Below are 56,473 nucleotides of genomic sequence, written 5' to 3' on the forward strand. Positions count from 1 at the left end.
CGTCTTTCCTTTTCGCTGGTCGAGCGCGCTCGATTCAACAACGATCAGCCGAACGGGGTGGCCTTCATACGTCGAGGCCGTTTCCCATACCCGGTACGTGGCGCCGTTTCTCTCCGCCAACGTAAAGGGATCGCTCCACGTCGTGTCCTCAGCATCCGCTTCGGCCAGCGCGGTTTTCACGATCCGGAGCGACGAAGGGCCTCTGGTGATCAAAAAGGCGTTGGCCGCTTTGGTTTGCGCCAGGGTCTCTTTCGTCATCGCGGCGGAATCGGCCACGTAAATCCATTCGTCTTCGATTTTGGCCTGCTTCAGCTGTTCATGGACACGAGACAGCACCTCGGGATTCCATGTTTTATCGGGCAGGTTGCCATCGTGCACATCGCCGTAAAACGGGATGCCGTCCTCGTTGCCGACCAGTCCGAAACCGATCTGTTTTTGCCAACGATGATGGCGGTTGTAGCCATGTGTGATCTGCAAAGCCTCTAATGAGGCCGATTCATACGCGCCGTAAACCGTCTTGTCCGTCGTATCGGCGTGAAAGGCTCGGAGGGAAAGGCCTTCTTTGCGATAAATGTGAATCAAGCAAGTGCTGATCACCTTGTGAATATCGGCCTCATACAAGCGGTCGAGATGACGAGCCAAGGCATCGTCGTTCAACCAGGAAGGATGGAGACCGGGACGGATGAGTTTCTCTAGATCGATCTCCTGAGCCCATCGTTCCACGTGAACGAGGGCTTGCCGGCCGTCAAACATATTGTAGATGATGGCCTGAACGGCATCGCTGACTCGAGTCTGGCACTGTGGATCAACGGGAACGAGATGGTCAATCAATTGGGGCAGGCCCAGTTTCTTGAATAGGGCACTTATTATATTCAAATAATGATTGCGATAGACCTTTTTGACTTGAACGTTCATAAGAGAAAAACTCCTTTACGTTCCTTGTGTGTCAAGGATTCATTCGACATCGGAACGAAAAAATCCTCCCGATTTTCGTCGAGAGGGTGCGAAATGTGAGGTTGAAACTGTTGGCGGAAGTAGAGTAGGATGCTTCCGCTTTTTTGTACATCATAAAGGCGGATCGATATATTGCATCTCATATTTCGCAACCTTTGCATAATATACAAAAAATAACCAGAATATTCGCATAAAAATAATTTTTTATAAAAAATGTAAAATAATTAATTTTTATTCGGTCAAATCGGGCTTATTTCGAATTTTTATTCAGGGTGCGAAATGTGAGTTGCATGCTCTTTCTCTGTCGCTAATTCACATGGTTGAACTTGGTGTAGCTCACATGAGTGGATAAAGGAAATAAAGAGAGCATGGGGACTCTTTGCCTTCCTTAATGTTTGTTTTGGACTTCGATTCGATCAAGACGACAAGGCTAGGCGATTTTGACAATTTTTGTGATCGGTGCTAGGTCGAGGTCTTGGTTGTAAAGAGCGTGGACAAAATCGCCGTCAAGCGTAGCGAAGTAGTCATAATGATGATATGTTGCAATGGCGTAGTGCAAGGCATCATAGGCTTCGAGCTGAAGGAGCCGCATTTGAGCCAAGGCTAAATCTTGAATGTTGGCATCTGTTGTTAGGAATTCGATGCGGAAATGTTGCCTTATGGCAGATAAAAATTCATTATATCGATCAATGGAACTGTTGTAGAAGATTTGCAACTTGTTTCTTTGTGAGGGATAATTCATTTTCACGAATTTGATTAATTCTGAAATATTAATAGAAACGTTCTTCTTGTAGAATTTTGGAATATGTTTTTTCCAAACGTTATATAGGAAGGGTACGCTTTCTTCTAATTCTCCAAGGGGATGATTTTGGCGAGACTTTGAATGTAAATTGGATTGATTTTTATGGTAGATTTCTAATGGTAATAGAATTTCTTGAATGAATAAGTTATGTACCACTTCCCCAAATACATGTGTACTTATCCCTAATTTCGTTACACCTTCGTTATGCCATTTTTGAAGGATTTCACATACCTTATCTCCCCTTGGATCATCGGAGTCCATATAGGCCAAAATAAAACAAGCATCGATGTATATAGACGCTTGTCCAAAATGTTCATCTATGGCATCTTCATATGTCATCACAAACGACATAATCGGCTACCGTCCTTGTTTGTAGATGTCTACTAATTTTTTGCCAAAGGGAGAAGGTTTGGCTATTTTTTTTCGTAATTCGGCAAATGAAAGATCCTTATTCGGTTTGTTGGCCTGTTCCGTGCAAGATAGTGTCACCCTCATTTTCGTTTCCAAAGCGGAGGGCATATTGATCACCTCATTGATTCTCCTTTCTAAAAATTATAATGCTGGCCAGAAAAAATGTACAGATTTTTCTTTTACTACTATACCCTTGTTCATGAAAACATAAACACGGAGAGAATCTCCCTTAAAAGGGGAATGGGTGAAAGAAAAGGGGAACGGAAAAGAAGTCTTCTTTCCAGCCTGTGAGCGAACGATTTTAAAACAACGGTGAAGAAGCTTTCAAAAAAGAAAATGGAAAAATATCACCATCCCTGTTATGATGGTAAAGGGTTTAGCGAACAAGGTGTCTACTTTCGTTTGTTGTTTAGGTACCTTGTTTTGTTGGTAAAAAGGTGTTGGCAGGTGAAACGATGAGAGATTTCCTTTCCCGCTGGCTTCCTGTCATTCTCTGGTGTGTCGTCATTTACACGTTCAGCGAGTCTTCCTGGTTCACTGGGGCGAATACGGCGCATGTGCTGCAGATGATTTTATCGTACTTGCCGTTTGGCGGCGGGGATGAAGAGGGGCCGTCATGGCTGAACTTTTTGATCCGCAAAGCGGCGCATTTGACGGAGTTTGGCATTTTGGCCGCGCTTGTGTGGCGGGCGCTGTTGCCCAAGCGGTTTGCGTATGCAGGCGCTTGGCTGTTTGCGACCGCCTACGCGGCGACCGATGAGTGGCACCAATCGTTTGAACCAGGGCGGACGGCGACGCCAAAAGACGTGGCGATTGATTCGTGCGGGGCGCTGATTGCGCTTTTGATCGTCTTTGTTTGCCGCCATTGGTTAAGGACAAAGCATTGTGCGGTCAAACGCGGCGTATAATAGAATGAGCTCTCCCGATGTATCGGCTTAGATGTAAAAGGAAAGAATGGCAAATAACAAGTTTGCGAGAAAAGGGAGAGAGAGCCATGGTCGCGTTTATCGCGGGAATGTTTGTCGGCTCGTTCGTGATGCTCGTCATCATGAGCATGATGGTGGCCGCGAAACGGGCGGATGAAGCGAGCGAACGGTGGAGGGAAAAGTGAGAAGTCCCTTGCGGCAGGCAAGGGATTTTTTTTGAAAATGCTGTGCGATCATGTTTACGTCAGCTTGCAAAAAAGGCCGCACATTGTTTGAGAACCGCCGTGAAAGACCGGCGAAGCACAACGGATTCGAAAAGTTGAAGGGGATAAAATGATGTTTTTGTTGCAAAGTTTTTCAGTTTGAGAAACGTTGCTGGAGGACAACATTCCCCCCCTTAAATCACTAGTCTTTTAAAAAAGCTTGATGGCGCACAAAAAATCGGATATACTATGTGTAACCGGTTACACATAGACAGAAAAGAAGGAATCGAACATGGCAACGATTCGTGATGTGGCAAAGCGTGCAGGTGTCTCCGTCGCCACCGTTTCGCGGGTGTTAAATCAAAATGGATATGTTAATGAGGAAACGGAAAGACGGGTTAGACAGGCGATGAAAGAGCTCAATTATAAACCGAATGAAGTGGCGAGAGCTCTGTTTAAAAAAACATCGAAAACAGTCGGACTCATTGTCCCTGATATTACCAATCCGTTCTTTCCCGAGCTCGTGCGCGCGGTGGAAGATGTGATGAATATTTATGACTATACGGTCATTCTATGCAATTCGGATGAGAAAGTAGAAAAAGAACGAGAATACATCGAAGTGTTAAAGCAAAAATATGTGGACGGCGTCATTTTGACCACGAATCAGTTCGCGCCGGAAGAAGTCGAGGAATGGGATGTTCCGATTGTCGTGCTCGACCGTCCGCTGCATGAACGGTATCCGTCGGTGGTTGCGGACAACTACGGAGGAGCTCGTTTAGCGACGCGTCATTTGTATGAAGTGGGCTGCCGGCGGATTGCCCATATTCAAGGGCCCAACCACGTGGTGAACGCCATGGAGCGTTTCCGCGGCTATCAAGATGAAATGAAGGAGCTGGGGCTAGGGGATCGTCAGCTCGTCATTCAAGGGAATTACCAGTTGAAGCAGGCGAAAGAAGCGGTGATGGCCGCGTTGGCTGAACATGATATGGACGGGATCTTTGCCGGCAACGACGCGATGGCGGTCGGTGCTTTGAAAGCGGTTCAGCAATGCGGGCTGCGGGTTCCGGATGATATTGCCATTATTGGCTACGACGGCATCCCGCTGACGGAAATGACAACACCCGAACTATCGACCGTGTCTCAGCCTATTTACGAAATGGGGGCCATGGCGGCAAGAATTTTAATTAAACAAATTGAGGGGAAGCCGCTTGAGAAGCTCCATTATCAACTTCCGGTTCAACTTGTGGTGCGGCAGTCGACGTCAAGGAGGGGATTGACTTGAACAAACCAACCATTACGGTGATCGGCAGCATCAACATGGACTTAGTCACTGTGGCGGCACGGTTTCCAAACCAAGGGGAGACGATTTTAGGCGAACAGTTTCTCACCACTCCCGGTGGCAAAGGGGCGAACCAGGCGGTGGCCGCCGCCCGCCTCGGCGCCAATGTGCGGATGATTGGCGCGGTCGGGGATGATGCGTTTGGGCAAGCGCTCATCCATTCGTTACAAAATGAAGGCGTTTCCGTCGATTATGTGAAACCGGTTACATATGGACATACAGGCATCGCTTCCATTACGATTTCTGAGCGGGACAACCGCATTATTGTCGTCCCCGGGGCGAATCATGCGCTTACGCCGGAAGATCTCGATTCATGTGAATCCGTGATCGCCGAAAGCGATGTTTGCTTATTGCAGCTCGAGATTCCGCTTCCCGTTGTGGAACGGGCGGTTTCGATCGCTCATCGCCATGGCGTGCGCGTCATCGTCAACCCCGCTCCGGCCCAGCCGCTGCCGCCGTCGGTGCTTGAGCAGGCGAGTTTCTTGACGCCCAATGAACATGAACGGACGATTTTGTTCGACAAGATGGACGAAGAAGCGTTTGCCGATAAGCTGATTGTCACCGAAGGGGCAAAAGGGGTGCGCATTTGGCAAGATGGACAAGAACGGCTCATTCCAAGTTTCCAAGTTCCCGTCGTGGATACGACGGGCGCGGGCGATACGTTTAACGGTGCGCTTGCCGTGGCGTTGGCAGAAGGGAAGCCGCTTGATGAAGCGTGTCGGTTTGCCAATGCGGCGGCGGCCTTGTCGGTGACGAAACTTGGGGCGCAAGCTGGGATGCCGAGACGGCAAGAGGTCGAATCATTTTTGTCCAGACAGAAGGAGAGTCACTGATGAAAAAAAGCGGGATTTTGAATAAAGAATTGAACACGCTGCTTGCCTCGCTCGGGCACACCGATACGATCGTGATTGCCGATTGCGGGTTGCCGATTCCGAACGAACAGGCGCGCATCGACTTGTCTCTCGTCAAAGGGTTTCCGCCCTTTTTATCCGTGTTGGATGCGGTTGTTGATGAATTGGAAATTGAAGCAATCGTACTAGCCGAGGAGATCAAAGACCAGAATCCGGATTTATACGAAAGCATCAGGGCAAGAATGGGTGGTGTGCCTGTGCAGTTTGTTCCCCACGAACAATTCAAAGCGATGACGAAGCAGGCGAAAGCGGTGATTCGCACAGGAGAGGCAACCCCCTATGCCAATATCATTCTGCGTTCCGGTGTAAGTTTTTCATCGAAAGATTTCTGAAGGAAAAGGAGGGCAGAAACGATGAGGCCCTTGATTGACATGCGGTCGATTCAAAAATCGTTTGGCGCCAATATCGTTCTGAATGGCGTTGATTTTGAAGTGCTTCCTGGAGAAGTGCATGCGTTGATGGGAGAGAACGGAGCGGGGAAATCGACGCTCATCAAGGTGTTGACCGGCATTTATGAGCGGGATGGGGGAACGATTGTTGTCAACGGGCGCGAAGTGCATTACCGTCATCCGAAAGAGGCGGAACGCGACGGGATTGTCGTGATTCATCAAGAGTTGAATGTCATTCCAACATTGACGGTGGCCGAAAACATTTTTCTTGGCCGCGAGCCGAAAATCGGGAGAACGGGTGTCATTCGTTATAAAGAAATGGAGCAACAGGCCGCTTCCTATTTGCGGAGATTAGGGATGGACCTTGACCCACGAGAACTCGCCGGTCGGTTGTCTGTCGGAAAACAGCAAATGATCGAAATTGCCAGGGCCATTTCGACGAATGCGAAGTGCCTTATTATGGATGAACCGACAGCGGCGCTGACGGAACGGGAAATTCAGGCTTTATTTTCTGTTATTCGCACCTTGAAACAGCAAGGCGTCGCGGTTGTTTACATTTCACATCGGATGGAAGAGATTTTTACCATTTGCGACCGGATTTCGGTTCTCCGCGATGGCCAGTTCATCGGAACGAAACGAGTAAAGGAAACGAACTTCGATGAAATTGTTCAAATGATGGTCGGCAGGCAAATTGGGGAACGCTTTCCAAAACGGCGCGTCACCATTGGAGAAGAACGGCTGCGCGTAGAGCGGCTCACGAAAAAAGGGTTGTTTGAGAATGTATCGTTTTCTGTGCGAGCCGGTGAAGTGCTTGGTGTGGCGGGACTGATGGGATCGGGGCGAACCGAGATCATGGAAGCGATTTTCGGAGCCAGACCATTCGATGAAGGAGACATCTATATCGACGGGCGTCCTGTGCGCATCCGTTCTCCGCGCCAAGCCGTCGAACATGGCATCGCCATGATTACCGAAGACCGAAAGCAAAAAGGGCTCATTCTCGAGATGAGCGTCCATGAGAATTTGACCTTGCCGAAGTTGGAACAATTAGCAACAGCGGGATTCATCCAGTCATCGAAAGAACGGGACGTGGTGTTGACATACATTCATCTGTTGAATATTAAAGCCTCTTCCCCAGATTTACCCGTGAAAGCATTGAGCGGCGGGAATCAACAAAAAGTCGTATTCGGCAAATGGCTGGCGATGAACCCGCGCATCCTCATTTTGGATGAACCGACTCGCGGCGTGGATGTTGGGGCAAAGAAAGAGATTTATGAAGTGATCAATGAATTGGCTGCCCAAGGCGCCGCGATCATTATGATCTCTTCTGAACTGCCGGAAGTATTGGGCATGAGCGACCGCGTCATGGTCGTCCATGAAGGGAAAGTGCAAGCGATCTTGGAAAACGACGGGTTGGATCAAGAAACCATCATGCGGGCGGCGACAGGGGGGAATCGATGATGGGAGCAAAGCGAAAATGGGATGTGAAAAAACTAGGGCCTTTGATCGGGCTGTTTCTGCTATGCATCGTGCTTTCCATATTGAGCGATGACTTTTTGACGATGGACAACTGGCTCAATCTCCTGCGGCAAGTATCGATTAACGCGCTCATCGCCTTTGGCATGACGTTTGTCATTTTAACGGGAGGCATTGATTTATCGGTCGGTTCGGTGTTGGCGTTATCAAGCGCGATCACAGCAGGAATGATGGCGCAAGGGGTCAATGGATTTGTTGCGATATTCGTCGGCTTATTAGCAGGCGCGGCCATGGGCGTCTTGAACGGAGTCTTGGTCACCAAAGGAAAAGTGGCTCCTTTTATTGCCACGCTGGCGACCATGACGGCGTTTCGCGGCTTGACTCTCGTTTACACGGACGGTCGCCCGATTACAGGGTTTGCGTCTGATGACATCCTGTTTCAGATGATGGGGCGCGGTTATTTCTTCGGCATTCCCGTACCTATTATATTGATGCTCACGGTCTATATCGCTTTGTATGTAGTATTGAAAAAGACTACATTTGGCCGCCATACGTACGCGATTGGCGGGAACGAAGAAGCGAGCCGTCTATCGGGACTTCGCGTTGATCGACTCAAAATATATGTGTATGCCCTAACAGGGGCGTTATCTGCTTTGGCGGGGCTCATTTTAACTTCCCGTTTGAATTCCGCGCAGCCGACAGCGGGAACGGCGTACGAGTTGGATGCCATTGCGGCCGTTGTTTTAGGCGGCACCAGTTTGTCAGGAGGAAGAGGCTGGATTTTCGGCACGTTAGTCGGCGCCTTGATTATCGGTGTATTGAACAATGGATTGAACTTGCTCAATGTGTCGTCGTTTTACCAGCAAGTCATCAAAGGAGCGGTCATTCTTCTTGCGGTGCTGTTAGACCGCCGCAAAGAAGTATGATAGATGTTATCAAAAAATAAGGGGGAGTATGAAAATGCGAAAAGCAGTTGGTTTGTTAGCCACATTGTTGCTTGCAGGCGGCGTGTTGGGTGGATGTTCGCTCGACCAGAACAACGCATCGAGCGACAAAGGGAAAACGAAACAGGATGGGGAAGTGAAAATCGGTTTGTCCATTTCCACCTTGAACAACCCGTTCTTTGTCACATTAAAAGAAGGGGCTGAAAAAGCCGCCAAGGATGAAGGGGCAGAGCTGATTGTGGTTGATGCCCAAAATGATTCGGCGAAACAAATTAACGATATTGAAGACTTGATCCAGCAGAAGGTCGATGTGCTTTTGGTCAACCCGACGGACTCGAGCGCCGTGGCTTCTGCGATTGAATCCGCCAACAGCGCCAACATCCCGGTCATTACGGTCGACCGCAGCGCGGACGGCGGGAAAGTGGTCACCCATATCGCTTCTGACAATGTGGCTGGTGGGAAAATGGCGGCCCAATTTCTTGTCGATCACTTGAAAAACGGTGGAAACATTGTGGAATTGGAAGGGATTCCTGGTTCCTCGGCCGCTCGTGAACGTGGAGAAGGATTTCACCAAGTCATTGACAAAGCAGCCAATATGAAAGTTGTGGCCAAACAAGCGGCAGATTTTGACCGGGCGAAAGGACTGGCGGTCATGGAAAACATTTTGCAAAGCCATAAAGACATTCAAGCGGTTTTTGCGCATAATGATGAAATGGCCTTAGGAGCTTTAGAGGCGTTGCAAGCACATGGAATGAACAACGTCCTTGTGGTCGGATTCGATGCGACAGATGACGCAGTCAAAGCCGTGAAAGAAGGCAAAATGGCAGCCACGGTCGCACAAAAACCGGCATTAATTGGCGAAAAGGCGGTAGAAGCCGCCATTCGCGTTCACAAAGGGGAGAAAGTGGAAAAATTTATTCCGGTTCCGCTCGAATTGGTTCAAGGGCAATAACGCGTAATATTCTTTCGCGTGAACGAGATGTGCGCCGCAGAGGGAGCTCCCGTTGAGGCGACTGTTTGCACATCTCGTTTTTTTGTGGTTGTTTCAACGTTTGGAATCGTCAAGTGACATTTTAAGTTCGACAGGTTAAAGGACATTGCAGGCACATGAAAAAGGTCAAAATGCTGTTTGCCGAGTCACGCCAAACTTGGGGTGAAGAAGATAAGTTATACCAGAAAATGATTGTGCCCAAGAAGAAAAACAAAGAGGAGGGTTTCATGCGGACGTTTTGTGGCTGCGCAAAAAGGTGGACAGCTGGCTTTGTTCCTCCTGGTATTGTGGCGGTCATGTGATAATGAAACGACTTTTGGTCCATAATACAAGGGACGAAATGTAAAAAGAAAGGGACTCGCCATGCTTCGCGAACTCGACTGGATGACGTACATCATGATCATTTTGGCCAGCTATCGGTTTACCCATTTGATTGTGTTCGACAAAATTACCGAGTTTCTGCGCAATCCGTTTATGAAGAAAGAAAAAGTCAAAAGTGAGGACGGGCATACGGAAATCAAGAAAGTGCCGACCTCCAAATTTGGCTACTTGTTGAATTGTTATTGGTGCGCGGGGGTGTGGAGCGCGATGTTGATCGCGCTTGGCTATTTTTTCATTCCGACTATCGCTATGCCGCTGATTTTCATTTTTTCGATTGCAGGGGCGCAAGCGATTTTGGAAACATTCGTCGGGGTGGGGACGAAGGCAATCGATCTTCTGTCAGCGGTGAAAAAGCGGATGGACTAAGGTGTGTCGGCGGCAGAGGGCGGGAAACATTTGCGGGCGTACGGCGGAAACATGCGGCACGCCCGCTTTTCTTGCTTTTGTCGATACATCATGGTTGACTTATATAAGTACTTAATTATATAATGATTGGCGGAAACCATTTCATTGGTTGGCGTGGCCGTTTCATGATGGTTGTTCGTTTTTATATAAGCAAATCATGATATGATGATGAACGGAGGGGTGATATGCCGCAACTCGCGATGGAGATGGAAGCGACAGCCCGGGTATTAAAGCTGCTTGGTGATCCGACGCGGCTGACGATTTTGGCGATTTTGAATAAGCGGGAATGCTGTGTGTGCGAGCTGCTGGAGGTGTTTTCGACCAGCCAGCCGGCGATCAGCCAGCATTTGCGTAAGTTAAAAGATGCCGGGCTGATCAAAGAAGAGCGGAGAGGGCAATGGGTGTATTATTCGCTCCGGCCGCAAAGTGAATACTACTCGCTGTTGCAAGCGGTGTTGTCGTACGTTCCGGACCAAGGCGAAAACATTCGCAAAATCGAGACAGCGAATCCGACGGCCCGCTGCGGGTGCTGATGTTGAATGACGAGGTGAATGATGGTGGATTGTTGCGAACCGAAGCGGTTGTCGTTTTTAGACCGCTTTTTGACGGTATGGATTTTTCTTGCGATGGCGGTCGGGATCGCAGTCGGAATTTGGGCTCCTGGGTTGGTGGATGGATTGAACCGCCTGCAAGTGGGGACAACGTCGATTCCGATTGCGATCGGCTTGATTTTGATGATGTATCCGCCGCTCGCGAAAGTGCGCTACGAAGAGATGGGGCGCGTGTTCAAAGATGTGAAGGTACTCGTCTTATCCCTCGTGCAAAACTGGGTGATCGGTCCCATTCTCATGTTTTTGTTGGCGGTCGTCTTTTTGCCTGACAAGCCGGAGTATATGATTGGTTTGATTTTAATCGGGCTCGCCCGCTGTATCGCCATGGTCATCGTCTGGAATGACTTGGCGCGCGGTGACACAGAGTACGCAGCGGGACTTGTCGCCTTCAATTCACTGTTTCAAGTATTGTTTTTCTCGCTATATGCGTACGTGTTTGTGACAGTCATTCCGGAATGGCTCGGGCTTAAGGGGGCGATTGTTGAGATCACGATGGCGGAAGTGGCGAAATCGGTGTTTATTTATTTGGGAATTCCGTTTTTCGCCGGCATGGCGACAAGGTTTACGCTTGTGAAAGTGAAAGGCCGGTCATGGTATGACACGGTATTCGTTCCGAAAATCAGCCCGCTGACGCTCGTTGCGCTTTTGTTCACGATCATCGTAATGTTTTCGCTCAAAGGCGATATGATCGTCAACTTGCCGTTTGATGTCGTCCGGATTGCCATTCCGTTGCTTCTTTATTTTGTTATCATGTTTTTTGTGTCGTTCTTTTTGGCGAGAAAATGGGGGGCTGGTTATCCGGTGTCGACGACGCTCGCGTTTACGGCGGGAAGCAACAACTTTGAGCTGGCCATTGCCGTCGCCATTGGGGTGTTTGGCATTCATTCGGGCGCGGCGTTTGCGGCGGTCATCGGTCCGCTTATTGAAGTGCCGGTGATGCTCGCGCTTGTCAACGTCGCTTTAGCGTTTCAGCGAAAGTATTTTTCCTCTGCTGCTCCAGAATCAAAATAAAGGTGGGAATCAACGATGAAGAAAAAAATCATTTATTTCTTATGCACAGGCAACTCATGCCGCAGCCAAATGGCGGAAGGCTGGGCCAAACAACTGTTAGGCGATGAATGGGATGTGTACAGCGCCGGGATTGAAGCGCACGGGCTCAATCCGAATGCGGTCAAGGTGATGAAAGAAGTCGGCATCGATATTTCGAAGCAAACGTCTGATGTCATCGACCCGGACTTGCTGAACCGTGCTGATTTGGTCGTGACGCTGTGCGGCCATGCGGCCGACCATTGTCCGGTCACTCCGCCGCACGTGAAGCGCGTCCATTGGGGCTTTGACGATCCAGCGAAAGCGGAAGGGACAGAAGAGGAGAAGCTGGCGGTGTTCCGCCGCGTCCGCGATGAAATTGGCGCGCGCATCCGCCGGTTTGCCGAGACGGGTGAATAGGGACGGGGCGGCAAGGCGCAAAGAGCGGGGAAACTGTCTTGCATAGGGTGCGCAGCAGCTGCTCGTCGAAGTGCGGCCGGAAACGGGGAAGTGGCTGGGCGGACGAAAACCGCTCGGCGTGACAAAGATGGTGAGAAGCCATCTTGTCGATCCATCGAACGTTTTGACAGACGAAATGAGCACATCGATGAAGGCGGTGCCACGTCAGGTCACTGGGGGAGAAACGAAATGGAGTTATTTCATCAGTTAGCTCGCCGAAACATCAAAATCCGCAAACAGTCCGGTTTCGGAGCGCAATGGCGACAACAGTGGGAAAAGGTGTTTGCCGGCCATTTGACTGTGGAAGAAAAACAACACATCCACCTTCATAATCGGAATGGAGTCAACGGCTACTTATGGCATGTGTTCAGCTATGGGATGAGAGGCTGTTTCACAGGAGAAGAAGCGGAAATGGCGTTTGATCAAGAAGAGAAAACGTGCTGCTATCTTTTCTTTCAACATGGCGACGATGCGTTCACCGTGGAGGATGCGTCCGGATTGAAAGCCGCCGATCTGGCAGCGGAAAACGACAAAATCGATCTATATGTGGTGGACAGCGAGTTCAACTGGACGTTTGTCATGACGCATGAAAGCGGATGGCTTGGCCCGTATTTTAGCAGAAGGTAACAGCCATGGCTTATCGGCGGCCAAGGAAATCCAATGAGACAGAAAGAAAAAGAGTTCCAACCGAGCCCCAGGAAGACTAGGTTGGAACCTTTTTATTATCGCTCGTCGGCCGGGAACACGATGCCGGTTTGTTTTCGCGCTTCGTCCATGATTTCCATCGTCCAAAGCGAATGGCGGTGTGAGTTGATGGACGACTCCCGTTCCCCGCTTTCGATGAGACGGATAAACTCTTCCGCCTCGTAATACATCGGCGGTTTGTCTTGCGGGACGGTGATGTCCTCGACGCGCCCGTCGCGGTAGCGGATTTCCGCTTTGGTCGGCGTATGGATGGCGTCAATGATCATACTTCCTTCTTCTCCTTGGATTTCCGCCGGCAAGTAGGAATTGGCGATTTTCGAATAAAAGACGATCCCATCCATCCCCCCGTAGTCGAAGACGATTGTTCCTTCGCCGTCTACCCCCGATTCAAGCTTGAGGCTTTGTGCTTTGAGGCTCTTCGGCTTGCCAAACAGCACCACCATCGGGTACAGGCAGTAGACGCCGATATCCATCAATGCTCCGTTCGAAAAAGCCGGATTGAAGGCGTTGAGCACCGTTCCTTGCTTATAGGCGTCATAGCGCGATGAATATTGGCAGTAGCTCGCCACATAACGGCGGATGCGGCCGAGTTTCGGCAAGTGCTCGCGGATGGACCGGAATGTGGGGAGCAGTGTCGCTTTCATCGCTTCCATCAACACGACGCCGTTTCGCTCGGCCGCTTCGATCATCGCCTTTACTTCTTTGGCGTTCGAGGCGAGCGGTTTTTCGCATAAGACGTGTTTGCCGTGGTTCATGAGCAAGATCGCCTGCTCGGCATGAAGTGCGTTCGGGCTCGCGATGTAGACCGCATCAATGTCAGGGCTGCTCGCCAGTTCGTGTAAATCAGTGAACGTGCGCGGCGCTCCGACTTTCTCGGCAAAACGCTTCGCTGTTTCCTCCGTCCGCGAGTAGACGGCGGCGAGTTCAATGGAATCGACGAGCTGCGCGGCGCCAATAAACGCTTCGGTGATCCAGTTTGTGCCGATTGTCGCGAATCGCACCATATTGTTTCCCTCCTTGATCGTATCGACCCTCATTGTACCATAAATTAACGGAGGGGCTTCGTTTTGTCATCGTCATTGAGCAAGTGCGCTTTTCTCTCTAGTTTTCATACAGCTCGATCGGCAGCGCGTCCGGGTCTTGGAAGAAGGTGAACCGTTTTCCGGTCGCTTCATCAACGCGGACGGGTTCGGCATCGATGCCATGTTGGCGCAAGTAGGCAATGGCTTCATCGAGGTTGTCCACCGCCAAAGCAAGATGGCGCAGTCCGCACGCTTCTGGGCAACTTGGGCGCTTTGGCGGGTGTTCGAAGGAGAATAACTCAATCTGAATGCCGCCGTCCGCTTCTAAATCGAGTTTGTACGAGCGGCGCTCGGCGCGGTATTGCTCACGGATGGGGCGAAATCCGAGAATTTCAGTGTAAAATCGTTTCGACCGCTCATAGTCCGAGCAAATAATGGCGATATGGTGAATCGTGGCAAGACGCATGTCGACTCCTCCTATATAAGACGGGTGATGTATTGCAAAATACCGTTGAACTTATCCGTTTTTCAATTAGAGAAACCTTGTAGAACCAACTTTTTTTAAAAAATGCCGCTGATTTGCGCGTGACAGCCATTTTTCATTGGCCTTCTAGAAGGCTGGTGATTTAGTGAAAAGTCGCGGAAAACGGAATCTCTTCTCAAATTGAGAAATCCTGTAAAATCAACGCTTCTCTTTCAGCCGAAAGCAACGGGTTCGGCGAAATCGGTCGTTTTTCACCAGCCCTCTAGGATGTCGTTAAAAAGTGGCCTCCCACCGATGAAACCTGCATCGTTTTTACCAGCTTTCGATGCTTGGGGCGAATCGAACCGACAGTTATTATTTTGCGATAATGGAAACGCCTGTCGATGATTGTCGAAGCAGGCGAAAAATGTCCGCTCTCCTTATATTGACAGCCTGACAATCTATATACTATCATAAATCTTGTAGGTTAGAAAATTTGAAATATTCATTTGATATTTTGGCAGAAAAAGCGAATGTTCACCACGTTTTTTGTAAGCGCTTAACCGTTGTACTGCCTCATGATCGCCACACCATCGATGCTGCACCATTGTTTTTGTTTCCAATCACAACATGAGAACAAGGGGAAGGGGATATCACATGATCTATGAATTTAAATTGCCCGACATCGGTGAAGGGCTGCATGAAGCGGAAATCATTCGCTGGCTTGTCCGGGAAGGGGATGTGGTCAAGGCGGATCAGCCGATTGCCGAAATTCAAACCGATAAGGCGATGGTCGAAATGACGACGCCGGTCGCTGGCAAAGTCGTGGCGCTTGCCGGACCGGAAGGGGCGACGGTGAAGGTTGGAGAGCCGTTGATTGTCGTGGAAACCGAGGCGTCGGTCGCGGGGGAAGCCGCGCCCATCGAAGATTCGGTTCGGGAGCCCGTGCCTGTTCTGCATGGAGAAACGCCTCGTCCTGCGCGCAAACGGGCGATTGCCGCGCCGTCTGTGCGCAAGCGGGCGCGGGAGATGGGTGTTCCGATCGATGAAGTGGAAGGAACGGGCGAAGGCGGTCGGGTGACGCTCGCCGATTTGGAGCGGTATGTCAGGGAGCGCGAGGCGGCCGCTTCGGTGGCGGAGGCGGCAAGAAGGGAAGCGAACGAAGCCGGCGTTCTGCCGACCGGCAGCGCGAGTGCGGCCGGAGGACGGCAGGAGAGTATAGCCTCATGGACATCCATCGCGAGTTTGGATGCGGTGTTTGAAGAAGAAGAGCGAATCCCGCTTCGAGGCTTGCGCAAAAAAATCGCCGAAAAAATGGTGAAATCGATGTACACGGCGCCGCATGTGACCGGCATGGACGAGGTGGACGTCACGAAGTTGGTGGAAATCCGCAAGCACCTTGCCAATCAATTGGCGGAAGAACGTATCAAACTGACGTATTTGCCGTTTATTATTAAAGCGGTGACAAGGGCGCTGAAGCAATATCCGATGTTTAACGCTTCGCTCGATGAAGAGACGAATGAAATCGTCTTGAAAAAGCGCTATCACATCGGCATCGCGACGGCGACGAAAGCCGGTCTCGTCGTCCCCGTCATCCGTGACGCCGATCAAAAATCGATCCGCGAGCTCGCCATCGAAATCGCGGAACTGTCAGAAAAAGCGCACCGCCAGGCGCTTCGCCTTGAGGAGCTGCAAGGAAGCACGTTTACGATCACGAGCACCGGGGCGGGCGGGGGCTGGTTTGCGACGCCGATCATCAACTATCCGGAAGTGGCGATTTTCGGGGCTCATGCGATCAAACGGCGCCCGGTTGTCGTCGGCGATGAAATCGTCATCCGCGATATGATGGGGATGTCGCTCACCTTTGACCACCGCGTCATTGACGGCGAGCCGGCCGGGCGGTTTATGCGGACGGTGGCGCACTATTTGGAAAATCCGGAAGTGTTGCTCTTGGACGTGCGGTAGGCGGCGCTCGGTTAGGAGGACATGTCTTCGTGCTGGAAGAGAGCGAGCGCCAAAGAGAAGCAGCTGGGCCGTGATGAAAAAATGATGAGGAGGGAAGCCCATGTTTGACCCGGACAAATTGCCGGTCGAGATCGTGCGAATTCTCGATGAAAACGGAAATGGCGATGAGGAGAAGTTAGCGGCGTTTTCCGATGAGTGGCTGCTTCGTGCCTACCGGGAAATGCGGCGGGCGCGCGTCATTGATGAGCGGCTTTTGCGCATGCAGCGGCAAGGGCGGATCGGGACGTATGCCCCGTTTAGCGGTCAAGAGGCGGCGCAAATCGGCAGCGCCCTTGCGCTTCGAAAAGACGACTGGATTTTCCCGAGCTACCGCGAAGTGGCGGTCTGCTTGATGCACGGCATGCCGCTTGAGCAGTTTTTCCATTATGTGCAGGGCCGCCTGTCGGGAAAGCGGATGCCGGAAGGATTGAACATTTTCCCAACGCAAATCATTATCGCGGCGCAGACGTTGCATGCGGTCGGCTGCGCGTGGGCGTCGAAATTGAAAGGCGAATCGCAAGTATCGGTTGCGTATTTTGGCGATGGCGCGACGTCAGAGGGCGATTTTCATGAAGCGATGAATTTTGCCGCGGTGTACAACGTGCCGGTCATCTTTTTCTGCCAAAACAACCAGTACGCCATTAGCGTCCCGTACCGGAAACAGACGGCAAGCCGGACGATCGCGCAAAAAGCGCTCGCTTACGGAATGAAAGGGGTGCTCGTTGACGGCAACGATGTGCTGGCGGTTTATGAAACGATGAAACAGGCGGTCGAAGCCGCCCGCCGCGGCGAGGGTCCTATGTTGATCGAGGCGCTCACCTATCGGCTTGGGCCGCACACGACGGCGGACGACCCGACGAAATACCGCCGGCCGGAAGAGGTGGAAGCATGGCGGACGAAAGATCCGCTTTACCGTCTGCGCGTGCTGCTTAAACGGCGCGGATTATGGACGGAAGCGCAAGAAGAAGCACTTGTCGCCCAAGTGAATGACGAAGTGACGGCGGCGTACGAGGCGGCCATCGCCAGCAAGTCCGGTTCGATTGTCGATGTATTCGATTACGTGTACAGCGAAGCGCCAACATTGCTTGCCGAGCAAAAAGAAGAAGTGATGCGGCGCAAACAACGGAGCGGGGTGAGATAAATGGCCGAGCTGACGATGATTGAAGCGATCAATGAAGCGATGCGCCAGGAGATGGAGCGCGATTCGCGCATCATCGTGCTTGGCGAGGATGTCGGCGAAAACGGCGGCGTTTTCCGGGCGACGGACGGGCTGCTTGAGCAATTTGGCGAGGGGCGTGTGTTTGATACGCCGCTTGCGGAATCGGGCATTATCGGCACGTCAATCGGTTTGGCGATCAATGGCATGCGGCCGATTGCCGAAATTCAGTTTCTCGGGTTTGTGTACCAGGCGATGGACCAGCTGGCGGCCCAGGCGGCGCGCATCCGCTTCCGCTCCGCCGGGAGGTTTTCGTGCCCCATCGTTGTGCGCAGCCCGTACGGCGGCGGGGTGCGGACGCCCGAATTGCATTCGGATGCGCTCGAGGCGCTGTTTGCCCATTCCCCAGGCTTAAAAGTGGTCATGCCGTCCAATCCTTACGATGCGAAAGGGCTATTGATTTCCGCCATTCGCGATGAAGACCCGGTTTTGTTTTTGGAGCCGATGAAGCTGTACCGGGCGTTTCGGATGGAGGTGCCGGAAGAACCGTACACGATTCCGCTCGGCCAAGCGCGGGTCGTCAAAGAAGGAGAAGATGTGACGATCCTCACGTGGGGGCCGACCGTACCGCTTGTCGCCAAACTGGCCGATGAGATGCGGACGAAAGGGATTGACGCGGAAGTGATCGATCTGCGCTGCCTGCAGCCGCTTGATATCGACACCATCATCACTTCGGTGGAAAAAACAGGACGGGTGATGATCGTCCATGAAGCGGTGAAAACAGGCGGGTTTGGCGCGGAAGTGGCGGCCTTGATCAGCGAACGGGCGCTGTTTTCTCTATCAGCTCCAATCGTGCGTATCGCCGGCTACGACACGCCGTATCCGGTGCCGTCGGTGGAGGATGATTGGCTGCCGAACGCCGAGCGGATTGCGGAAGGAATTGAAACGTTGCTCCGTTACTAAACGAACCATGCCATCCGGGTCGATCGATCCACCATCAGAGTGCGTCAAGAGAAAAGGCGGCGCATCGATGGGTGGCGCCGCTTGATCCGATCGGGTGAGGAGGAGAACGATGAACGTATACGAATCACTGCTTGAATTGATCGGCGACCGCGAGCGGGTGAGCATCAATGAAACGGTGCTCGAACACCACAGCAAAGGCATCGCCTACCATGCGCCGCATGCGCCAGATGTCGTCGTGTTTCCGAAAACGGCGGAGGAAGTGAGCCGGGTGATGGCGTTTGCCAACGAGCACCGCATCCCTGTGACGCCGTTTGGCGCCGGCACGAGCTTGGAAGGGCATGTCATTCCAGTTGCGGGCGGCATCAGTTTGGATTTGACGTTGATGAACAACATCATCGACATTCGCCCGGACGATTTTCTCGCCATCGTCGAGCCGGGAGTGACGCGGTTGCAACTGAATGAGGCGCTGAAGCGATATGGGTTGTTTTTCCCGGTCGATCCGGGTGCGGACGCGACGATCGGCGGCATGGCGGCGACGAACGCGAGCGGCACGAACTGCGTGAAATACGGCGTCATGCGCGATCAAGTGCTCGGATTAGAGGTGGTGCTCGCTGACGGTTCGGTCATGCAAACGGGCAGCTTGGCGGTGAAATCGTCGGCCGGCTATGACTTGACCGGCTTGTTCGTTGGATCGGAAGGGACGCTTGGCGTGTTCACCCGTCTTATTGTCCGCCTGCATGGCATTCCGGAGGCGACAACGGCCATCAAAGTGTGCTTTCCGTCGCTTGAGGCGGCAGCGCAAGCGGCGTTTGCCGTGCTGAAAGCGGGCGTCGGTCCGGGGAAAATCGAGCTCGTTGACGAGGCGACGATCGCGGCGGTCAATGCGTACAAAAAAACCGATTATCCAGTGAAACCGACGCTGTTTATTGAACTGAGCGGCAGCCCGTCAAGCGTCGAGGACGGAACAAAGCTTGTCAACGAATTGTGCGAAGGGGAGGGCGCCGTTTCGTTTGTGGTCGAGACCGACTCGCTCGCCCGCGCGAAGCTTTGGGAAGCGCGCCACCATGCGGCGTTCGCCATTCAAGCCGCCTATCCAGGCAAGGCGATGCTCTCAACTGATGTGTGCGTGCCGCTGTCCGAGCTGCCGGGGGCGATCGCCGATACGCGCCGGCTTGTCAACGAGCAGAACATGACCGCCGCGATTTTCGGCCATGTCGGCGACGGCAATTACCATACGGTGCTTGCCTTTGACCCGAACGATGCGGATGAGATGGCGCGGATCGAACGCGTGCACGCCCATATCGTCCGCTATGCCTTATCGCGCGGCGGCACGTGCACGGGAGAGCACGGCATCGGCATTGGCAAACGGGCGTTTTTGCGTGAAGAAAAAGGAGACGCCGTGCTTTGGATGAAACGGTTGAAACAGCTGTTTGACCCGAACGGCATTCTCAATCCGGGAAAAATCTTTTTGCCGTAACGCTTCATCTGTATGGCGGCTCGATGGATTAGGTTGAATATTTCTCCCAAACATAAATGGGCTGAAGACGGGCCTTTATGGGGAAAAGGGTGCTCTCAATGGAACGGAGCACCTTTTTCTTCTTGTGTTTCTCTACAAGGATGGAGAGTGCCGTTGCTCGCATTTCATGAAACGTCCTCACGGTTGCTTTTTGCATACTGCGCGCTTGCTTTTCTTATCCTTTTTGTAACAGTTTGTTACTCCGAAGAAACAATTGTTTTTCACGTTCGTCTCGTTACAAAAAGCCGCCGCGCCCTTTACTTTTTTCGCCAAACACGGTTTATTGGTGATAGAATGATTCATCGACGTTGTTGCGAGAAAGGAGACGATCTGAATGGAGCATCGCCATCTGAAACCGTTTCCGCCCGGGTTTTTATGGGGCGCAGCATCAGCTGCGTATCAAGTCGAAGGGGCGTGGAACGAAGATGGAAAAGGATTATCGGTATGGGATGTGTTTGCCAAACAGCCGGGCCGAACGTTTAAGGGAACAAATGGTATCAGCGTGTGATTGAGACGAACGGTGCCGAGCTGTAGCCTTGTCACCGCCCGCTCGGCCCGCGGTCAGTTTGCGCCGGCAGCAGCCGATACATTTCCTTCGCCAGCCGCTCAAGCAAGTAGACGACCGGAAGCTGAGTGGTGACATCCGTCTGTCCGATCCGCTCCGGCGTGGTATAGTATGTCAAGTTGTAGTCCGAGATGTTCGCGAGTGTGCAATGTTTCCGGTTGGTGATGCTGATGATCGTGCTGCCGTTTTCCTTGAAGCGGTGCACTTGGGCGAGCGTATAGGACGTCTCTCCCGACACCGACAAGGCGATCACGGCGCAGTTGTGGAAATAATGGCCGTAAATCGGAAAAAACGGATCCTTGATGTAGACGGAAAACTTTTGAAACGCGGAAAAATAACGCGAGCCGTATTCGGCCAAAATGCCCGAGCTGCCCGATCCGACGAAAATGACGTGATCCGCCCGGGCGATCACAGCTGCCGCATCCAGAATGGTCCGCTCGTAATCGGTCGTCAGCGTCCGTTCGAAAAATTCCTTAAGCACCTCTTGACTGCTGATGATCGCGGTTCGCTTTGTCTCGCGTAAATACAGCTTCCATTTCGTTTTAAATTCACTGAACCCTTCGCAGCCGACCTTTTTGCAAAAGCGGAGCACAGTCGGCGGCGAGACATGGACGGCTTCGGCGAGCTCGCGGATGCGCATGTACGCGACTTCATGCGGATGTTTCATCACATAGTCGTAAATGGCGTAGTCGAGTTCGGAGAACTGAGCGATTTGTTCGGGAGTGAACATCGGGATACCTCGCTTTCATGGGACAGAACATGCGATAGCCGGAAAAGGATGGCGCTTTCAAGCCCACTGGTTGATTCCTACATTGATTATACCATGCCCAACTGGGCGAAAGGGGAAGAGGAGTATGGGGAAACGATTGAAAATGGCGACGATCGGCGGCGGGTCAAGCTACACGCCGGAATTGGTCGAAGGGTTGATCAAGCGTTATCATGAATTGCCGGTCGGGGAACTGTGGCTTGTCGATATTCCGGAAGGCAAAGAAAAACTCGAAATCGTCGGCGCCCTTGCCAAACGGATGGTCGAAAAAGCCGGTGTGCCGATCGAGATTCATTTGACTTTGGATCGCCGTCGGGCGCTAGAAGGAGCTGATTTTGTCACGACGCAGTTTCGCGTCGGCGGTCTTGAGGCGCGGGCGAAAGACGAGCGCATCCCGCTCCAATACGGGGTGATCGGCCAAGAGACAAACGGTCCGGGTGGATTGTTTAAAGGGCTGCGCACCATTCCGGTCATTTTGGACATCATTCGCGATATGGAAGAGCTTTGCCCCGATGCATGGCTGATCAACTTCACAAACCCGGCTGGAATGGTGACGGAAGCCGTCTTGCGCTACACGAAGCAGGAAAAAGTCGTCGGTTTGTGCAACGTGCCGATCGGCATGCGCATGGGCGTCGCCAAGCTGCTTGGCGTTGATGCCGACCGCGTGCACATTGATTTTGCCGGCTTGAACCATATGGTGTTTGGCTTGCACGTCTATCTGGACGGCGTCCGGGTGACGGAAAAGGTGATCGACCTCCTTGCCCATCCGGATCGTTCCGGTGTGACGATGAAAAATATCGTCGACCTTGGCTGGGAGCCGGATTTCCTAAAAGGGCTGAAAGTGCTGCCATGCCCGTACCACCGGTATTACTACCAAACAGACAAAATGCTCGCCGAGGAACTGGAAGCGGCGAAAACGAAAGGAACCCGCGCCGAAGTCGTCCAACAGCTCGAAAAAGAGCTGTTTGAGCTGTACAAAGACCCGAACTTGGCCATCAAGCCGCCGCAGCTCGAACAGCGCGGCGGGGCGTACTACAGCGACGCCGCCTGCAGCTTGATCAGCTCCATCTACAACGACAAGCGCGACATTCAGCCGGTCAACACGAGAAACAACGGCGCCATTGCCAGCATTCCACCAGAATCAGCCGTTGAGGTCAACTGCGTCATCACAAAAGATGGGCCGAAACCGATCGCCGTCGGCGACTTGCCGGTCGCGGTGCGCGGGCTCGTCCAGCAAATCAAGTCGTTCGAGCGCGTCGCTGCCGAGGCCGCGGTCACCGGCGACTACCAAACCGCGCTCGTCGCCATGACGATCAACCCGCTTGTCCCGTCTGACACCATCGCCAAACAAATGTTGGACGAAATGCTTGAAGCGCATAAAGAACATTTGCCGCAGTTTTTTAAACAGGCCAAAACAGTAGCTGGAAACTAAATCGTTTGGAAAAGCGATTGACAAAGCCGCCTGTCGCCGGGGCGGCTTTGTCATTTCATCGTGAAAAGCCGCACAACACAAGGGCTTTCTTCCCATTCACATTCCCCTTATTTTAGACAAAATCAATGCTTTTCACCAGCCTTTTCGGCAGGATTTTGCCCAAGGCGCGGCGAAGAAAATAAAGAAAGTTCAAATATCACAAGGAGGGAGACCGTGTCCGAAACGCGAATCGATCACGACCGGTTGTTTAAGGAGTTGCTGTCGACGTTTTTTGAAGAGTTTTTGCTTCTGTTTTTTCCGCACGTGTATGAACAAGTCGACTTCCGCCACGTCTCCTTTTTGTCCGAAGAGGTGTTTACGGATGTGGCGGCCGGCGAAAAGCACCGTGTGGATCTATTGGTGGAAACAAAATTGAAAGGGGAAGATGGGCTGATCATCGTCCATATCGAACACCAAAGTTACACGCAGCCGACGTTTCCCGAGCGCATGTTCATTTATGTCAGCCGTTTGTTTCAAAAATACCGCCGTCGCATTCTTCCCATTGCCATCTTCAGCTATGACGAACACCGCGATGAACCGTCCTCGTTCACCATCAAGTTTCCGTTCCTAACCGTTGTCGATTTCCGCTTTCTTACTGTTGAACTGCGCAAACAGCCATGGCGTGAGTACATTCGCCGCGACAACCCGGTCGCGGCCGCCTTGTTAAGCAAAATGGGGTATAATGAAAGTGAGAGAGTGGCAGTGAAAAGAGAATTTTTGCGCATGCTCGTCCGCTTGGAGCTTGACGAAGCGAAACAGCGGCTGTTGTTTGGATTTTTCGAGACGTATTTGACGCTGTCCGAACAAGAGGAAATCCAATTGCGAAACGAGGTGAACCAAATGGGAGCGAAGGAAGCGAAAAAAGTGACGGATCTCATCGTGTCGTATGAGCAACGGGGGATGGAAAAGGGAATCGAAAAAGGAATCGAAAAAGGAATCGAAAAAGGCAAGATGGACATCGCGAAACGGATGCTAGGGAAAGGATATGATGTGCCAACGATTTGTGAATTGACTGGACTGTCGGTTGAGGCAGTGGAAAAGTTGAAAGGATAAACGAGTGGAGAGACCCCGTTCCGATGCAGCGAGCTTGTTTCGGAACGGGGTTTTTTTGCTCGCTCTGCACTTGATGATGGGCATGGCCATCGCCGTATGGCGAATGATGCCGGCCGGACTGACCCCTATTTGGATTTCATATAGATGCAATTCATCCATTTTCTTTTGTCTAGGCTAGCGCCCCGACGTTCGTGTACAATGGCGGTAGGAGGGATCAAGATGCGCGATTGGTGGAAACGGCTGTTTTACGGGGGCGGCATCGCCGCGCTGATTGGAAGCGCTTCCTTCACCGCCTATTGCGCTTGGAACGTGTATGCGTATCCGAAATCAGAAAAGGAACGGGTTCCGGAAACAACAAAAGAGGCCTATCATTTCGTGCTTGTGCCGGAGGAACTCGATAATGATTACTGGCGGCTCGTGGAAAAAGGAGCGAAAGCGGCGGCGAAAGAACTGGGGGTTGACCTCGAGTATATCGGCCCGCGGCAGGCGAATATTGATGAGCATTTGCGCATTTTGAAAAAAGCCGCGGCAGCGAAAGTCGATGGGATCATCACCCAAGGGTTGACGGAAGCGGAATTTGTCCCAGTGATTAACGAAATCACGGACAAGAATATTCCTGTGGTGACGATCGATACGGATGCTCCAACGAGCCGACGCGTCGCCTATGTGGGAACGGATAATTATTATGCCGGTTTTCTCGCGGGACGGGCGTTGGCTGAGGATACAAAGGGCAAGGCGACGGTCGCGATTATTACCGGCAGTTTGACGGCGGCGCACCAACAGCTGCGAGTGCGCGGATTTGAGGATGCAGTGAGACAGGAAAAAGGAATCCGCATCGTTGCCATCGAAGAGTCGCACATTACGCGTGTGCAAGCCGCGGAAAAGGCGTATACGATTTTGAAAAAGCACCCGGATGTGAATGCGTTTTACGGCACGAGCGCGCTTGATGCGATTGGCGTTGCCAAGGTGGTCGAGCAGTTTCATCGGGAGCAAAAGACGTATATTATTGGCTTTGACACGCTGCCGGAGACGATCCGCTATTTGCAAAAAGGAACGATTGCGGCGACGGTGGTGCAGGAGCCGTATGAAATGGGATACAAGGCTGTCAAAATGATGGCCGAGATCGTCGCCGGGAAAGACGTGCCGGTGGTGACGAATACGGAGACGAAAGTCATTCGGAAAAAAGACTTGCCGCTGCGCCCGGCGCGCAATTATGAGGTCAACACGCCATGAAGGGGCCTGCCAGGCCTCCGTAGGGAGGGGGCTGAAAGCGGAGAAGGGTTGGCGAGCGCTAAAGCATGAGAGATGGCCGTCCTTGACGTTCGAACACGTTCGACTTGAAGCGGCAGGACGATGCAGGCAACAAAGCGCCGGTGACAGCGGGGTGGAATCGAGATGAACATTCGGACGAAGATGCTGCTTTGCTTTACCGTTTTTTTGCTTTTGCTGAACGGAGCGGTGTTTCTTTTGTATCAGACGAGCGAAGAGATGATGAGCGATTATGATCAACGGATGCGCCGATTGTTGTTGCTCAATGAGGTGTCGCAGCGGGCAAACCGAATGATGGAACAGCTCAATGCGTACGTCTCGGAAAAAGAAGGACGGTATGCACGCGCTTATGAGCGGGAGTTCCGCTGGCTGCAGCAACGCCGCCGGCAGCTCGGCGCCATCTTGCCAGTGCTGTCCGACCGGCTGGCGGCGGAAAACTATGAACATATGATTGAAAGTTTGCTGGAGGAGGCGGCGCTGACGGTCTATCATTTTCAAGCTGGAAATATTGGCTTGTACTCATCCCACTTGCATGAAACGATGAACATTGCGTCCTTTTTGCAAGAGGAAACGTTAAACTTGATTGACGATGAGCTGACGGCCTACCAACGGCGGTACGATGAAGTGGAGCGGCGCAACCGCTATTTCCGCTATATGGGAATGGGATTGTTTGTCACGACGTTGTTGCTTGGCGCCTTGCTGGCGGTGTTCTTTTCCGGCCACGTAACGAAGCCGATCATTCTTCTCTCGCGCGCTGCCCGATCCATCGCTGACGGGCGGCTGGACGGGCCGGATGTGGAGCCGACGACGAATGACGAACTGCGATTGTTGACGATCACGTTTAATGATATGCGCCGCAATTTAAAGCAGCTGATTGCGGAGATGAAACAAAAGGCTGAGCTCGACCGGCTGGTGAAGGAGCTGGAACTCAAAAGCTTGCAAAGCCAAATCAATCCGCATTTTTTATTCAATACGCTGAACACGGTTGCGAAGATGGCGTACTTGGAGGACGCCCAGCAAACGTCGCGGCTGATTGAAGCGGTGGCGGCCATTTTGCGCTACAACTTGGGCGATTTGCAGCGGACGGTGACGCTTGCCGATGAGGTGCGCATCGCCCGTGAATATTTCTTCATCCAGCAGACGCGGTTTTTTGATCGGATCAAGTTTTCGTTAGAGGCGGAACCATCTTGCCTCGATCAACCGATTCCGCCGCTCACGTTGCAGCCGCTGATTGAAAATGCGTTCATCCATGGCATTGAGACGTACGAGCAGGGAGCCGAGCTGTCCGTTTCCGTTTTCGCCGAAAACGGGCGGGTCGTTGTGGAAGTGCGCGACAATGGCGTTGGCATGGATGAGCAGGTGAAAGCGGAGCTTGAGGCGTTGATCCGCGGCGAAGAACCGCCGGCGCGCCGTGAGCAAGGGCGCGGCCATTCAACCGGCATCGGCTTGCACAATGTCATTCGCCGACTGCAGCTGTTTTACGGAGTGATGGATGTGGCCGAAATCGAGTCTGCACTAGGAAAAGGAACGACGGTGCGGTTATGGCTGCCAAGATGGCAAGGGGGGATGAACGGTGAAAGTGGCGATCGTCGATGATGAGGCGTTGGAGCGAAGAGCGCTTTGCAAAATGATTAGCGACCACCTTCCGGATATCGAGGTGGTCGCCGAGGGCGCCAACGGGCGCGAGGCGGTCGAGATCGCCAAGCGTTATCGTCCGGATATCATGCTGATTGACATCAAAATGCCCGGCCTTGACGGGCTGCAAGCGATCGAAGCGATTCGCCAAGACGGCCTCGATCTGGAGTTCATTATTGTGTCGGCGTTTGATTTGTTCGACTATGCGAAACAAGCGATGCGGTTTGGCGTCAAGGAATATTTATTGAAACCGAGCCGGAAGGAGGAGGTCATTTCGGCTTTGGAACGGGTCAGCCAAGAAGTGGCGGCCAAGCGGCGACACGAGGAGAGCAGCCGCCAGCTCGAGGAGCAGATTCGCCGGTTGCAGACGCTTGTGGAAAGCGAATGGCTGTCCGTCCTCATGACAGAAGACGTATCGGCTGATGAGTGGGAGCGATGGAAGGAACTGCTGCCGTTTTCGATTGCGTCGGGGATGTTCCTCGTCATTCAGTTCCCGGATGCAGGGGTGGCTGACGAATGGAAATCATGGCTGGACAAGCAGCTTAGCGGGAAGGCGCCAACGCGCTATTGGATCGGGCGGATGGCGAACCGGCGCCTGCCGGTCTTGTTTTTCCGCAGCCCAAACGATGGCGAGCCAGCCTGGAAGCCCGTCATCCAGGCATTGGCGCTCGATTTGGCGCGGCAGTTTTCGGCCCGGTACGGCGCCGCGCTGTATATCGGGCTCGGCTCCCCGTTTTCCCGCCTTGACCAACTTCGTTCCTCGTACTATGAGGCGCTGTCGGCCGCTCATTATTACGCCGACCGGCAAAAAGCACAAGTGGGGTTTCTGCCGGCGGAAGCGACGCGCGCCGGCGGGGAAGCGGAACGGGATAAACAGCTGTTTGAAGCGCTGCGCCTTGGCGACATCGAGCAAGCCCGGATGATTTGTCTGACGTATATAGAGGAACGGGCCTCTTCTCATTCACTGCCGGCCGCCGGCCGCAAAGCGGAAGAGACCTTTGTGTGGCTCGGGCGTCTTCTATCGGAGCTGGGCATTCGTTATGAGCGGCTCGCTTCCTTTGCTTCCTGCCGGTCGGCGGCAGAATTGAAGCGAGCGGCGCTTGATGAACTGGACCGCATCGCCGCTGATCTCGAGGTTTGGCGCCAGCAGCAAGCTCACGGCAAAATCGGCAAGGCGAAAGAGTACATTGACCGCCATTATGCCGAGCCGCTGACGCTTGAGGAGGTGGCGGAACAAGCCGGGATGAGCCCATACTACTTCAGCAAACTGTTCAAAGAGCAGTTTGGCATCACCTTTATCGACTACGTGACGAACGTGCGCATCGAACGGGCGAAAGAAGCGCTGGCTGAGACGGATCAAAGCTTAAAAGAAATTTGTTTTTCAGTCGGCTACAACGACCCCAACTATTTTAGCCGCGTCTTTAAAAAGCAAACCGGCCTGTCGCCGAGCGAATACCGGAAAAAAGTACAGGCGCGCTGACAAGGGGAGTGCTGTCTCCAACAAGGAAGGTGCATGGCAAGTCAAAAGGTAAGTCCCGCGGACAAAGCAGGCTCCGCCCTTCTTCCGGCGTCCGAAGCGAAGCCCGCCCCCCTGATGGGGAGACGGGCTTTTTTCGCGCCATGGAAGCGAACCGGCCGTTAGCTGTACCAGCGAGCCTTCCGTTTGCCCAACAGGAGAAAGGAAAACAAAAAAGTGAAGAAAAACGCAAAAAAGTGAAGAAATCAAGCCGCCGATTGATAAGCGGCCCATGGTACACTCAACATTGAAAGGGGTTTCAAAAACAAACGGAAAAGGGGGAGGAACATGAGAAAGAAAGCATCCGCATGGCTGGCGTTGGCGCTTGGCGTCGGTATGGCGCTGTCGGGCTGCAGCAGCTCGAACTCTTCTTCGTCCGATGACGCCAAACAAGGCAGCCAAAAAGCGGGAGAGAAGCTCGAGATTTTCAGCTGGTGGACCGGAGCCGGTGAGGAAGACGGCTTAAAAGCGCTCATCAAACTGTTCCAAGAAAAATATCCGGATATTGAAGTCGAAAACGCGGCGGTGGCCGGCGGGGCGGGAACGAACGCCAAGGCGGTGTTGGCGAGCCGCATGCAAGGAAACGATCCGCCATCGACGTTCCAAGTACACGGCGGAGCGGAGCTGAATGAAGGCTGGGTGGCCGCCGGCAAAATGGAGCCGCTCAACGATTTATATGAAAAAGAAGGCTGGATGGACAAATTCCCGAAAGCGTTGATTGACATGGTGAGCAAAGACGGCAACATTTACTCCGTGCCTGTCAACATTCACCGCGGCAACGTGCTTTGGTACAACAAAAAAGTATTTGCCGACAACGGGCTTCAGCCGCCGAAAACATTCGACGAGTTTTTCCAAGTGGCCGACAAGCTGAAAGCAAAGGGCATTACGCCGCTCGCCTTAGGCGACAAAGAGCCGTGGGCAGCGACGCACCTGTTTGAAAACGTGCTGCTTGGCACGCTCGGAACGGAAAACTACAAGAAACTTTGGACGGGAGAATTATCGTTTAACGACCCACAAGTGAAACAAGCCGTTGAGACGTTTAAGAAAATGCTTGGCTATATTAACGAAGACCATAGCTCGCGCAACTGGCAAGACGCCGCCCAGCTCGTCGCCGAAGGAAAGGCGGCCATGTACGTGATGGGCGACTGGGTGAAGGGCTATTTTGTCAACGATTTGAAATTGAAGGTGAACCAAGACTTCGGTTATGTGCCGGTGCCGAATACGGAAGGCAAGTTTATGGTCATTACCGATACGTTCGGCCTGCCGAAAGGCGTGAAAAACCCGGACGATGTGAAGAAGTTCTTATCGGTGCTTGGTTCGGTGGAAGGGCAAGATGCGTTTAACCCGCTGAAAGGCTCCATCCCGGCCCGCATCGACGCGGATCCGTCCAAGTACGATGAATACGGCAAACAAACGATGCAAGACTTCAAGACGGCGGAGCTGGCGCCGAGCTTAGCGCACGGTTCAGCAGCGCCGGAAGGGTTTGTCACGAAGGTCAATCAGGCCGTCAACATTTTCGTGACGCAAAAAGATGTGAAGACGTTCATCGACACGTTGGCATCGGCCGCCGCAGAACTGAAGAAGTAATCGGGAAAAGGGGACGGGAGCCATTCTCTTCCCCTTTTCGTCATCATGAGGAGGGATCTTAGTGGAAACGGTCAACATCACGCCAGCCGAGAAGACAGCGGCTGTCCCCGCGGTGCGGAAAAAGCGGAAATGGACGGCCGATCATTGGCTGGCAGCGGCGTTTTTGGCACCGTCGGTCGTACTGATTTTCTTATTTGTGTACGGGTTTATCGGCTGGACGGGGTATGTGTCCTTGAGCAACTGGAATTCGCTCGTGCCGGATTGGTCGTTTGCCGGGTTGAAAAACTATCTGTATTTGTTTCATGATTTCCGCTTCCAGGCCGACTTGCGCAATACACTTGTGTTTACGGTGTTGTTTATCGCCGCCGTCATTGTGCTCGGCCAACTGCTTGCCATTTTGCTTGACCAAAAACTGCGCGGCGAGTCGCTGTTCCGCAACATTTTCTTCTTCCCGATGGCCTTGTCATTTGTCGTCACCGGAGTCGTGTGGCAATGGCTGTTCAACCCGTCAACGGGCGTCAACTTGTTTTTAAAACCGCTTGGCTTGGATGGAAAATGGTATACGGATACGAACATTCTGTTCGGATTTCATTGGGGCAAGATTGAGTTTGGCATCCCGGTCGCCATCATTGCGGTGGTCGTGGCGGCTGTTTGGCAAATGACTGGCTTTGCCGTCGCGATGTATCTCGCCGGCCTGCGCGCCATTCCAGATGAAGTGCGGGAAGCGGCGCGGATGGACGGAGCGACCGAGTTTCAATTGTATTGGAAAATCATTTTGCCGCTGTTGCGGCCGATCACTGTCAGCGTCATCATCATCATGGCTCATATTTCGCTCAAAATTTTCGATTTGATTTACGCCATGACCGGGCCGGGGGCGAACTTTGTCACCGATGTGCCGGGCGTGTACATGTTTGAAACGACGTTCCGCGGCAACTATTACGCCAACGGCGCGGCGATTGCGATCGTGATGCTGCTGTCGGTCGCCATCTTTATTGTTCCGTACCTCATTTCGAGCCGCAAGGGGGGATCGTGATGGCGAGATCCGTATGGGCCCGACCGTTTTTGTATGCGCTGGCCGTTGCCATGAGCGTGTTTTTTCTCATGCCGGTGTATGTCATGGTCATCACGAGCTTGAAGCCGCTTCATGAAGTGACATTGGCCGATATGTGGAAGCTCCCATCGACCATCGATTGGAGCAGCTACGCCACAGCGTTTGACAAACTCGCCCCAAACTTTTGGAATTCGCTGCTGCTCGTCGTGCCGGCGACGTTGTTATCCGCGCTGCTGGGGGCGCTCAACGGCTACGTGCTTTCGAAATGGAAATTCAAGGGGGCAGATACGCTTTTTACGCTTATTTTGTTCGGAATGTTCATTCCGTATCAAAGCATTCTCATTCCGCTGATCCAATTTTTGCGCGAAATCGGGCTGTACAACACGATTCCAGGACTTGTGTTCGTTCATGTCGTCTACGGCATTCCGATCACCACGCTGATGTTTCGGAATTTCTACGCGGCGATTCCCGATGAAATGATTGAGTCGGCGAAAATCGACGGTGCTGGGTTTGTCCGCATTTTTCGTTATATTATGCTCCCTTTGTCCATCACTGGATTTGTCGTCGTGGCGATCTGGCAGTTTACAAACATTTGGAACGAGTTTTTGTTCGCGGTGACGATCACGACATCCGACAAACAGCCGATCATGGTCGCCTTGCAAAATCTATCCGGCAGCCAAATCGTCCAATGGAACGTGCAAATGGCGGGAGCCCTGTTGGCGGCGCTGCCGACCTTGCTTGTGTACATCTTCCTTGGCAAATATTTTGTCCGTGGGTTGTTGGCTGGTTCGGTGAAGGGGTGAACGGGCGAAAAACGGAAAACGTCTCCGTCAAGCCGCCATCATGGCGGCTTTTCTATTTTGTCTTGTAGAATAGTTGAGCCTTGAGGGAGGCGATCGCTTCGCAGCGCTACACGCAGCCGGCGTTTCCCGAGCGCATGTTCCTTTATGTCAGCCGGTCATCTTCAGCTATGACGCCATCCGCGATGAACCGTCCTCGTTCACCATCCAGTTTTCGTTCCTAACCGTTGTTGATTTCCGCTTTCTGACCGTTGAATTGCGCAAGTTGCCATGGCGTGAGTACATTCGCCGCGACAACCCGGTCGCGGCCGCTCTGGTAAGCAAAATGGGGGATGATGAAAGTGAAAGAGTGGCCGCGGTGTCTTTGTTCCGGCCCTTGCGCGTATTGCATTGAGAATGCTTGGTATTGCAGTCGGGGGTGTGATCTTTTCTCTTCCATGCATCCTGCTTGCCAGCTGATTGATGGGTTAGGGCAGCGATGGGGAACGTTGACGGTCATGCAAAAGCGTGGTAAGATAACATAAAAACATACTATTCATATTTATTTACTATGAATTAAAGGATGGCTGAAAGGGGAGAGAGCAGTTGATTCGATTCCAGTATATTGAGAGCGGAGGGGAACGTTTGGCGGTTTCGATTCATGATCCAGCTGTGTCGGTTGATCGTGATGATGTGCCTGTTGTTGTCATTTGTCATGGGTTTATCGGTACGAGGATTGGTGTGGATCGGTTGTTTGTCCAAGCAGCGGAAAGATTTGCTTCGGCCGGAGTCGGAGTCGTCCGTTTTGATTATGCTGGTTGTGGGGAGAGCAGTGGAGAATATGGAAAAAACCGATTTGATGATTTCATTCGACAAACGAGAGATGTCATTCGTACAGTGGAACAATTTCCGTCGTTTCAGCGTCGGCCGCTTGTGCTTCTCGGCCATAGTTTGGGAGGGGCGGTGGCGACGGTCACAGCTGCATTGGATCGGCGAGTCGAACGATTGGTGCTTTGGGCGCCTGTTGCGTATCCACATGCAGATATTGTCCGCATTGCCACAGATGGGTATGGCCGCTCGGATGGTGAAACGATTGAGTACCGCGGATATCGATTGTCCCCTTCCTTTTTCACTTCGCTCGTTGATATCGACCCGTTGCAGGCGGCGAAACAGTTTCCGGGTGATGTCCTCCTTGTCCATGGAATAGCCGATCAAGAAATTCCTGTCATGTATGCAGATGTCTATGGGGAAGCATTCGGGCAACGAGCCGATTCACGATTTGCCAAACATGTCATCTCTAAAGCGGATCACACGTTTTCTTCCGTCTCCGCGCGAGAACAGTTGCTGCAGATCACGACGGCTTGGCTTTTCCAACGTGCGGTGGTCGTCTAGCAAGGGAAGGTGCCCACGAAGGAGCGGGCACCTTATCATTTCGAATGTCTTTGGTGTCGTTATTCTGATGTTCTCGTTGAAGCGGCGGACTTGTTCGGTGATCGCGAAAGAAGACGGCTGTCCTAGGGCTAGCCATCTGTTCGTGAGCCGATCGGGCGGAACGCGGCAGCGGGATGATCATGCGACAGGCGCGGGCCGTTCCCGAATAGCTTCTCCCGCATGGTTCCAGGGGTGTAGGCGGTTTTGTATAGACCGCGTCGTTGCAGGATGGGAACGACATATTCAATGAAATCGTCCAAATCTTTGGGCGTGATCAGATGGGTTAAATTGAATCCATCCACCCCCGAGCGCCGAGCTCGCTCTTCGATGGCGTCGGCGACCTGTATCGGGTTGCCGATTATGACGGATTCCCGTGTGAGCGTTCCGGCTTTTTGAAGCGCCTCACCGATCGTTAGCGGTTTTGTGGCGTCTTTTGTTAATGAAGCGGCTTTGTAGTGTCCATGATCCGTGGCGCGGAACAAGAACGGTTCATCGGCTGGCTTTGCTTCATATTCAGCCAAGTCATAGCCGCTCGCCCCGCTGAATTGGGCTTTGGCGGCGTCCATGCTCCATAGGCGGCGCAATTGTTCATATTTTGCTTCCGCTTGCTCCGTCGTTTTGGCGACAATGACCGTCAAAAAGGTGAAAAATTTCAGTTGTTGCGGATCTCTTCCGTATCGCTCGGCTCGTTGGCGAATGTCTTGAATGTAGAATGACAGCCGTTCGGGGGACGGAGCGCCGACGAAAACACATTCCGCATGTTTGGCCGCGAACGCCCTCCCGCGTTCGGATGAACCAGCTTGGTACAACACTGGTGTGCGTTGCGGGGAAGGCTCGCATAAATGCGGACCTTCGACAGAGAAAAAGGCGCCGTGATGGTTGATCGGATGAATTTTGGCAGGATCAATCAACACGCCTGTCTCTCGATCTTCGAGGAAGGCACCTTCTTCCCAGCTTCCCTCCCACAACTTATAAGTCACTTCCAAACACTCATCCGCGATCTCATATCTCTGATCATGGGTGATCATTCTCTCCAATCCAAAGTTTTTGGCCGCATTAGGCAAATAAGAGGTGACAATATTCCACGCGATGCGGCCGTTTGTCAGATGGTCAAGCGTGGAAAATCGTCTTGCGATATGGAACGGGTGCTCATAAGTGGTGCTTGCCGTTAACACGAATGAAAGATGGGTCGTGACGCTCGCCATGACTGGAATGATTAAGGAAGCGTCGTTTAGTGGAAACTGCATCCCGTCGCGAATCGATGGATCTTTGCTTTGTCGATACGTGTCGTACACCCCGAGCACATCAGCAAAGAAAACAGCGTCAAACAGCCCTGCTTCGAGGCGCTTAGCCATTTCGATCCAGTAATGGAGCTCTTTGTAGCGGCGGTGGCGCTCGCTGTCGGGATGCTTCCATAAACCGTGGGCATTATGCATCGCGCTTGCCATCTCAAAGGCATTGAATAATAGGGGTTGATCCATGAATTTGCCCTCCCTTCAAGACTGGCGGCTCTCATGATGACGAGCCGCCGGCTGTTATGGGTCATTGTTTTTGGAACCAATCGGGCCATACGTATCCTTTGTACTTCGGATCTTCTTTGATCAATTTAGCGAATTCTTTCGATTTATAAGCGGCGATCAAATCTTTGACAAAAGGTTTGTCTTTGTCCTCCGGACGGATGGTGACGACAATCAAATAGTAATCAGGCGTTTTTTCTAAGGCGACGGCTTCGGTTAATTTTAACCCAGACGATAAGGCGAAGTTGCCGTTGATCAAGGCGTAGTCCACATCGCCCAACGCCCGCGGCAGTTGAGCGGGATCCAATGGTTTGAGAATGATGTTTTTGTGAAATTTGGCAATATCTTTTTCCGATGCTTTTGTCGGTTCGACATCTTTCTTTAGTTCTAAGAGGCCGAGCTGCTGCAGCATTGTCAGCGCCCGCGCTTGATTGACCGGTTCGTTCGGCAAGGCGATGGTCGTTCCGTCCCGAATGTCATCGAGGGACGTATGTTTTTTTGAATATAAACCGATTGGAACAGTCGGAATCGAGATCAGCGGATGCAATTTCATTTGATGTGTTTTGGCGAAGTTTTCAAGATACATTTGGTTTTGAAACACGTTGGCGTCAATTTCTTTCTGATCTAGTGCGATATTGGGCTGCACGTAATCATTGAATTCAATTAATTTCACTTTGTATCCTTTCTTTTCTAGATAAGGCTGAATGGCTTCGCGGATTTGATCGCTGTATGGACCGGCGGTGGCGCCGATCGTGATCGTTTTCTTTTCCTCTTGTGCCGAGGAAGAGGATGATGAGCAGCCTGTTGCTCCGAAGATCAATACAATAAGGGCGAATAGAAAAGAAAAACGCTTCATGAACGATTCCTCCTCATAAAAAAGGTTGGTCAATGCCTCAAAAAGGCAGCCCATTATCGGTTGAAAGCGAGGCTAGTGTTGCTTGACGGAACAGGCGCTTCGCTCATGCGAAACGTTTATCGCTTATCGATCCAGCGGGCGATCGAGTCGCCGACAAACTGGACGACCTGCACTAAGCAGAGAAGAATGATAATCGTTGTGATCATCACCGTGTTGTCGTATCGATAATAACCAAAACGAATGGCTAGATCCCCCACACCGCCGCCTCCGACAATGCCGGCCATCGCTGAGTAGCCGATCAAGCTGATCGCCGTAATGGTGAGTCCATGGATGATGCCGGGAAGAGCATCGGACAGCAGAACATCTTTGATAATCATCCACGGAGTGGCTCCTACGGCGGTAGCAGCTTCAATCACGCCTTTATCGACTTCCCGCAAAGCGGTTTCCACAATGCGGGCGAAAAATGGCGTGGCGGCCACGGACAGCGAGACGGCCGCTGCTGTTGGACCAATGGTGGTGCCAACGAGCAGTTTCGTCAACGGCAGCAAGGCGACTAGCAAAATGATAAATGGGATCGAGCGGACGATGTTGATTAGAAAACCGAGAATGGTTTGCAGTGGTTTGTTTTCCCAAAACAAACCGCGATCTGTCACAAATAAGAGCACACCAAGCGGAAGCCCGGCGATGACGGCGGCTAACAGAGAAATGCCCACCATGTACAACGTATCCCAGAACGCTTTTAATAGTTCTGGAGCCAGCGCTTCAAGCGGCACGATCGATCACCTCGACTCCTTTTGTCCGTTCGGCCATGTAGCGAATGGCGCGCTCGACTTCCTCTTCATCTCCGCTCAATTCTAACAGTAGCACCCCAAGCGGTGTGTCGTTGATGTACTCAATTTTTCCGTGCAAAATGTTCCCGCGCACACGGAATGTTTGCAGCGTGTCGGATAGGATGGCTTGTTCAGCGGCAGGCCCTTGGAACAAAATTCGCACTAACGTTCCGGTTCGCGCTTGAAGCAGACGTTCTGGAACATCTAGGCGCAGCACATGCTCAACGAACGAGCGGGTCAACGGCTGCTGCGGTTGGGTAAACAGATCGTATACGTGGCCGATTTCGACAATGCGGCCGTTTTGCATCACAGCGACACGGTCGCAAATTTCTTTAATGACTTCCATTTCATGCGTAATGACGACAATGGTAATGCCGAGTTCGCGATTAATTTGCTTGAGCAACTGCAAAATAGAAGACGTTGTCGCTGGATCGAGGGCGGATGTCGCCTCGTCGCACAACAGGACGGTCGGATTGTTGGCTAAGGCGCGGGCGATGCCGACGCGCTGTTTTTGCCCTCCGCTTAATTGAGACGGATAAGCGTCACGTTTATCCAAAAGTCCAACCATTTCTAGCAGCTCGTGGACGCGAGTTTCGATTTCGGTTTTTGTCTTGCCTGCCGCCCGCAAGGCAAAGGCGATGTTTTCAAACACCGTTTTGGAACGAATTAAGCAAAATTGTTGAAAAATCATACCGATCTTCAATCGCGCTTCGCGCAATGCGGCTCCAGACAAGGCGGTGATGTCGGTGTCATCGACGATGATGCGGCCGGATGTCGGTCGTTCTAATAAATTGATGCATCGGAGCAAGGTGCTTTTTCCAGCGCCGCTATGTCCAATGATGCCAAAGATTTCTCCGCTTTGGATGGAAAGGGAAACATGGTCGACGCCGACCACTTCTTTCCGATGGACGTTGTAGATTTTCGTCAACTGTTCAATGTCAATCATGTCGTTCCTCCTTTCAAATGGTCGGAGAAGGATGTGGATTTGTGTTTGCTTTTTTGGCGGTTGTCGTTCCATTGGAAATGGCTTGGGACGCAAACAATTCCAAGACAGCGTCTTCCATCGGCGGATTATGCAATCCCGCCCGAACGTCGCGGTAATATTGTTGCAACGGGTTGGAAAGCTGCAAGCTTTTGGCGCCGACGATGCGCATGGCCAAATCGACGACTCGGTTGGCGCTGTTTAAGGCGATATATTTGGCGGCTGCCAATTCCCGATCCATGAATGGGCGTTTTTCTGGAAGCGTATCCCATCGTTCGGCCACAAAATAAAGAAAATGTCGAGCTTGAAACAATTCCATGTCCATTTGCGCGATTTTTTGCCGAACGTGCGATAGATGGATGATCGGTTCGGATACGCTGTTCGGTTGATAGTGTAAGGCAAACGAAATGGCGTAATTTCTTGCCGCGATGGCCGTCCCTAAATAGCAGGCTGGAATATGCAAAAGCCACGCTCGGCTTCCTCCTCCTTTGACGAATTCCAATTGATCGAGTTCGACTAAAGCATCTTGAGGCAGTTCGACATGGTCGAAAATGACGTCATCGCTTCTTGTCCCGCGCATGGCGATCATGTTCCACGTTTGTTCAATGCGAATGCCGTCGAGTCGATGATCGACGAGGAAAAATCCGACTTTTCCCGTATCGGCGATCGTTGCGGTCACCAATGAGTAGTCCAAGGCTTCTGCCATTGAAGCAAATGATTTTCTTCCGGTGAGAATCCATTTTCCATCGCGTTTCACTGCCGTCGTGACCGGCTTTCCTCCGCGCGTCGGGCTTCCGGTTGCTTCTTCGGTGGCGAGCCGGTTGATGACCGCTTTTCGTTCGACAATTTCGCGGCAAAGCCATTCAAAGGTGCGCCGATTCCATGTGTTGCGTTCGCGAATGTCGTAGACAAGTCCCAAATGCCAACCGGCGCACAACCCGGTGGAAGCATCCCCTTGGCTAAGCCGTTCTTGAATGAGAATCAATTCATATAAGGACAACTCTTGCCCGCCGAATTGGTTGGGCACGGTCAACGACAAATAGTTCGTTTCTTTCAAACGGTTGAAATGCTCAAACGGAAACATCGCTTCTTCATCGATTTGCCGCATGTTCTGGCGAAATTGTTCTGCAAGCAGGGCCGCCTGGTGCAACAGTTGTTCGTGACGTTCCGTTTTCACAAACAGTTGTGATAAATCATTGGCTAATTGTGGGATGACATCGGGAAACGACAATGGAATCTCTCCTTTTCGATCGATGTTCGACGATTGGTCTTGATTTTTCGATTCCTCACACGCGGATCGACTTTGGCACCGGCAATCCTAAGTGGTCTCTCAATGTTGTTCCTTCATAGTTGCGACGGAATAACCCGCGTTTTTGCAAAATTGGGATCACATGCTCAACGAATGACTGCAGTCCATTTGGATAATATGGGAACATGAGATTAAACCCGTCCGCTGCCCCTTGGAGAAACCAGTATTCGAGTTGGTCCGCGACTTGTTCGGGAGTGCCAATGATCGTAAAGTGCCCTCGCGCCCCGGCGATTCGTTGGTACAATTGGCGAATCGTCAATCGTTCGCGGCGCGCTAGATCAATGATGAGTTGACGCCGGCTTTGGTTTCCATTTGTTTCTGGAATGTCGTCGGGAAGCGGATCATCCAGTGAGTAACCCGAAAAGTCGATGCCGCCTAAGTAGTCGGATAAAAACGCCAGCCCGACCTCTGGCACGATCAGCTCCTGCAATTGTTCATATTGCTCCCTTGCTTCCTGTTCGGTTCGGCCAATGTAAGGTGCTACGCCAGGCATGATCAAAATATGGTCAGGGTTGCGTCCGGCGCGTGCGGCTTCCTGTTTCACAGTTTGGTAAAACCGCTGGGCGTCAGTCAACGTCGATTGGGCGGTAAACACCACTTCTGCAACATGGGCGGCGAAACGGATGCCGTCTTGTGATGAGCCGGCTTGAATCAAGACGGGTTTTCCTTGCGGCGGACGCGAAGAGTTCAGCGGTCCGCGCACAGAAAAATGTGTTCCATGATGGTTCAATGGCCGCCACTTTTCTGCATGAAAGTAGATTCCGGATGATTGATCGCGAATAAGTGCCTCTTCGTCCCAACTTTCCCACAGACCGTTGACGACATCGACAAATTCACGCGCACGCTCGTAGCGCAGCCGATGTTCCAAATGAGCCGTTTGGCTGAAGTTGTACGCTTCTTCCTCATAGTAAGACGTTACGATGTTCCAAGCTGCTCGCCCGCGGCTAATATGATCGAGCGAGGAAAATTTTCGCGCGATGTGAAATGGTTCATTGTATGTGGTTGAAGCAGTGCCAGCCAACCCGATGCGATTGGTCACAGCTGCTAAAGCGGCGAGCAGTGTGAACGGCTCGAGCCGGACGATCTCGGCAGGGTGAGACAACGGCTCAATAGCGAGCCCGTCGCTGACAAACAGCATGTCCAGCTTCCCTTGTTCCGCTATTTCAGCAATGCGGCGAAAAAATGTGAAATCTTCGCACCATTCCGGCCGCACATCGGGGTGTCGCCATGCGGCGATATGATGGCCGACGCCCATGAGAAACAGCCCGAATTTCATTTGCCGCACACTCATGCCATTGACTCTCCTTTCGTAGATGACGGTGTCCAGACGTGGTTTGCAATAGGAACCTCTTTGTTGATCAAGCCGATAGCGCGCAAATCACCGGCTTGTTGTTGCAAATCACGATTAGATCCATACTTCCGTTTGTCGAAGGCGCTCGCGAACAAGAGGGATCACGGAAGTTCCTACTTGCTCGATCGTCTCTAAGTGAGGAAAGCCGCGCAACAATACGTAATCAAAGCCGAGGCTGATGAATTCAATCAGCCGATCAGCCACCTGCTCGGGAGTACCGACGAGTGCAATCGAGTTGCCCGACAGCACTTGAGTGAGCCCGGCCCATAAGTTCGGACCGATTTGGAAACGCCGCTCGGCGCTCGTTTTCATCAATTCGTGCAATCGTTTCGCACCAACCGAATCTCCCTTTTGAATCAGCTCGTCCTTTTTTCGTTTCGCTGACTCCGACAGATGGCTGACCAACGCATCGGCCTGCTCCCATGCTTCTTTTTCCGTTTCTCCCAACACGACTTGAAACGAGATGCTGTAACGCAGCGTCCGGCCATAATGCGCTGCTTTTTGCTTCATTTCCTGGATTCGTTCTTTCATCCGTTCGAACGTCTCGCCCCACATCATGTACACGTCCGCTTCTTTCGCCGCCACTTCTTTGGCAATGTCCGAGGCGCCTCCGAAATAAATGGGTGGGCGCTGTGCAGGTTTGGGGAACAGCGAGGCGTTTTCGAGACGGTAAAACCGTCCTTCATACGTGACGGAAGGGAGAGTAAACAGTTGCTTCAACAGATGGATGTATTCCCTCGTCCGTTCATATCGCGTATCATGGTCAAGAAAGTCCCCCTCAGCCGCTAATTCTTCTGGTGAACCGCCTGTCACGATATTGGGCAATGCCCGCCCATTTGTCCAACAATTGATCGTCGCCAATTGTTTGGCAAAAATAGCAGGTGAAGTGGCGCCAGGACGGGCGGCGAACAGAAGGTGCAATTTAGTCGTCCGCGCTGCCAGATAAGCAGCGACGGCCAACGAATCGAGGCAACCTGCGCCTGTCGGCAACAGCAGCGTGGAAAAGCCATGGGCTTCCGCTGCTTTCGCAATCGCCTCAATGTACTCGACTGTCGGTGGACGCTCTGGATTCTCGTCCGTTCCGGTCCAACTGTTCAAGTTCGTCGAATTGCTGCCAAGACCGACGAATGTGCTGTCTCCAGATGTCGGGGCCATCGTAATAAATTCAACCATGTTTCCTCCTCCTTGTGGTCGGGATGGATCATCATCACGGGATCGTCTTCAAAAAGAGAAAAGAGAACAGAGCGCTTTTCGCTTTGACCGTTGTTCGTGAACGGTCCTTGTCAGCTGGCGACAATCATTTCCGCCGGCAGCCGATCACTTGATGAAAGCAGACCATTCCGCCACCGCTTTTCGAATTCTCGGAACGGAATCGGCTGTTCCAACAAATAAAATTTGACTTGTTGCTCGACTGCTTGAGCGTAGGAGCGTTCACAAAACATATTTGGCGGGGAAGCGAAGGCGTCGGCTCCTTTTTCTTTGGCGAAACGGAGAACCGCGCTTCGGCGTCCCCCTTGCAACTGCTTGGCGATATTCGGATAGTCTTCGTACGTTTGCGAACTCGTGTGATAAAGGCGAATGGTCGCTCCTTCAATGATGGGGACAACGTTTTCCTGCTCATCGAGAACAAGGGCAATGATCATCAATGTTCCCTCCATATCATTTCCGAGTAATTTTATATGTTTAATAAAAATATAAAGGAGCTGCTTCCATTTGTAAAATTGAAAAAATAGAAGTGATCGTTCAAAAAATGTGAAGATCAGTAGAGCATCTGCCAGCACATTGATCAAGCAAAAAGCGAATCCATTTTTCCGTTGCGGGGTGGCTCGCTTCACTCGTAAACATCCGTAAGATGCCAACAGTCAGTCCATCGCGAAAATCGGCGATCGGTTGTGCCACCGTTCCTGCTGGAGGAGGAGTGACAGCAATCTTCGGCACGACAGCGATGCCAAGCGAAGCATGGACATAATATTTCAGCGCCAACATGTTGCTAATCTCGGTTTTGTATAAAGGTTGAATGCCTAACTCCACCAGGCGTTTTTCCAAATTGCGTCGAAATGGGCAGGCGGCGCTCGTTACAAGCAGCGGCTCATCGGCCAAATCGCGAAGATAAACGACAGATCGTTTCGCTAATGGGTGAGAGGCGGGAGAAAGCAGCACCACTTCTTCGGAAAACAACGGTTCAAAGCTCGCTCCTGCCATGGTTTCCGGTGTTGCACAAATGGCTGCATCGATGTCTCCCCGCTCTACCATGTCCACAAGCATTTGGTTGCTATGAATTTGGATTGTAAACAGAATGTTCGGATGCTTGTCCCGAAAGGCGCTGAGCCATGCAGGAAGACGGTGACTGGCTGTCGGCTCCATCACCCCGATGCGGACGAGTCCTCTTTCGCCATCAATGCATTCTTTCAATGTTTTTTGTAAATGGTCGAAGCTTTTGAGCAAAAATTCCCCTTTCTCGCTTAACAATTTGCCTGCCTCGGTCAATTGGAACGGTTTTCCTCGCTTAATGAGCGTGATGCCAAGCTCTGCTTCTAAGTTTTTGATATGAGTCGTCACAGTCGATTGCGCGTAGTTCAACTCTTCAGCAGCTCGCTGGAAGCTTTTGTGTTTGACAACCGTTTGGAACGTTTTAATGGTGCGTAAATCCATAGGGTTTCCTTCCCTTCTTGTTCCATCTTGATGAACAGTCTTTTTCTTGTCCGATCACAAAAAAGGCAGATTGTCCTTCAGCTGAAGTCAATCTGCTTTCATCATGACAGGAAGAGTAGGTGGGATGGGGTTAGTTTGTGAAACTTGGAATAGCAAGGCGCCGAATGGCAGAACCCAACTCTGATATGCTTTCATCGAGCCGACGCGTCAGTTCTTCGGGCAACGAGTATCCGCCTTCATGGAGGCGTTTCACCCATTGATCGACAGCGTACACGCCGCTCAAAATATAGCGTGCACCCAAGGCGGACAGAACAGGTTTCAATCCGTAGTCTATCGCGAGCAAATGGGCAAGGGAGCCGCCGATGAACAACGGAAGGACGACTTTGTGCTGCAATCCCTTTTGCGGCAGCAAATCCAAGTACGCTTTCAATATTCCTGTGTAGGAGGCTTTGAAAACGGGACTGGCAATGATGATGCCATGAGACTTCTCTACTTTTTGGTTGGCGGCTGCAATGGCGGGGCTGTCAAAGCGAGCCCGCACCAAATCATCGGCCGGCAAGTCGGCTACGCGAATTTGTTCGATGGCGAATCCCTTCTGCCGCAAAGCCTGTTCGGCATACTCAATGAGTCCATTGAGGCGGGACGTGGACGATGGGTTTCCGTTGAGAATAACGATATCAGGCATGGCAACACACTCCTCTATAATTCATATAGGAATACTTGGTTTTTCGATATCGTATCACGCAACAGATGATGTGTCAATCGCCTTTTTGCAAATTTCTCCATCTTGTGTGCAAAACGGTGATGGACATCTGTTCGCTAGAATGCGGCACCCGTTTTTCCCCTTCCGTTTGGCGTGCGGCGACTTTGCTGTGAAAGGGATTCCAAATAGTCATGCTTCAAGGTAAACTAAAAAAGGAATGATCAAAAAGGAAGGGGACGCATAGGATGCTTGGAGCCATTGAAGCCGGAGGCACAAAATTTGTCTGCGCCATCGGCGATGAACAAGGGAACATTCATGAGCGGGCGGTGTTTCCGACGACGGCGCCGGAAGAGACGATGGCGCACGTTATCGATTTTTTCCGCCCCCACAACGTGGAGGCGATCGGGATCGGGTCATTCGGCCCGGTTGATTTGCGCCCGGACAGCCCGACGTATGGGTACATTACGAGCACGCCGAAACAGGCGTGGCGAAACTTCGATTTTGTCGGCGCGATAAAGCAACATTTTCCCGTGCCGATCGGCTTTGACACGGATGTCAACGCGGCGGCGCTCGGCGAGCAGCGCTGGGGGGCGGCGCGAGGGCTTGACAGCTGCCTGTACATGACGGTCGGAACGGGTATCGGCGTTGGGGCAATCGTCGAGGGCCGCCTGTTGCATGGGCTGCTTCACCCGGAGATGGGCCACATGTTGGTCCGCCGCCATCCAGATGACACGTTTGCCGGCGTCTGCCCGTACCATGGCGACTGCTTGGAAGGGATGGCGTCCGGCCCGGCGATTGAGCGGCGTTGGGGGAAAAAGGGGGCGGAATTGGCGGACCGCCATGAAGTATGGGAGTTGGAAGCCTTTTATCTTGCCCAGGCGATCACCAACTACATCCTCATTTTATCGCCGAAAAAGGTGATCACGGGCGGAGGCGTCATGAAGCAGACGCACGTGCTGCCGCTTGTGCGCCGTCATGTGCAGGAATTGCTTGGCGGCTATATTCAGCACGAAGCGATTCTCGAGAAGATCGATGAGTACATCGTCCTCCCAGGGCTTGGCGACAACGCCGGCGTGGCGGGCGCGTTGGCGCTTGCGGCGAGGGCGATCGAATAGCAAGAACGGCCGTCTACCGTCTTCAATCAGGCGGTGGGGCCGTTTGTTTTTTGTTTGAAGGCAGGGGCTCTGACCGACTGTTCAAAAAACTCGTTCAAAAATCGACCTATTGGTCAAAAAAATATCGTTTTTGAGTTGCAAATCTGTATAACATTAGTTTATAATTAGTTTGACCATCCGGTCATGAGTGATATGGAGGCGAGGACAATGATCCATGCTCGACGGTTGGTGGAATGGCTGCAACAACAAGGTGTGCGCGCCGATTTAGTGAAACCGCGCGCGGTGTTGCCGTCGTATCGGCAATGGATGACAGCGAATGGGAAAGGAATGAGTGGCTGCCATGGATGAACGGCGCGTCCAATTTATTGAGGCGGCAATGAAATTGTTTGCCGAAAAAGGGTATCATGAGACGTCGATTCAAGATTTGGTCGAGGCATGGGGGATTTCCAAAGGAGCGTTTTATCACCATTTCGCCTCGAAGGAAGATTTGTTGCTGGCGGTGCTCCGCTACTACAGCGAAAAAATGGTCGCTGATTTCATGGCGGGCGGCGGGGAAGGGACGGAAAAAGAACGGTTTACTCGCCAGCTGGCCGCCCATTTTTCTCACATTCGCGAGTACAAAGACTTTTTGCGTATGATGATGTCGGAGCAATTGCCGAAAGTCAATCCGGAAGTGGAACGGTATATGTTCCGCCAGCATGGGCGCCTTTTTTTATGGTATTGCACCCGTCTGGCGGAGGTGTACGGAGAGGAAGTCGGTCCGTATGTGTATGATGTCGCCATGATGACCAACGGCATCATCCGACAATATTTGTTTTACTTCTTTTTTCGCGAGGAGGCGTTTGATGCGGACGCAGCGGCTCGTTTTCTCGTGCGCCGCATTGATGCCATTGTTGCTAGCTTTGCGGCCGGCGAGCGCCCGTTGTTGACCGAGGAGGCGCTCGTGCCATGGATAGAACTCGAAGAGCGCGAGCGCAAGCGCCAGCGGGAGCGGCTGGTTTCGGCGTTCGCCGCCGTCCGGGAGGCCGCCAACGGGCTCGATCCGAAGCAGGCGAACGATGTGCTTGAAGCCGTAGCGGCGCTGGAGGAGGAAGTGCTTGGGCGCAATGAGCCGCCGCGCGCCTATATCGTTGAAGCGCTGCTTTTGTATTTGCGCCATCAACAGGCGCCTCGACTTGCGTCGGCTTTGGACGCACTGAGCCAAGAAATGGAAGCGTATCAACGACTCAATGGATGGGAGAGAGAACCATGGAAAAAGCGTTAACAGTGCCAGCGAGCACCATTCGTCATCGTCCGTTGCTCATTACCGGGTTGATCATTGCCATGCTGTTTGCGGCATTAGACGGGACGATCGTCGGCACGGCGATGCCGCGCATCGTCGGGGAGCTTCACGGATTGGGGATTATGACGTGGCTGACGACAGCGTATATGTTGACGTCGACGACGGTCGTGCCGATCGCCGGCAAGCTCGCCGACTTATTGGGCCGTCGGATTGTCTATGTGAGCGGGTTGGTCATTTTTATGGCTGGTTCAGCGCTTTGCGGCATGGCGAACGATATGACCGAGCTCATCATTTACCGCGGCATTCAAGGACTGGGCGGCGGGATTATGATGCCGATGGCGATGATTGTCATCGGTGACGTGTTCACCGGCAAGGAGCGGGCGAAATGGCAAGGGGTGTTCGGCGGTTTGTACGGTCTCGCTTCAGTGCTGGGCCCGCAAATCGGCGGCTTTATCGTCGACCATTTGAACTGGCGCTGGGTGTTTTACATCAACTTGCCGGTCGGCATTCTCGCCACGGTGCTGATTGCGATGGGGTTAAGCAAATATAAAGCCGAAGGGCCGGTGAAATTTGACATCGCCGGGATGGCGACGTTGACGGCGGGCGTCGTCAGCTTGTTGTTGGGGTTGACCTTTGGCGGCGACCGATATCCGTGGGGGTCGTGGCAAATCGTTTCGTTGTTTGCGGCCGCGGTTGTCTTTTTCGCTTTGTTTGTTTGGGCGGAAAAACGGGCGGAGGAGCCGATCATTCCGCTTCGGTTGTTCCGCAATCGGACGTTTACGCTGCTCAATGGCATCGGCTTTTTCATGAGCGTCGGCATGTTTGGCGCGATTATGTTTGTGCCGTTTTTTATGCAAGGCATTGTCGGTGTGAGCGCCACCCAATCCGGGACGATTATGACGCCGATGATGATCACGATGATCATCGGCAGCGTCCTTGGCGGTCGACTGGTATACCGGATCGGGGTGAAGCCGCAGCTGATCATCGGCATGGCCGTTATGGCGTCCGCATTCGGGCTGCTTGGCACGATGGATGTCGAGACGTCGAAATGGACGGCGACGATGTATATGATCATTCTCGGTCTTGGCACAGGGCTCGTGATGCCGATTTTGACGCTCGCCCTGCAAGAAAGCTTTCCAAAATCGGAGCTTGGCGTCGTGACGTCTTCAAGCCAATTTTTCCGCTCGATCGGCGGGACGTTTGGGATGACGGTGCTTGGCGCCATCATGAACCACCGGTCGAGCGCCTTGCTTGACGAGCGGCTCATGCCAAAGCTCGAAGCGCTGCCGGCGCAGGCGAAAGGGCTTGTCGACCGCTTTGCCGGCATGATCCATGATGATCCGCAAGGGCTGTATTCCGTTCTGCTCAGTCCGGAAGCGATGGCCAAGATTCCAGCGCTGCTGCGCGACATGTTCGTGCCGGTGCTGAAGCAGTCGCTTGTCGACTCGCTGCAATCCGTCTTTTTGTTCGGGCTCGTGTTTATCGCTGTGGGCTTGTTGTTGGTGTTCGGTTTGAAAAGGATCACCTTGTCTGATCGGACCGAGGCGATGAAGCAGTTGAAGCAGGCAGAGGAGAAGGCCTAGCGGCATGCGAATGAAGAAAAGAAAACGGCGGACCGCGCCTCATTCGCTCAGGCGGCGGGCCGCCTTTCTTTTTGGCGGCGACGAACAAAACTCCCCCGGAGCGATGAGGCATCCGGGGGTGAGGTGCCAATGGAAGCCGGCGGCTCGCTCCGTGCGGCCCATTTCGCCAGGCGGTTTCGCATCGACGTGATGCCCGGCGCATGGCGGTTTCACGGTGACGATTCGCGATGGCTGGTTACGTTGCGCCCGCATCCGCGCTTTGGCCGAAGACGCGCGAGCGGGTGAGAAAGCGGACGCCTTCCGGGCCTTCGAGCGAAAACATGCCGCCGCGCCCCGGAACGACATCGATGATGAGCTGTGTATGCTTCCAATATTCGTATTGCGCCTTGGCGATGTAAAACGGGCAGCCGCCGATTTCGCCAAGCAAAACGTCGGAATCGCCGACGATCAACTCACCGAGCGGGTAGCACATCGGCGAGCTGCCGTCGCAGCAGCCGCCGGATTGATGGAACATAAGTGGGCCGTATTTCGCCTTTAATTTTTCAATCAATTTTAACGCCGCTTCGGTGGCGATGACTTTCGGTTCATTAGGCATCGGATGCACCTCCTTTCGCATCACGGTCAAAGACAGGCTCCTAGAGCAGCTTTGCTGGATTCGTCGAATGGAACGGTTGTTGCGTCGTTTTCCATTCCATCATCAAAAGGAGTTTGCGTGGTTTTGGCGGTGACGGATGCAACAGTGGGCAAAAGGCAGCGCGTCGGCGCTGCCTTTTGCCGTGGAAGAGCAGGTGGGCCAATGTTAGAACAAGCCAAGTTTTTTCGGCGAATAGCTGACGAGCAAGTTTTTCGTTTGTTGGTAATGGTCGAGCATCATTTTGTGCGTTTCGCGGCCGATGCCGGACATTTTGTAGCCGCCAAACGCCGCGTGGGCCGGATAGACGTGATAGCAGTTCGTCCAGACGCGGCCGGCTTGGATGCCGCGGCCGAAGCGGTACGCGGTGTTGATGTCGCGCGTCCAGACGCCGGCGCCAAGGCCGTACAGCGTTTCATTGGCGATTGAAAGCGCTTCGTCGTGATCTTTAAACGTTGTGACCGCGAGCACTGGGCCGAAAATTTCTTCTTGGAAAATGCGCATTTTGTTATGCCCTTTGAAAACGGTCGGCTTGACGTAATAGCCGCCGGCGAGTTCTCCTTCGAGCATGTTCCGCTCGCCGCCGATCAAGAGCTCAGCGCCTTCCTGTTTGCCGATGTCGATGTATGACAAAATTTTCTCGAGCTGTTCGGAGGAGGCTTGGGCGCCGATCATCGTTTCCGTATCGAGCGGATTGCCTTGCTTGATTTGCTTGACGCGCTCAAGCGCCCGTTCCATAAAGGCGTCGTAAATCGACTCATGGATGAGGGCGCGCGACGGGCATGTGCACACTTCGCCTTGGTTTAAGGCGAACATCGTAAAGCCTTCGAGCGCTTTATCGAGAAACTCGTCGTCTTTGTCCATCACATCAGCGAAGAAAATGTTCGGGGACTTGCCGCCAAGCTCAAGCGTAACCGGCACGATGTTTTGCGAGGCGTACTGCATGATGAGCCGTCCGGTCGTCGTTTCACCGGTGAACGCCACTTTCGCCACGCGCGGGTTCGAGGCGAGCGGCTTGCCGGCTTCTAAGCCAAAGCCGTTGACGATGTTGACGACGCCAGGTGGAAGCAAATCCTCGATGAGTTCGATGAGAACGAGGATCGACGTCGGCGTTTGCTCCGCCGGTTTCAAGACGACGCAGTTGCCGGCCGCGAGCGCTGGCGCGAGTTTCCAGGCCGCCATTAAAATCGGGAAGTTCCACGGGATGATTTGCCCGACGACGCCGAGCGGTTCTTTGAAATGATAGGCGACCGTGTCGTGATCGATTTCCGAAATCGTGCCTTCTTGCGCGCGAATGCAGCTGGCGAAGTAGCGGAAATGGTCGATGGCAAGCGGGATGTCAGCCGCCAACGTTTCGCGGATCGGCTTGCCGTTTTCCCATGTTTCCGCAACGGCGAGCATTTCCAAGTTTTCTTCCATCCGGTCGGCGATTTTGTTCAACAAACGGGCGCGCTCCGCTGGAGACGTGCGTCCCCATGCGTCTTTTGCCGCATGGGCGGCGTCAAGCGCCAGTTCGATGTCCGCCGCTTTTGAGCGCGGCACTTCGCAATACGGCTGTCCGGTGATTGGCGTGATATTTTCGAAATACTCGCCGTCGACCGGCGGCACCCATTTGCCGCCAATGAAGTTTTCGTAGCGCTTTTTAAATGTGACAAGCGCGCCTGGCTGGCCTGGTTGTGCGTAGATCATCCCCGATTCCTCCTTCATTTGAGTTTTTTTGTATTCGCTTACAAACGAAAGAATATTATAAAAATTCTTTCCAATGAATACAATATCATGGCTGGACAATACTGTCAAATCGAAAATGCCAATGCGGCAGTATAGATGGTGATGAGAAAAGGCGCCCCGCCGCTTTTGGGGCACCTTTGGTTGGCTTCAAGGACTTGAATCGACGGTTTGTCCATCAATCGACTTCCAGGCCTTCCAGCCAGCGGCTCGCGTAGACGCTGCAAAGATGATGGAACACTTCGATCGCCTCGTTCGGGTCGGCGGCGAAAAAGACGCTCGCTGCCGTTTCGTTTTCTTCGCGGACGAACTCAAGCAAAAAGTCGGTGGCGATCCGGTTGAACAAAAGAAGCGCACCGTAGGAGCGCTCAAGCTGGCGTTTCCGCTCGAGCGGGTCATCGATGGACAAAAACGGACGCTCATAGCGGGCCGTCATCTCTGACAGCCGGCGCTGGATCTTGCGCTGGGCGTCAGTGAGCATCGCCTCGATCGTCTGTGGCGATAGAAAGGTTTGCTCGCGCAGCATATAGCCCCAAATTTGCTTGAGCGCATGAGCCGATTCGCTCGCAAACGCGATGTTGCCGAGCAGATCGGCAACGTATTGGTCGTCGTCATCGGTTTGAATGCGCAGTTTCATAATGATTTCGAGCACATCGGAATGAATTTTTTCTTTCCGCCATGATTTCGTCAGCTCATGAAGCAAGACGGAAAGCGAGCGTGCCAATTCTTCTTTCGTCATGATCAGCCAGTCCTTTCCCAGCAACATCGTTCCCTTTCTCATTGTATCATGACGGCTGTCTGTATAAAGCAGATCCGTTATTTTTCCGAATTGACCGAGGAAAACGGCGGTTTGGGCGAAGGCCGGGAGCCCACCGTTTCATAGACGATGCATAGGTCTGAAAGGGATGTCGCTTAGCTGTCCGCTGCTGGTTATCGAGGTGCCAGTTGCTCAATGAAAAGAGTTGACGTATGATGGAGTCAAAAACGATAGAAACGATTGGGCCGGGCGGCATATGTCTGAAGAGAGGAAAGAAGGCAGCGTCAAAAGTTCTATGAAAACTCCACACGAGCCATCCCGTTGGGAATCGTAGGGCATTCTCAGAGCCAGATTCGCCCTTGACCAATACCCGCCAAAGGAAAGAAAGGGAGGGGAGAGAAGATGAAACCGGTTCGTTTGCGCGGTCATCATTTGCTTTGTGTACACGGGTTTCGCGGCATGGGCTACAGCCCGTCGTTCGTGGAAAAAATGTGGGAGATCGTAGCCCGCATTCGCGATGAACACGACGATTTCCCGATTGAAGTCGTCGCGGCGCTCGATGAGGCGTGCCTCGCCTGCCCGCATCATGGGGAGACAACGTGTGAAGCCGGCCCGAATTCCGATGCCCACGTCCGTTCGCTTGACGGAAACGTCATTCGCCATTTAGGCTTGGAGCCGGGCAATGTGTATTGGAAGTCTGAACTGATCCGGCGGACGGCGGAACGGGTCAAGCCGGATGATTTGGACGAGTTATGCCGCAACTGCTCGTGGCTGCCGTACGGCGTCTGCAAAGAAGGGATCGCCAACGTCCGCCGCGGCAATGTGGCGCAAACGTGAGGCAGAGCGGCCGTTTTCGGAAAAATCAAGGAGGAACGATGGAAAAACGGCGCTGTGCTGAACCATCATCCGTTTGTCAAGGCGGGGGGCTGTTGCAGCACCGTCTTTCCATTGACGAAGCACGGCGCCATCTGTTTTGAAGAGAGTCATGGCCGGCGATGGCGGCGTTTTGGGACGTTCGCGGAAATTTCTAAAAAATGAATAGTTCCATGGGCGGAAAAATGTGATATGATAAACAATTATAGAGACTTTCGACAGAAAGGGTCATGAACGATGAAAGTAGCTAAATTCGGTGGAAGTTCGGTGGCGAGCGCTGCACAATTCCGTAAAGTGGCCGACATCGTCAGCTCGGATATCGAGCGCCGCATCGTCGTCGTGTCGGCGCCGGGGAAACGGTACAAGGACGATGTGAAAGTGACCGATATGCTCATCCAGCTGGCCGAACAAGTTGTGGCTGGCGAGCCGCATGAGGAAACAATGGAAGCGATCGTGAAGCGGTATGCTGACATTGCCAATGAGCTGGGGCTGGAAGCCGACGGCTTTTTGGCCGAGCTTGTCGATGACTTGCAGTCGAAAATCAGCGCCTATCGAAGCGAGCCGCCTCGGTTGTTTGACGCCATTAAAGCGAGCGGCGAAGACCATAACGCAAGGCTCATGGCGCTCTATCTGCAAGATTGCGGGCTTGAGGCGAGCTACGTCAGCCCACTTGAAGCCGGCATTATCGTCACCGATGAGCCGGGCAACGCCCAAGTGCTGCCGGAGTCGTACGACAAACTGAAGCAGCTGCGCGAACGTCGCGGCGTTTTGGTCATCCCGGGATTTTTCGGCTATTCTCGGTCGGGCCATATCGTCACGTTCCCGCGCGGCGGGTCGGATATCACGGGCTCGATCGTCGCCGCGGGCGTCAAAGCGGACGTGTACGAAAACTTTACCGACGTCGACTCGATTTATTGCGTCAATCCGTCGATCGTCGCTGATGCCCGCAAGTTGAAAGAAATCACGTACCGCGAGATGCGTGAGCTGTCGTATTCCGGATTTTCCGTCTTTCATGACGAGGCGCTTGAGCCGGTCTATCGCGCCGGCATCCCCGTTTGCGTAAAAAACACAAACAACCCGGCCGCTCCAGGCACGTGGATCGTCGCCAAGCGCAATCATATCGACGAACCAGTCGCCGGCATTGCGAGCGACACTGGCTTTTGCAGCATCAACATCAGCAAATACTTAATGAACCGTGAGATTGGCTTTGGCCGGCGTGTGCTGCAAATTTTAGAAGACGAAGGCATCTCCTACGAACATACGCCGTCCGGCATCGACAACATGTCGATCATTTTGCGGGCAGATCAACTCGTGGATGGAAAAGATGAGCGCATCCTCGCCCGCATCCGCGAGGAGCTTGCCGTCGATGAGGTGACGATTGAGTACGGCTTGGCGCTCATTATGGTCGTCGGCGAAGGGATGGAAAAAACGATCGGGATGGCGGCGAAAGCCACGACTGCGCTCGCCAACGCCAACATCAACTTGGAGATGATCAACCAAGGTTCGTCCGAAGTGAGCATGATGTTCGGCGTCAAAGAAGAAGTCGTCAACGAGGCGGTTCGCGCCTTGTACAACGCCTACTTCCAACAGGCAACCGTAAGCCCCCTTTCCTAACGCGAAACAGGCGTCCGAAACTCGGGCGCCTGTTCTTATGTACCGAGAAGCCCCCGCTTTCACGCGATCAGCCGAAGGGGGGAATGAATCAGCGTCTTCCATCATGGATGTCCCCCAACGCCGCTCAAAATATCTTGAAAGAAGGACTTCGTTGGAACAGCCAAGTCACAGGGACAGACGGGAATGGTCTGGCTGGCAGTCTGCCTTATGGCAGGTGTCCCCGAGAATCTCCCATCTCTAAGCGTTTGCGTAGGTGGGAGAACGTTCAAGCGCTCTAGGCCAAGCTTTCTTCTTTTTTCGCTGGTTGGCGTACATAAGAGCGGCATGTTCGGAAAATACTACCAATGTACGTCAAAGAAAGCGGAAGGGAGGAAGAACGAATGCGGCAATGGCTAGGAATGGCTGTGCTTGTCGCCGTTTTCGCTTCGTTTCCGGCTGGGGCGGCGGCCATCAGCCGAAGCGAGCTTGAGCAGTACGCTGAGAGCGTCGGCTGGACAGTGAGCGACCTGTTGGCTTATTTGGATCAATACGGCTTGACAGCCGCCGATTTTCGCACCATGGATGAGATGAAACAATGGCTCGGCACGCCCATCACTGACGAGCGGCTTCATGCCGTTCTGCGCCGGCACGGGCTGACGATTGAGGAGCTCGAGGCGCTGCTTGGCCAGTTTGGCGAAACGGTGCAAGACTACACATTTGTCGAAGACTTGGACCGGGCCATCCGTTTTTACTCGCAGCACAACGCCGCCATGCAGCAAATCAACGACTTGCTTGGGGCGCTCGGGATGACGGAACAAGAAGTGCGCGCCCTCACCCGCCATATTGCCTCGCTTGACGACCCGCAGTTAGCTGGGCGGCTGGCGGCGCTTCGTGAACGGCTGCGTCCGTTTGCGGAGATGGAAGGGCCGTGGACGGAAACAGAGCGCCGCAAACTGCGGGCGATGTGGGAAGAGGGGCTTCGCTTGCTTAAACTTGAGGCGGACGAGCCGGACATAAAGGCGGCCGGAGCGGAGCCGATCCGCATTCGATTGTACAACCGCCAAGGCGAGGAGGTCGCCGATATCGCCATAACGCGGGAGATGTTGACATCGGGCTACATCGTCCGCGCGGGGGAGAAAGGCATTGACGCGGGGCTGCTCGCTGTAGAGATGAAAGGAAAGATGTATGGGGAAAAACTGCCGGAGACGGCGTCGCCGTATTTGACCTATACGCTGGCCGGACTGATGCTCGCTTCCGCCGGGTTCCTTCTTTACCGGCGGGTCGGGCGGCTGAAAGGGTGAAGGAATGTGAACGGCAAGCCTGCGCAGTTTTCGTGGGGGCGCCGGGCCGCCCAATGGGCGGCGCTGGCGGCGATCGTCATCGGGGCGGCGATGGCCGGTTGGAACGGCTATTGGTACACCGTCGGCTGGATGGCGGTCAAGCGGGATGCTCCTGCGCCTTCCTCACCGCCGGCCGCAAGCCTTCCAGCGGAACGTTCGGCGCAAAAAGACGCACCGCTTGGCGTCTATCTTGGTGAACTCGCCATCCCAAAGCTCGGGGCGGCGATTCCCGTGTATGAAGGCGTCCGTGAACAAGAATTGCGCCGAGGTGTCGGCCATTATCCAGCGAGCGATTGGCCGGGGGGACGAGGGCATGTCGTGCTATCCGGGCACCGCGATACTGTGTTCCGCCGCTTTGGCGAGCTTGAGATCGGCGATGCGCTTATCATTCGGACGGATCGCGCCGCCATCCATTACCGCATCGTCAACATCCGCATCGTCGATGACGACGACCGGACCGTTTTGGTCGAGAAAGCGCGCCCAACGCTGACGGTGACAACGTGCTACCCGTTTCGCCTCATCGGCCGCGCTCCGAAGCGCTGCATCGTCACCGCCCGCCCGGTTCGGGTTGATGCCCTGGCGTTTCCAAGAGGATGATCCACTTGCCTGCAGGAAGGCAAACAAAAAGGCTGGAAAGTGCGCTCTCCAGCCTTTTACCTTTTCCGTTCCTGCGGCGCCTTGGCATCGATTCGCTCATGCATTTGCTGGCGAAACTCTTGAAGCAGCGCCTCGCCTTGCAGCCCTTTCTTGACAAGGCCGGCCAGCACGACTTCCGCCAAATGGGTGCGCCGCGGGATCATCAGCCCTTCCATCAAGACGCTAATGTGGCCGTTCATTTTCGTGATCGAACGGACGGCGACGAGCATGTTGGCCGGGTCGTTGCTCGTGTGGGTGATCGTCACTTGCAGTTGAAACTCTGGACGCCGCTGCAAGCTCACAAACATTGGCTCATAGTCGTCATCCAAATACGCCTCCACGAGCCAGCGGTTTTGCCCGTCTTCTTTGTTGATGATCAACCCGTCAATAAACGGGATGTCTTGGCGGTGCATGTCGTCGTCGATGACCGAGAGCCCGACAAGCTTGAACGTTTTCATCTCGTCCACCTCGTTACTGTTGTCTTATCCAAGATTATAGCACAGGCGGACGAGGGAAGAAAAACGGGATGCCGCCCCTCCTGCTGAAAAACGATCTGCATATTTTCCGTCGGATGGCAAAAACGCCATTTTGCCCCGCCATTGTCGACGAAGATTTCGCCTTTTTCGCTGAATTGTATCCATAGAGTGCGCCAAAAAATGCAAAAATCGTGATTTTACGACCCAAAACGAGATTCGTTATCATAAAGGTGCGGTGGAGGAAAGGGGGGATGCGCCAACACATGATCAACCAAGTCGTGTTGGTCGGCCGGTTGACGAAAGATCCCGAGCTTCGCTACACGGCCGAAGGGGCTGCCGTCGCGACTGTCACACTGGCGGTGGCGAGAAATTTCCGCAACGCGGAAGGGGGGATTGACGCCGATTTCGTTCCATGCGTTTTATGGCGGAAAACAGCGGAACATACCGCCAATTATTGCCGAAAAGGATCGATGGTGGCGGTGACGGGGAGAATCCAAACGCGCCGCTACGATAAAAAAGACGGTCAACGCGTCTATGTCACCGAAGTCGTCGCGGAGTCCGTCCAATTTCTCCACTCCGGAAAGAAACCAGAATGGCCGGAGCACGTATAGTCGTTTCCCCATACATGCCTTTCAAAGCGAATCCCCAAGAGAAAGAACGTGTCCCCAAACACTCCCCAACGGATGGCGCTAGCACGTCGTTGTTAGCGCTTTTTTTCAGCATGAGGGGAGCTACATGAGCTCGGAGCACTCTTTTACGATCGTCACGATCATCGTTTCGACATGTTTTCGCTTTTTATCCGGCAGCTTCGCGAGCGTGTACACCGCTTCGCTCATCTCTTGGTTATGAAGCAAGTAGTCCAACGCCGCGAGCACCGTTTCGTGCACGTCCGCCGTTCCGTATATGTCTGTCACTTCGCGCAACAGCTCGCGTTGGCGCGTTTCGCCGCCAAGCAAAAAATCGGCGCTGACATCAAACAGCTGGCATAGCTTCTCAAGCGACTGCACATCTGGAAGCAAGCTGCCGTTTTCCCATTTGCTGATTTGCGAACGCGACACGTTCAGCTGCTCGGCCAGCTCTTCCTG

Annotated in this window: 56 protein-coding genes and 2 pseudogenes (1 of these 58 cut by a window edge); 38 read left to right on the forward strand and 20 right to left on the reverse strand. The window is 53.0% G+C overall.

Annotation, left to right across the window (positions count from 1 at the left end; all coding sequences use genetic code 11):
* Together ACVBDQ_RS11610 and ACVBDQ_RS11615 are read right to left on the reverse strand one after the other, a co-directional pair.
* A partial coding sequence (locus ACVBDQ_RS11610; protein ID WP_446663234.1) for an IS1634 family transposase occupies positions 1-915 on the reverse strand: 915 nt, incomplete at its 3' end.
* Between the two features lie 469 nt (positions 916-1,384).
* A complete protein-coding gene (locus ACVBDQ_RS11615) occupies positions 1,385-2,107 on the reverse strand; it encodes a PIN domain-containing protein (RefSeq protein WP_011232705.1) in 723 nt (240 codons plus the stop codon).
* A 515-nt stretch (positions 2,108-2,622) separates the two neighbouring features.
* Here ACVBDQ_RS11615 and ACVBDQ_RS11620 point away from each other — a divergent pair.
* The 14 genes from ACVBDQ_RS11620 (at position 2,623) to ACVBDQ_RS11685 (ending at position 12,852) form a co-directional block, all read left to right on the forward strand.
* Positions 2,623-3,075: a VanZ family protein gene (locus tag ACVBDQ_RS11620; protein ID WP_446663235.1), complete on the forward strand. Its 453-nt coding sequence runs from the start codon at positions 2,623-2,625 to the stop codon at positions 3,073-3,075.
* Between the two features lie 86 nt (positions 3,076-3,161).
* On the forward strand, positions 3,162-3,278 hold the full coding sequence (locus ACVBDQ_RS11625) for a DUF3789 domain-containing protein (RefSeq protein WP_013146530.1): 117 nt from the start codon (positions 3,162-3,164) through the stop codon (positions 3,276-3,278).
* A 310-nt stretch (positions 3,279-3,588) separates the two neighbouring features.
* Positions 3,589-4,578 carry a LacI family DNA-binding transcriptional regulator gene (locus tag ACVBDQ_RS11630; RefSeq protein ID WP_446663236.1) on the forward strand — a complete coding sequence of 330 codons (990 nt, stop codon included), beginning with the start codon at positions 3,589-3,591 and terminating at the stop codon, positions 4,576-4,578.
* Positions 4,575-5,468 carry a ribokinase gene (gene rbsK / locus ACVBDQ_RS11635; protein WP_446663237.1) on the forward strand — a complete coding sequence of 298 codons (894 nt, stop codon included), beginning with the start codon at positions 4,575-4,577 and terminating at the stop codon, positions 5,466-5,468. Before ACVBDQ_RS11630 ends, rbsK begins: the two co-directional genes overlap by 4 nt.
* Positions 5,468-5,878 (forward strand): D-ribose pyranase, encoded by a 411-nt coding sequence (gene rbsD, locus ACVBDQ_RS11640; protein ID WP_011232699.1) that lies wholly within the window; start codon positions 5,468-5,470, stop codon positions 5,876-5,878. The genes rbsK and rbsD overlap by 1 nt, the downstream gene beginning before the upstream one ends.
* Positions 5,879-5,899: 21 nt before the next feature.
* Positions 5,900-7,393, forward strand: a complete 1,494-nt coding sequence (locus ACVBDQ_RS11645; RefSeq protein ID WP_014196887.1) for a sugar ABC transporter ATP-binding protein — start codon at positions 5,900-5,902, stop codon at positions 7,391-7,393.
* Positions 7,390-8,334, forward strand: a complete 945-nt coding sequence (rbsC, locus tag ACVBDQ_RS11650; protein WP_025038926.1) for a ribose ABC transporter permease — start codon at positions 7,390-7,392, stop codon at positions 8,332-8,334. Before ACVBDQ_RS11645 ends, rbsC begins: the two co-directional genes overlap by 4 nt.
* Positions 8,335-8,368: 34 nt before the next feature.
* On the forward strand, positions 8,369-9,304 hold the full coding sequence (gene rbsB, locus ACVBDQ_RS11655; RefSeq protein WP_011232696.1) for a ribose ABC transporter substrate-binding protein RbsB: 936 nt from the start codon (positions 8,369-8,371) through the stop codon (positions 9,302-9,304).
* 155 nt (positions 9,305-9,459) lie between these two features.
* On the forward strand, positions 9,460-9,645 hold the full coding sequence (locus ACVBDQ_RS11660; RefSeq protein ID WP_014196885.1) for a hypothetical protein: 186 nt from the start codon (positions 9,460-9,462) through the stop codon (positions 9,643-9,645).
* Between the two features lie 61 nt (positions 9,646-9,706).
* Positions 9,707-10,090 carry a DUF1360 domain-containing protein gene (locus ACVBDQ_RS11665; RefSeq protein ID WP_014196884.1) on the forward strand — a complete coding sequence of 128 codons (384 nt, stop codon included), beginning with the start codon at positions 9,707-9,709 and terminating at the stop codon, positions 10,088-10,090.
* 224 nt (positions 10,091-10,314) lie between these two features.
* Positions 10,315-10,662, forward strand: a complete 348-nt coding sequence (locus ACVBDQ_RS11670; protein ID WP_014196883.1) for an ArsR/SmtB family transcription factor — start codon at positions 10,315-10,317, stop codon at positions 10,660-10,662.
* Between the two features lie 21 nt (positions 10,663-10,683).
* The gene (gene arsB / locus ACVBDQ_RS11675; protein ID WP_014196882.1) at positions 10,684-11,751 is read left to right on the forward strand and encodes an ACR3 family arsenite efflux transporter; all 1,068 of its coding nucleotides are present in this window, start codon (positions 10,684-10,686) and stop codon (positions 11,749-11,751) included.
* A gap of 15 nt (positions 11,752-11,766) precedes the next feature.
* The gene (gene arsC, locus ACVBDQ_RS11680; RefSeq protein WP_014196881.1) at positions 11,767-12,186 is read left to right on the forward strand and encodes an arsenate reductase (thioredoxin); all 420 of its coding nucleotides are present in this window, start codon (positions 11,767-11,769) and stop codon (positions 12,184-12,186) included.
* 228 nt (positions 12,187-12,414) lie between these two features.
* Complete coding sequence (locus ACVBDQ_RS11685; RefSeq protein ID WP_014196879.1) at positions 12,415-12,852, forward strand: DUF4275 family protein; 438 nt, start codon at positions 12,415-12,417, stop codon at positions 12,850-12,852.
* Positions 12,853-12,947: 95 nt separating this feature from the next.
* Here the strand turns inward: ACVBDQ_RS11685 and ACVBDQ_RS11690 are convergent, their stop codons facing one another.
* The gene (locus ACVBDQ_RS11690) at positions 12,948-13,934 is read right to left on the reverse strand and encodes a Gfo/Idh/MocA family protein (RefSeq protein ID WP_033845277.1); all 987 of its coding nucleotides are present in this window, start codon (positions 13,932-13,934) and stop codon (positions 12,948-12,950) included.
* 97 nt (positions 13,935-14,031) lie between these two features.
* Complete coding sequence (gene gloA2, locus ACVBDQ_RS11695) at positions 14,032-14,418, reverse strand: SMU1112c/YaeR family gloxylase I-like metalloprotein (protein WP_025038921.1); 387 nt, start codon at positions 14,416-14,418, stop codon at positions 14,032-14,034.
* A 654-nt stretch (positions 14,419-15,072) separates the two neighbouring features.
* Between gloA2 and ACVBDQ_RS11700 the strand changes: the two genes are divergently transcribed.
* The 5 genes and pseudogenes from ACVBDQ_RS11700 to ACVBDQ_RS11720 form a co-directional block, all read left to right on the forward strand.
* Positions 15,073-16,380, forward strand: a complete 1,308-nt coding sequence (locus tag ACVBDQ_RS11700; RefSeq protein ID WP_021322688.1) for a dihydrolipoamide acetyltransferase family protein — start codon at positions 15,073-15,075, stop codon at positions 16,378-16,380.
* Between the two features lie 100 nt (positions 16,381-16,480).
* Positions 16,481-17,560, forward strand: coding sequence for a pyruvate dehydrogenase (acetyl-transferring) E1 component subunit alpha (pdhA, locus tag ACVBDQ_RS11705; protein ID WP_021322689.1), 1,080 nt, complete (start codon positions 16,481-16,483; stop codon positions 17,558-17,560).
* Positions 17,561-18,538, forward strand: coding sequence for an alpha-ketoacid dehydrogenase subunit beta (locus ACVBDQ_RS11710; RefSeq protein WP_021322690.1), 978 nt, complete (start codon positions 17,561-17,563; stop codon positions 18,536-18,538).
* A gap of 109 nt (positions 18,539-18,647) precedes the next feature.
* Positions 18,648-20,015, forward strand: a complete 1,368-nt coding sequence (locus ACVBDQ_RS11715; protein ID WP_011232685.1) for an FAD-binding oxidoreductase — start codon at positions 18,648-18,650, stop codon at positions 20,013-20,015.
* 373 nt (positions 20,016-20,388) lie between these two features.
* Positions 20,389-20,550, forward strand: a pseudogene (locus ACVBDQ_RS11720) (family 1 glycosylhydrolase); the annotation flags it as partial.
* Between the two features lie 43 nt (positions 20,551-20,593).
* Here ACVBDQ_RS11720 and ACVBDQ_RS11725 read toward each other — a convergent pair.
* Positions 20,594-21,349 (reverse strand): MurR/RpiR family transcriptional regulator, encoded by a 756-nt coding sequence (locus tag ACVBDQ_RS11725; protein ID WP_025039029.1) that lies wholly within the window; start codon positions 21,347-21,349, stop codon positions 20,594-20,596.
* 124 nt (positions 21,350-21,473) lie between these two features.
* On the opposite strand from ACVBDQ_RS11725, the gene ACVBDQ_RS11730 reads away from it, so the two are divergent.
* From ACVBDQ_RS11730 to ACVBDQ_RS11775, 10 genes and pseudogenes are all read left to right on the forward strand, one after another.
* Positions 21,474-22,817 (forward strand): 6-phospho-beta-glucosidase, encoded by a 1,344-nt coding sequence (locus tag ACVBDQ_RS11730; RefSeq protein WP_025039030.1) that lies wholly within the window; start codon positions 21,474-21,476, stop codon positions 22,815-22,817.
* 213 nt (positions 22,818-23,030) lie between these two features.
* The gene (locus ACVBDQ_RS11735) at positions 23,031-23,909 is read left to right on the forward strand and encodes an Rpn family recombination-promoting nuclease/putative transposase (RefSeq protein ID WP_011232681.1); all 879 of its coding nucleotides are present in this window, start codon (positions 23,031-23,033) and stop codon (positions 23,907-23,909) included.
* 219 nt (positions 23,910-24,128) lie between these two features.
* On the forward strand, positions 24,129-25,142 hold the full coding sequence (locus ACVBDQ_RS11740) for a sugar-binding protein (protein WP_014196867.1): 1,014 nt from the start codon (positions 24,129-24,131) through the stop codon (positions 25,140-25,142).
* Between the two features lie 162 nt (positions 25,143-25,304).
* Positions 25,305-26,774: a sensor histidine kinase gene (locus ACVBDQ_RS11745; protein WP_138187842.1), complete on the forward strand. Its 1,470-nt coding sequence runs from the start codon at positions 25,305-25,307 to the stop codon at positions 26,772-26,774.
* Entirely contained in the window at positions 26,752-28,293 is a 1,542-nt protein-coding gene (locus ACVBDQ_RS11750; protein WP_446663238.1) for a response regulator transcription factor, read from the forward strand. The genes ACVBDQ_RS11745 and ACVBDQ_RS11750 overlap by 23 nt, the downstream gene beginning before the upstream one ends.
* Before the next feature lie 324 nt (positions 28,294-28,617).
* The gene (locus tag ACVBDQ_RS11755) at positions 28,618-29,916 is read left to right on the forward strand and encodes an ABC transporter substrate-binding protein (protein ID WP_014196864.1); all 1,299 of its coding nucleotides are present in this window, start codon (positions 28,618-28,620) and stop codon (positions 29,914-29,916) included.
* Positions 29,917-29,977: 61 nt separating this feature from the next.
* Positions 29,978-30,949, forward strand: a complete 972-nt coding sequence (locus ACVBDQ_RS11760; RefSeq protein ID WP_011232676.1) for a carbohydrate ABC transporter permease — start codon at positions 29,978-29,980, stop codon at positions 30,947-30,949.
* Complete coding sequence (locus tag ACVBDQ_RS11765; protein ID WP_021322694.1) at positions 30,949-31,770, forward strand: carbohydrate ABC transporter permease; 822 nt, start codon at positions 30,949-30,951, stop codon at positions 31,768-31,770. Before ACVBDQ_RS11760 ends, ACVBDQ_RS11765 begins: the two co-directional genes overlap by 1 nt.
* A gap of 92 nt (positions 31,771-31,862) precedes the next feature.
* A pseudogene (locus ACVBDQ_RS11770) lies at positions 31,863-32,155 on the forward strand (DUF4351 domain-containing protein); the annotation flags it as partial.
* A gap of 197 nt (positions 32,156-32,352) precedes the next feature.
* A complete protein-coding gene (locus ACVBDQ_RS11775; protein ID WP_014196862.1) occupies positions 32,353-33,138 on the forward strand; it encodes an alpha/beta hydrolase in 786 nt (261 codons plus the stop codon).
* A gap of 128 nt (positions 33,139-33,266) precedes the next feature.
* Here the strand turns inward: ACVBDQ_RS11775 and ACVBDQ_RS11780 are convergent, their stop codons facing one another.
* The 10 genes from ACVBDQ_RS11780 to ssuE form a co-directional block, all read right to left on the reverse strand.
* Positions 33,267-34,658, reverse strand: coding sequence for an LLM class flavin-dependent oxidoreductase (locus tag ACVBDQ_RS11780; RefSeq protein ID WP_014196861.1), 1,392 nt, complete (start codon positions 34,656-34,658; stop codon positions 33,267-33,269).
* Between the two features lie 61 nt (positions 34,659-34,719).
* The gene (locus ACVBDQ_RS11785; protein ID WP_014196860.1) at positions 34,720-35,550 is read right to left on the reverse strand and encodes a MetQ/NlpA family ABC transporter substrate-binding protein; all 831 of its coding nucleotides are present in this window, start codon (positions 35,548-35,550) and stop codon (positions 34,720-34,722) included.
* A 116-nt stretch (positions 35,551-35,666) separates the two neighbouring features.
* A complete protein-coding gene (locus ACVBDQ_RS11790) occupies positions 35,667-36,323 on the reverse strand; it encodes a methionine ABC transporter permease (RefSeq protein WP_014196859.1) in 657 nt (218 codons plus the stop codon).
* Positions 36,313-37,326, reverse strand: coding sequence for a methionine ABC transporter ATP-binding protein (locus ACVBDQ_RS11795; protein WP_014196858.1), 1,014 nt, complete (start codon positions 37,324-37,326; stop codon positions 36,313-36,315). Before ACVBDQ_RS11795 ends, ACVBDQ_RS11790 begins: the two co-directional genes overlap by 11 nt.
* A 13-nt stretch (positions 37,327-37,339) precedes the next feature.
* Complete coding sequence (locus tag ACVBDQ_RS11800) at positions 37,340-38,593, reverse strand: acyl-CoA dehydrogenase family protein (protein WP_014196857.1); 1,254 nt, start codon at positions 38,591-38,593, stop codon at positions 37,340-37,342.
* A 55-nt stretch (positions 38,594-38,648) separates the two neighbouring features.
* Positions 38,649-39,962, reverse strand: a complete 1,314-nt coding sequence (locus ACVBDQ_RS11805) for an LLM class flavin-dependent oxidoreductase (RefSeq protein ID WP_014196856.1) — start codon at positions 39,960-39,962, stop codon at positions 38,649-38,651.
* 114 nt (positions 39,963-40,076) lie between these two features.
* Positions 40,077-41,195 (reverse strand): LLM class flavin-dependent oxidoreductase, encoded by a 1,119-nt coding sequence (locus tag ACVBDQ_RS11810; RefSeq protein ID WP_014196855.1) that lies wholly within the window; start codon positions 41,193-41,195, stop codon positions 40,077-40,079.
* Positions 41,196-41,305: 110 nt separating this feature from the next.
* Positions 41,306-41,665: a hypothetical protein gene (locus tag ACVBDQ_RS11815; protein ID WP_021322695.1), complete on the reverse strand. Its 360-nt coding sequence runs from the start codon at positions 41,663-41,665 to the stop codon at positions 41,306-41,308.
* Between the two features lie 100 nt (positions 41,666-41,765).
* A complete protein-coding gene (locus tag ACVBDQ_RS11820) occupies positions 41,766-42,674 on the reverse strand; it encodes a LysR family transcriptional regulator (RefSeq protein ID WP_014196853.1) in 909 nt (302 codons plus the stop codon).
* Positions 42,675-42,804: 130 nt separating this feature from the next.
* Positions 42,805-43,359 (reverse strand): NADPH-dependent FMN reductase, encoded by a 555-nt coding sequence (ssuE, locus tag ACVBDQ_RS11825; RefSeq protein WP_014196852.1) that lies wholly within the window; start codon positions 43,357-43,359, stop codon positions 42,805-42,807.
* Positions 43,360-43,622: 263 nt separating this feature from the next.
* Between ssuE and ACVBDQ_RS11830 the strand changes: the two genes are divergently transcribed.
* The 4 genes from ACVBDQ_RS11830 to ACVBDQ_RS11845 all read left to right on the forward strand — a co-directional run bounded on the left by ACVBDQ_RS11830 (position 43,623) and on the right by ACVBDQ_RS11845 (position 47,357).
* Complete coding sequence (locus ACVBDQ_RS11830) at positions 43,623-44,492, forward strand: ROK family protein (protein WP_014196850.1); 870 nt, start codon at positions 43,623-43,625, stop codon at positions 44,490-44,492.
* Positions 44,493-44,699: 207 nt separating this feature from the next.
* The gene (locus ACVBDQ_RS11835; RefSeq protein ID WP_021322696.1) at positions 44,700-44,840 is read left to right on the forward strand and encodes a hypothetical protein; all 141 of its coding nucleotides are present in this window, start codon (positions 44,700-44,702) and stop codon (positions 44,838-44,840) included.
* Positions 44,833-45,756, forward strand: a complete 924-nt coding sequence (locus tag ACVBDQ_RS11840; protein ID WP_014196848.1) for a TetR/AcrR family transcriptional regulator — start codon at positions 44,833-44,835, stop codon at positions 45,754-45,756. Before ACVBDQ_RS11835 ends, ACVBDQ_RS11840 begins: the two co-directional genes overlap by 8 nt.
* Positions 45,741-47,357 (forward strand): MDR family MFS transporter, encoded by a 1,617-nt coding sequence (locus ACVBDQ_RS11845; protein WP_011232671.1) that lies wholly within the window; start codon positions 45,741-45,743, stop codon positions 47,355-47,357. Before ACVBDQ_RS11840 ends, ACVBDQ_RS11845 begins: the two co-directional genes overlap by 16 nt.
* A 235-nt stretch (positions 47,358-47,592) precedes the next feature.
* Here ACVBDQ_RS11845 and ACVBDQ_RS11850 read toward each other — a convergent pair whose 3' ends face one another.
* The 3 genes from ACVBDQ_RS11850 to ACVBDQ_RS11860 all read right to left on the reverse strand — a co-directional run bounded on the left by ACVBDQ_RS11850 (position 47,593) and on the right by ACVBDQ_RS11860 (position 50,479).
* Entirely contained in the window at positions 47,593-47,952 is a 360-nt protein-coding gene (locus tag ACVBDQ_RS11850; RefSeq protein WP_446663239.1) for a DUF779 domain-containing protein, read from the reverse strand.
* 204 nt (positions 47,953-48,156) lie between these two features.
* Positions 48,157-49,677: an aldehyde dehydrogenase gene (gene adh, locus ACVBDQ_RS11855; RefSeq protein WP_021322697.1), complete on the reverse strand. Its 1,521-nt coding sequence runs from the start codon at positions 49,675-49,677 to the stop codon at positions 48,157-48,159.
* Positions 49,678-49,891: 214 nt separating this feature from the next.
* Positions 49,892-50,479, reverse strand: a complete 588-nt coding sequence (locus ACVBDQ_RS11860; RefSeq protein WP_014196843.1) for a hypothetical protein — start codon at positions 50,477-50,479, stop codon at positions 49,892-49,894.
* Positions 50,480-50,872: 393 nt separating this feature from the next.
* Between ACVBDQ_RS11860 and ACVBDQ_RS11865 the strand changes: the two genes are divergently transcribed.
* From ACVBDQ_RS11865 to ACVBDQ_RS11880, 4 genes are all read left to right on the forward strand, one after another.
* Positions 50,873-51,307 carry a DUF1284 domain-containing protein gene (locus ACVBDQ_RS11865; RefSeq protein WP_025039145.1) on the forward strand — a complete coding sequence of 145 codons (435 nt, stop codon included), beginning with the start codon at positions 50,873-50,875 and terminating at the stop codon, positions 51,305-51,307.
* Between the two features lie 273 nt (positions 51,308-51,580).
* Positions 51,581-52,957, forward strand: coding sequence for an aspartate kinase (locus ACVBDQ_RS11870; RefSeq protein ID WP_042379307.1), 1,377 nt, complete (start codon positions 51,581-51,583; stop codon positions 52,955-52,957).
* Between the two features lie 380 nt (positions 52,958-53,337).
* Positions 53,338-54,237 carry a processed acidic surface protein gene (locus ACVBDQ_RS11875; RefSeq protein ID WP_328091427.1) on the forward strand — a complete coding sequence of 300 codons (900 nt, stop codon included), beginning with the start codon at positions 53,338-53,340 and terminating at the stop codon, positions 54,235-54,237.
* 6 nt (positions 54,238-54,243) lie between these two features.
* On the forward strand, positions 54,244-54,873 hold the full coding sequence (locus tag ACVBDQ_RS11880; protein ID WP_131874205.1) for a class D sortase: 630 nt from the start codon (positions 54,244-54,246) through the stop codon (positions 54,871-54,873).
* A gap of 56 nt (positions 54,874-54,929) precedes the next feature.
* Here ACVBDQ_RS11880 and ACVBDQ_RS11885 read toward each other — a convergent pair whose 3' ends face one another.
* Positions 54,930-55,370, reverse strand: coding sequence for a YwpF-like family protein (locus ACVBDQ_RS11885; RefSeq protein WP_013146485.1), 441 nt, complete (start codon positions 55,368-55,370; stop codon positions 54,930-54,932).
* A 269-nt stretch (positions 55,371-55,639) separates the two neighbouring features.
* Between ACVBDQ_RS11885 and ssb the strand changes: the two genes are divergently transcribed.
* Positions 55,640-55,999: a single-stranded DNA-binding protein gene (ssb, locus tag ACVBDQ_RS11890; protein WP_011232661.1), complete on the forward strand. Its 360-nt coding sequence runs from the start codon at positions 55,640-55,642 to the stop codon at positions 55,997-55,999.
* 120 nt (positions 56,000-56,119) lie between these two features.
* Here ssb and ACVBDQ_RS11895 read toward each other — a convergent pair whose 3' ends face one another.
* Positions 56,120-56,473, reverse strand: partial view of a helix-turn-helix domain-containing protein gene (locus ACVBDQ_RS11895; RefSeq protein WP_301100115.1) — the 3' portion only. The gene runs 54 nt beyond the window's last position; 354 of the gene's 408 nt are visible here — the last part of the coding sequence; the start codon falls outside the window, past its right edge — the gene reads right to left on this strand; its stop codon occupies positions 56,120-56,122.

It is taken from the genome of Geobacillus sp. CCR, assembly GCF_052906625.1.

What these genes read in the sequence shown, in the direction of transcription:
- ACVBDQ_RS11700 (WP_021322688.1), top strand. Translation starts at nt 15,073, where the DNA reads ATGATCTATGAATTTAAATTGCCCGACATCGGTGAAGGGCTGCATGAA.
- ACVBDQ_RS11865 (WP_025039145.1), top strand. Translation starts at nt 50,873, where the DNA reads ATGAAACCGGTTCGTTTGCGCGGTCATCATTTGCTTTGTGTACACGGG.
- ACVBDQ_RS11660 (WP_014196885.1), top strand. Translation starts at nt 9,460, where the DNA reads ATGAAAAAGGTCAAAATGCTGTTTGCCGAGTCACGCCAAACTTGGGGT.
- ACVBDQ_RS11710 (WP_021322690.1), top strand. Translation starts at nt 17,561, where the DNA reads ATGGCCGAGCTGACGATGATTGAAGCGATCAATGAAGCGATGCGCCAG.
- ACVBDQ_RS11715 (WP_011232685.1), top strand. Translation starts at nt 18,648, where the DNA reads ATGAACGTATACGAATCACTGCTTGAATTGATCGGCGACCGCGAGCGG.
- gloA2 (WP_025038921.1), bottom strand. Translation starts at nt 14,418, where the DNA reads ATGCGTCTTGCCACGATTCACCATATCGCCATTATTTGCTCGGACTAT.
- ACVBDQ_RS11875 (WP_328091427.1), top strand. Translation starts at nt 53,338, where the DNA reads ATGCGGCAATGGCTAGGAATGGCTGTGCTTGTCGCCGTTTTCGCTTCG.
- ACVBDQ_RS11850 (WP_446663239.1), bottom strand. Translation starts at nt 47,952, where the DNA reads ATGCCTAATGAACCGAAAGTCATCGCCACCGAAGCGGCGTTAAAATTG.
- ACVBDQ_RS11810 (WP_014196855.1), bottom strand. Translation starts at nt 41,195, where the DNA reads ATGGTTGAATTTATTACGATGGCCCCGACATCTGGAGACAGCACATTC.
- arsC (WP_014196881.1), top strand. Translation starts at nt 11,767, where the DNA reads ATGAAGAAAAAAATCATTTATTTCTTATGCACAGGCAACTCATGCCGC.
- arsB (WP_014196882.1), top strand. Translation starts at nt 10,684, where the DNA reads ATGGTGGATTGTTGCGAACCGAAGCGGTTGTCGTTTTTAGACCGCTTT.
- ACVBDQ_RS11795 (WP_014196858.1), bottom strand. Translation starts at nt 37,326, where the DNA reads ATGATTGACATTGAACAGTTGACGAAAATCTACAACGTCCATCGGAAA.
- rbsC (WP_025038926.1), top strand. Translation starts at nt 7,390, where the DNA reads ATGATGGGAGCAAAGCGAAAATGGGATGTGAAAAAACTAGGGCCTTTG.
- ACVBDQ_RS11845 (WP_011232671.1), top strand. Translation starts at nt 45,741, where the DNA reads ATGGAAAAAGCGTTAACAGTGCCAGCGAGCACCATTCGTCATCGTCCG.
- ACVBDQ_RS11815 (WP_021322695.1), bottom strand. Translation starts at nt 41,665, where the DNA reads ATGATCATTGCCCTTGTTCTCGATGAGCAGGAAAACGTTGTCCCCATC.
- ACVBDQ_RS11840 (WP_014196848.1), top strand. Translation starts at nt 44,833, where the DNA reads ATGGATGAACGGCGCGTCCAATTTATTGAGGCGGCAATGAAATTGTTT.
- ssuE (WP_014196852.1), bottom strand. Translation starts at nt 43,359, where the DNA reads ATGCCTGATATCGTTATTCTCAACGGAAACCCATCGTCCACGTCCCGC.
- ACVBDQ_RS11620 (WP_446663235.1), top strand. Translation starts at nt 2,623, where the DNA reads ATGAGAGATTTCCTTTCCCGCTGGCTTCCTGTCATTCTCTGGTGTGTC.
- ACVBDQ_RS11745 (WP_138187842.1), top strand. Translation starts at nt 25,305, where the DNA reads ATGAACATTCGGACGAAGATGCTGCTTTGCTTTACCGTTTTTTTGCTT.
- ACVBDQ_RS11645 (WP_014196887.1), top strand. Translation starts at nt 5,900, where the DNA reads ATGAGGCCCTTGATTGACATGCGGTCGATTCAAAAATCGTTTGGCGCC.
- ACVBDQ_RS11830 (WP_014196850.1), top strand. Translation starts at nt 43,623, where the DNA reads ATGCTTGGAGCCATTGAAGCCGGAGGCACAAAATTTGTCTGCGCCATC.
- ssb (WP_011232661.1), top strand. Translation starts at nt 55,640, where the DNA reads ATGCGCCAACACATGATCAACCAAGTCGTGTTGGTCGGCCGGTTGACG.
- ACVBDQ_RS11670 (WP_014196883.1), top strand. Translation starts at nt 10,315, where the DNA reads ATGCCGCAACTCGCGATGGAGATGGAAGCGACAGCCCGGGTATTAAAG.
- ACVBDQ_RS11630 (WP_446663236.1), top strand. Translation starts at nt 3,589, where the DNA reads ATGGCAACGATTCGTGATGTGGCAAAGCGTGCAGGTGTCTCCGTCGCC.
- pdhA (WP_021322689.1), top strand. Translation starts at nt 16,481, where the DNA reads ATGTTTGACCCGGACAAATTGCCGGTCGAGATCGTGCGAATTCTCGAT.
- ACVBDQ_RS11685 (WP_014196879.1), top strand. Translation starts at nt 12,415, where the DNA reads ATGGAGTTATTTCATCAGTTAGCTCGCCGAAACATCAAAATCCGCAAA.
- ACVBDQ_RS11765 (WP_021322694.1), top strand. Translation starts at nt 30,949, where the DNA reads ATGGCGAGATCCGTATGGGCCCGACCGTTTTTGTATGCGCTGGCCGTT.
- ACVBDQ_RS11625 (WP_013146530.1), top strand. Translation starts at nt 3,162, where the DNA reads ATGGTCGCGTTTATCGCGGGAATGTTTGTCGGCTCGTTCGTGATGCTC.
- ACVBDQ_RS11870 (WP_042379307.1), top strand. Translation starts at nt 51,581, where the DNA reads ATGAAAGTAGCTAAATTCGGTGGAAGTTCGGTGGCGAGCGCTGCACAA.
- ACVBDQ_RS11725 (WP_025039029.1), bottom strand. Translation starts at nt 21,349, where the DNA reads ATGTTCACTCCCGAACAAATCGCTCAGTTCTCCGAACTCGACTACGCC.
- ACVBDQ_RS11615 (WP_011232705.1), bottom strand. Translation starts at nt 2,107, where the DNA reads ATGTCGTTTGTGATGACATATGAAGATGCCATAGATGAACATTTTGGA.
- ACVBDQ_RS11730 (WP_025039030.1), top strand. Translation starts at nt 21,474, where the DNA reads ATGGGGAAACGATTGAAAATGGCGACGATCGGCGGCGGGTCAAGCTAC.
- ACVBDQ_RS11785 (WP_014196860.1), bottom strand. Translation starts at nt 35,550, where the DNA reads ATGAAGCGTTTTTCTTTTCTATTCGCCCTTATTGTATTGATCTTCGGA.
- ACVBDQ_RS11690 (WP_033845277.1), bottom strand. Translation starts at nt 13,934, where the DNA reads ATGGTGCGATTCGCGACAATCGGCACAAACTGGATCACCGAAGCGTTT.
- rbsD (WP_011232699.1), top strand. Translation starts at nt 5,468, where the DNA reads ATGAAAAAAAGCGGGATTTTGAATAAAGAATTGAACACGCTGCTTGCC.
- ACVBDQ_RS11885 (WP_013146485.1), bottom strand. Translation starts at nt 55,370, where the DNA reads ATGAAAACGTTCAAGCTTGTCGGGCTCTCGGTCATCGACGACGACATG.
- ACVBDQ_RS11860 (WP_014196843.1), bottom strand. Translation starts at nt 50,479, where the DNA reads ATGTTGCTGGGAAAGGACTGGCTGATCATGACGAAAGAAGAATTGGCA.
- rbsB (WP_011232696.1), top strand. Translation starts at nt 8,369, where the DNA reads ATGCGAAAAGCAGTTGGTTTGTTAGCCACATTGTTGCTTGCAGGCGGC.
- ACVBDQ_RS11755 (WP_014196864.1), top strand. Translation starts at nt 28,618, where the DNA reads ATGAGAAAGAAAGCATCCGCATGGCTGGCGTTGGCGCTTGGCGTCGGT.
- ACVBDQ_RS11780 (WP_014196861.1), bottom strand. Translation starts at nt 34,658, where the DNA reads ATGGATCAACCCCTATTATTCAATGCCTTTGAGATGGCAAGCGCGATG.
- ACVBDQ_RS11805 (WP_014196856.1), bottom strand. Translation starts at nt 39,962, where the DNA reads ATGAGTGTGCGGCAAATGAAATTCGGGCTGTTTCTCATGGGCGTCGGC.
- ACVBDQ_RS11740 (WP_014196867.1), top strand. Translation starts at nt 24,129, where the DNA reads ATGCGCGATTGGTGGAAACGGCTGTTTTACGGGGGCGGCATCGCCGCG.
- ACVBDQ_RS11820 (WP_014196853.1), bottom strand. Translation starts at nt 42,674, where the DNA reads ATGGATTTACGCACCATTAAAACGTTCCAAACGGTTGTCAAACACAAA.
- adh (WP_021322697.1), bottom strand. Translation starts at nt 49,677, where the DNA reads ATGATCTACGCACAACCAGGCCAGCCAGGCGCGCTTGTCACATTTAAA.
- ACVBDQ_RS11665 (WP_014196884.1), top strand. Translation starts at nt 9,707, where the DNA reads ATGCTTCGCGAACTCGACTGGATGACGTACATCATGATCATTTTGGCC.
- ACVBDQ_RS11835 (WP_021322696.1), top strand. Translation starts at nt 44,700, where the DNA reads ATGATCCATGCTCGACGGTTGGTGGAATGGCTGCAACAACAAGGTGTG.